The organism is Streptomyces violaceorubidus (assembly GCF_000717995.1).
Taxonomy (GTDB): Bacteria; Actinomycetota; Actinomycetes; order Streptomycetales; family Streptomycetaceae; genus Streptomyces; species Streptomyces violaceorubidus.
The window spans coordinates 1-57,671 of sequence record NZ_JODM01000002.1; the positions used below are offsets into that span (position 1 = coordinate 1).

A 57,671-nucleotide genomic window follows, 5' to 3' on the forward strand; every position below is an offset into this window, starting at 1 on the left:
CGAGGTACGCGCCGAAGGGGTGCCCGAGGAACTGGTCCCGCACAAGACCTTCCGCGGCGACCACCCGACCACCACCATCCTGGCCCGCGAGCTCACCCCCTCCGTCCTCGGCCAGCTCATCGCGCTGTACGAGCACAAGGTGTTCGTACAGGGCGCGATCTGGAACATCGACTCCTTCGACCAGTGGGGTGTGGAGCTGGGCAAGGTGCTCGCCAAGCGCGTCGAACCCGCCCTCACCGAGGGCGCGGACGTGCCCGGTCTCGATCCGTCCACGGCCGCGCTGGTGGCCGCCTACCGTGAACTGAAGGAAGTGCACTGACATGCAGATCGGTCTTGTGGGTCTCGGCAAGATGGGCGGCAACATGCGCGAGCGGCTGCGCAACGCCGGCCACACCGTCGTCGGATACGACACCAATCCCGAGCGGGCCGACGTCGACAGCCTGGTCGAGATGGTCGACCAGCTGGAGCGGCCGCGCGCGGTCTGGGTGATGGTGCCGGCCGGCGGCGCCACCCAGCACGTCATCGACCAGCTGGCGACGCTGCTCAAGCCCGGCGACACCGTCATCGACGGCGGCAACTCGCGCTGGACGGACGACGAGCGGCACGCAGAGGAGCTCGGCAAGCGCGGCATCAACTTCGTCGACGCCGGGGTGTCCGGCGGCGTGTGGGGGCTGAAGAACGGCTACGCGCTGATGGTCGGCGGCGACAAGGAGACCGTCGACGACCTCAAGCCGGTCTTCGACGCGCTCAAGCCGGACGGCCCCTACGGCTACGTCCACGCGGGCCGGGTCGGTGCCGGGCACTTCGCCAAGATGGTCCACAACGGCATCGAGTACGCCATGATGCAGGCCTACGCCGAGGGCTGGGAGCTGCTGGAGAAGGTCGACTCCGTGGACAACGTCCGCGAGGTCTTCCGCTCCTGGCAGGAGGGCACGGTCATCCGGTCCTGGCTCCTGGACCTGGCCGTCAACGCCCTCGACGACGACCACCACCTGGAGAAGCTGCGCGGGTACGCGGAGGACTCCGGCGAGGGCCGCTGGACCGTGGAGGCGGCCATCGACAACGCCGTGCCGCTGCCCGCGATCACGGCCTCCCTCTTCGCCCGGTTCGCGTCCCGCCAGGAGGACTCGCCGCAGATGAAGATGGTCGCCGCGCTGCGCAACCAGTTCGGCGGGCACGCCGTGGAGTCGGCCAAGAAGTAGCGGCCGGGAAGCAGGCGGTCCGCGAAGCGCGTTGACGTGATCGGCCGGTTCGGGTCAGAGTCCCTCCCTGATGGAGACCAACGACCTGACACCGGCCGAGTCGCGTCTGTGGCGGGCGTTCGCCTCGGGCACCGAGGTGGACCTCCGCACCGGGCACTCCTCCTCCGGCTCCTCCGCCCCGGACCCCTCCGCCCCGGACCCCGACGACCCCGCCCGCGGCGGCACCTGGGGGCCCGAACGGACCGTGCGCGCGAACGTGCTGCGCTCCCTGCTGCTGGACGGCCCCCGGGAGGACGGCCGGGTCGCGGCCCTCAGCCTGGCCGGTGCCCGGGTCACCGGGCAGCTGGACCTCCAGTACGCGACGGTCGACCACCCCGTGCGGCTGCGGCACTGCCACTTCGACGAGCCACCGAGGTTCTACGGGGCCCGGCTGCGCGAGCTGAACCTGAGCGAGTCCGTGCTGCCCGGGCTGATCTCGCACGCGGTCCGGGTGGAGGGCGTACTGCGGCTGACCCGGGCCCGGTTTTACGGGAATGTGCGGCTCGCGGGGGCGGAGGTCACCGGCAGCGTGTACCTGGAGAGCGCCCGCATCGAGGCGACCGACACCGAGTGGCCGGCGCTCCAGCTGAACCAGGCGGTGCTGGGCGCCGACCTGTGGGCGCCGGGGCTGCGCGCGGCCGGCGAGGTCCGGCTCAACGGCGCCCGGGTGGCCGGCACGGTCAACCTCACCGACACGGTGCTGGAGGGGCCGGGCGGCACCGCCGTCCAGGCCGAGACGCTCGCCGCCGAGGCCGACGTGCTGATGCGGCGCGCGGACGTCCGGGGCCGTCTGGAGCTGCGCGGCGCCCGGATACCCGGCCGGCTGGACCTGTCGCACGCCCGGCTGGCCAACGCCGGGGACACCGCGCTGCGCGCCAGCAGCTGCGTGATCGGCGAACTCTGGCTGCGGGAGGGCCCGGCGGTGCGGGGGGCGCTCAATCTGCGCCGCGCCCAGGTGGACGTGCTGTTCCTGCAACCGGAGATGGTGCCGGACCGGGTCCAGCTCAACGATCTCACCTACACCTCGCTCATCCCGCACGAGCCCGCCGAGCGGCGGCTGCCGATGCTGGAGAAGGGGGACGGCTATCTCCCCTTCACCTACGAGCAGTTGACCGCCGCCTACCGGCGGATCGGTGACGACGACGCCGCCCGCCTGGTGCAGCTCGCCAAGCAGCGCCGGCGCCGGCGCACCCTGCCCTGGTACGGCCGCCTGTGGGGCCATCTCCAGGACACGGCGGTTGGGTACGGCTTCCGTCCGCTGCGCGCGGGCGGCTGGCTGCTCTCGCTGCTGGCGGTCGGCTCGGTGGCGTACGGGCTGCATCATCCGCCGGCGCTCAAGCCGGACGAGGCGCCCGGCTTCAACCCGGTCTTCTACACCCTCGACCTGCTGCTGCCGGTGATCTCCTTCGGCCAGGAGAACGCCTTCTCGCCCGAGGGCTGGTACCAGACGCTCTCCTACGTCCTGATCGTCACGGGCTGGATCCTGGCCACGACGGTGATCACCGGCCTGACCCGCACGGTCAGCCGCCAGTGAGGAGCTCCGGGCCGGGCCCGGGCGTTCCGGGGAGCCGCGAACCGGGTATGCCGGACGCGTCCCGGACGAACGGTCGAGGAGAGCGATGGCGATGCCACCCCTGCGCCAGGAGGTCGACGCGCGTGCGGCCGGGCTGGATCCCGAGGCGCTCGACCGCCTCGACCTGCACTTCGCCCGGCAGGTCGAGGAGGGCCGGTTGCCCGGGTTCCTGGTGGCCCTGGCGCGCGGCGGTCGCGTGGCCCATCTGACGGTGCACGGACTGCGGGACGTCGCGGCCGGGCTCCCGGTGACGGCCGACACCCTGTGGCGGATCTACTCCATGACCAAGCCGGTCACGTCCGTGGCCGTGCTGACCCTGGTGGAGGAGGGCCTGCTGGCGCTGGAGGACCCCGTGGCCCGCCATCTGCCGGCCTTCGCCGAGCCGCGGGTGTACGTCTCGGGGAGCGGGGAGGACGTCGTCACCCGTCCGGCCGCCGGTCCGGTGCGGGTCCGGCACCTGATGACCCACACCGCGGGGCTGACGTTCGGCTTCTACCGCACCCACCCCGTCGACGCGCTGTACCGGGCGGCCGGTGTGGAGTCCTCGGTGCGGCCGGGCGCCGACCTGGCCGAGACGGTCGACCTCTACGCGAGCCTGCCCCTTCAGTTCGAACCGGGCACCCAGTGGAACTACTCGGTGGCCAGCAACGTACTGGGCCGGCTGGTCGAGGTGGTGTCCGGGCAGCCCCTCGACGTGTTCTGCGCCGAGCGGATCTTCGGTCCGCTCGGCATGACGGACACCGGCTTCCACGTCACCGACGCGCAGGCGGGCCGCCTGGCCGAGCTGTACGGCGAGACGGAGGACGGCGGCATCGCACCGGTCGCCGGGCTGCCGCTGCGGGGCCGTCCGCGGTTCCTGTCGGGCAGCGGCGGCCTGGTCTCGTCCGCGTACGACGTGCACCGCTTCGCGGAACTGCTGCGGCGCCGCGGCACACTCGACGGGGTCCGGCTGCTCGCCCCGGCGACGGTGGACCTCATGACCCGCGACCACCTCCCCGACGGCGCCGACCTGCGCTCCTTCGGCAGCCGCCCGGCGCACGACCAGCCGGGCAACGACGGCGTCGGCTTCGGCCTCGGCGTCTCCGTGGTGACCGACCCGAACCGCACGCGGTCGCCCTCCGGGCTCGGCACGTACGGCTGGAGCGGAGTGGCGACGACGACCTTCTGGGTCGACCCGGGGCGTGATCTGACGGTGCAGTTCATGACCCAGGTGCGGCCGAGGTCCTCGCACACGGTCTATCCGGACCTGAAGCGGCTGGTGCACGAGGCCGTCGCGGACTGACCCCGGGCGGCGCACACGGGCCCCTCACGGTCCGAAGGACACGTGCGCCATCGCGTCCAGGTGCGGCAGGTGGTGGTCGAGCCGTTCCCGCTTGGTGCGCAGATAGGTGATGTTCGACTCGCACGGCGGTATCAGCAGCGGCACCTGCTCGGCGACCCGGATGCCGTGCCGCACCAACGCCTCCCGCTTGCGCGGGTTGTTGGACATCAGCCGCACCGACCGCACCCCGAGGTCGTCGAGGATGCGGGCGGCGACGCCGTAGTCCCGGGCGTCCACGGGCAGGCCTAGGGCGAGGTTCGCCTCCACCGTGTCCAAACCCTCCGCCTGCAACGCCATCGCGCGGAGCTTGGCCAGCAGACCGATGCCGCGCCCCTCGTGACCGCGGAGGTAGACCACGACGCCGCTGCCGTGGTGGGCCACCTGCCCGAGCGCGGAGACGAGTTGGGCGCCGCACTCGCAGTGCTGGGAGCCGAAGGCGTCGCCGGTCAGGCACTCCGAGTGGAGCCGGGTGAGCACGTCCTCGGCGCCCGGGTCGCCGTGGACGAGGGCCACCTGTTCGACGCCGCGTTCGTGGTCGACATAGCCGTACGCCCGGAATTTCCCGTGGACGGTGGGCAGTGGTGTCACCACGATCCGCTCGACGTCCGTGCGCCGGGATGTTTTCCTGCCAAGTACACCGAATTTTTCTGTCATGATTTTCGCGTTCCTCAACAGATTGCTCAGCCGAGATGAAAGGCCGTGCGGAAATGGATGTTTCACTGGTGCCGTCGGACACGAGCGACGACGTGCGCGAACACGGCTCCAAGGTCGCGGTGCTGCCGGTCGGGAGCCACGAACAGCACGGCCCGTACCTGCCGCTGGCGACCGACACACTCGTCGCGTGCGCCGTCGCCCGCGAGTTGGCCCGGGCGTATCCGGTGCGGCTGCTGCCGCCGGTGACGATCGGCTGCTCGCACGAGCACGCGGACTGGCCCGGGACCGTCAGCGTCTCCGCCCTGACCCTGCACGCGGTGGTGCGGGACATAGCGGACTCCCTGCGCCGCTCGGGTGTCCAGGCGCTCGTCGTGGTCAACGGGCACGGCGGCAACTACGTGCTGGGCCACGTCGTCCAGGAGTCCTCGGCGCGCGGTGGCCGGATGGCGCTGTTCCCTGCCGCGGAGGACTGGGAGACGGCGCGGCGGCGGGCCGGGGTGGCCACCTCGCTGCTCACCGACATGCACGCGGGGGAAATCGAGACCTCCATTCTTCTGCACGCGCACCCCGAATTGGTCCGACCCGGTTACGCGGCCGCCGATTTCGTGGCGGACGACCGGCGCCATCTGCTCTCCCTCGGTATGTCCGCCTATACCGCTTCCGGTGTCATCGGGCGTCCTTCACTGGGTTCGGCGGAAAAGGGGAAGGAACTGCTGGCGGGCCTCGCGGATTCCTTCGCGGAATGTTTCGCGCTGCTGACGGCGGTGGAGGTCACCGTGTCCGACGAGGAGCGCGCGTAGCGCACGGCGGGCCGGCGGGCGAGAAGGACGGCGGCACCGGGCAGGCTCGCCACGAGGCTGAGCACGCCGTACACCACCGCCGTGCCCAGCCCGATTCCCGCGCCCAGCCCCGCCGCGCCGAACGCCCAGGCGGTGACGCCCTCCCGGGGTCCCCAGCCGCCAACGTTCAGCGGCAGCCCCATGGCGAGCAGCGCCAGCACGGCCAACGGGGCGAGGACGGCGAGGGAAGCCGCGCTGCCGGCGACCCGGGCGGCGAGCACGAACATCGTGAGGTGCCCGGCGAGCACGACGGCGGAGGAGAGGGCGACGCCCGGCAGGGTCCGCCGGGACAACAGCCCTGCCCGTGCCTCGTCGAGCGCCGCCCGCAGGGCCCGGCACCGGCGTGCGGGGGGCCGGTTCATACGCAGGGCGAGGACGACGGCGAGCGCGCCGGCCAGGGCGAGGGCCGCGGGCGGTGCGATCCGCCGGGCCTCGGTGAGCACCGGGGACGGCAGGGTGAGCAGTACGGCGATCCCGGCACCGGTCAACGCGAGCTGCCCGGCAGCGCGTTCGAGGACGACGGCCCGCACGCCCCGCCCGAGGTCCCCGGCGCTGCGCCCGTGCCGCACCGCGCGGTGCACGTCGCCGAGGACACCCCCGGGCAGGGCCGCGTTGAGGAACAGGGCGCGGTAGTAGTCGGCGACGGCCGCCGAGAGCGGCAGTCGGAGGCTCAGTCCCCGGGCCACCAGGGCCCAGCGCCAGGCACTGAAGAACGTGGTCATCAGCCCGATGCCGAGGGCGGCCAGCACCGTGGCGCCGTCGATCCGGCCGAGCCCGTCCAGCAGGGCGCCGGTCCCCAGCCGCCACAGGACCACGGCGAGGACGGCGGCGCCGGCGAGCGTGCCGAGGTGGGTGCGCAGGGCACGGCGGCGGGGTGCCGGAGCGTCGTCGGGGGTGTCCGGGCGCGGCGGCGCCGGCAGGTCCCGCGCCGGTTCGGCCGGTGCCTTCGGCGGTGTCGGTGCGCTCACGGGGCCCCGCCCGCCGGCCGGCACAGCGCCAGCAGGTCGGTGTGGTGGACGACGACGCGCAACTCCCCGGCCGCACCGGCCGCCAGGCGCTCGTCCAGGTACCGGTCGGCCCGCTCCCGCAGTTCGGGGCGCTGTTCGACGGCCGCGCCGACCCAGCCCCGCAGCCACTGGGCGGTGAGCCCGGCCTCGCCGGGACCGAGGCGCCAGGGACTGGGGTGCGTCCGTACGGTGGCGCCGTGCCCGGCGAAGGCCTCGGCCGCCGCGTCGACCGCGTCCGGACCGAGCATGCCGGTGCGCCGCTGGTGGTCGTTGAAGGCCTCGGTGATCTCGGCGTCCAGGGGGTGGGCCGGGCCGAGTTCGACGCGTCCGGCGACGGAGAGGGTCAGCAACGCCGGGCAGCCGGCCGCGGCACAGGCGGCGGCGAGGGTGCCGACCTCCTCGGCGGTGAGGACGTCGAGCAGCGCGGAGGCGGTCACCAGCGCGGCACCGGTCAGGGCGTCCTGGGTGAGGCGGGCGAGGTCCCCGCGCCGCGTCTCGACGGTGACCCGGCTGCCGTCGGCGGCGGTGCGCGGGGCGGCGACGGCGGCGAAGTGCAGGAGGTAGGGGTCGCGGTCGTGCAGCACCCAGTGCTGGGCGCCGTCGAGCCGCGGGGCGAGCCAGCGCCCCATCGATCCGGTGCCGCAGCCCACGTCGTGCACCACCAGCCCGTCCGCCCGCCCGGGCAGGTCGGCGAGCCCGATCCGCAACGGTTCGAGCAGCTCGTGCGCGCGGGCCTCGGCGTCGGCGGGCTCCCGCAGGCGCAGCCACTCGGGTGCGTAGCGCGGGGGGTCGTCGGGGTGCTCCCGGTCCGGTGCCTCGCGGAGGAGGACGGTGGCACGCTCGGCGGGGGACCGCCCGTGCCCGCCGCGCCGCCCCGCCGTCCGACCGCCGCCAAGCGGCCGGACGGAAGCCCGCCCGCCCGGGGCCGCCGTCCCCCCAGCGGGCTCGTCCAGCCCCCGTGCGGCACGGTGACCGGCGCCACCCTCGGACCCCTCGGCACGCCGATCCGTCCGGTCCCCACCCGCCCCGTCCCCGACGCCGGGCGCGGGCCGCTCCACAGGGCCCACGGCAACCTGCCGGGCCGGGCCCGCACCAAGGACGACGGCGCCCGCGGGGTCGGGAGCGTCCGCGGAGTTGGCGGCGCCCGACCCCGGTGCGGCACGGTGACCGGCGCCACCCTCGGACCCCTCGGCACGCCGATCCGCCGGGGCCGCCCCACCCGGCCCGTCCTCCAGCTCGGCCACGGGCCGCTCGACAGGGCCCACGGCAACCCGGCGGGCCGGGACCGCGCCGGGGACGGTGGGGCCCGGCGAGGCGGGGGCGTCCTGGGGGGCCTGCTGGGCCGGGGTGTTGCCCGTGGTCGGTGGGGTGGGCTTTGTTGCGCTCATGCCGCACTCCTCGGCTCGCCCGGCAGTCGGTGCAGGACGCCGGCCAGGCTCTGGGCCGTGCTCGCCCAGCCGTTCAGGGCGGCGCGGCGACCGCGGGCGGCGGCCTTCAGCCGGCGTCGTACGTCCGCCTCGCGGAACCAGCCGCGCAGCTCCGCGGCGAGCGCGACCGGGTCCTCCGGCGGGACGAGGATGCCGGGCACTCCACCGTCGGGTGCGCGTCCGACCGCTTCCGGGAGGCCGCCGACGTCCGTCGCCAGCACCGGGATGCCGCGCGCGAGGGCCTCGGTCACCGCCATGCCGTAGGTCTCGGCGTAGGAGGTGAGGACCATCAGGTCGGCGGAGGCGTAGGCGGCGTCCAGGTCGGCTCCGGCCCTCGGCCCGGCGAGCACCAGCCGTTCCTCCAGGCCGTGCCGTGCGATCAGCGCCCGCAGGCGGTCGACGTACGCGGGGTCCTGTCCGAGCCCGCCGACGCACTCACAGGTCCACGGCAGGTCGGCCACGGCCGCCAGCGCCTCCACCAGCCGGTGCTGGCCCTTGCGGGGCGTCACCGCGGCGACGCACACCAGGTGGGAGACGCCGTCGGTGCCGGGCGCGAGGGGCGCGATGTCGGCGCCGGGGGCGGCGACGTGGACCCGGCCCGGATCGAGGCCGTGGTGGGAGACGAGGCGGCGCACCGCCCAGTCGCTGGTGGCGACGACGGCCGGGACCGCGCGCAGCACGGTGCGTTCGCGGGCGTCCAGTTCGGCGGCGACCGCCGGGTCGAGGCCGGTCTCGTCGCCGAGCGGGAGGTGGACCAGGACGGCCATGCGCAGCCGCTCGGCCTCCGGGACGACGGTCTCCGGCACCCCGCAGGCGACGAGGCCGTCGAGGAGGACGACGGCGCCGTCCGGCAACCTCCGCAGAACGCGGGCGAGTTCCGCGCGGGCCGCGTCGTCCGGCCGGGGCCAGTCGCCGGGCACGGGCAGCCCCCGTACCCGCCAGCCGAAGCCGGGCAGGTCGAGCCGTACCCGCCGGTCGTAGGCGTTGCCGCCGCTCGGCGCGGCCGGGTCGTCGACACCGCCCGGCATGACGAAGTGCACGGAGCGCAGGGACATGGGGACGATCCCCCCGTTCCTCGGGACCGGGACCGGGACCGGGCCTGGGTCCTGGACCGGATCGGTCCAGGACGGTGGGGAGGGGACGTGGGCGAGCCGGGCCCGCCGCACGGTGGACGCGCCGGTCGCCGCCTCCACGGATGTGCCGGTCATAGCGCACGCTCGTAACTCGCCCAGGCGACATGCGACTCGTGCAGCGTGACGGTGAGCCCGGCCAGGCCCCTGGCGCCCTCGCCGAGCGCGCCCTTGTGCACGCGCTCGGCGAGCCGGTCGGCGATGACCTTGGCCAGGAACTCCGTGGAGGTGTTGACGCCGGCGAAGTCGGGTTCGTTGTCGAGGTTGCGGTAGTTCAGTGCGCCCACGACGGCTCCCAGCTCCCGGGTGGCCAGGCCGATGTCGACGACGATGTTGTCCTCGTCCAGCTGCTCGCGCCGGAAGGTGGCGTCCACCAGGAACGTGGCTCCGTGCAGGCGTTGCGCGGGCCCGAAGACGTCGCCGCGGAAGCTGTGGGCAATCATGATGTGATCGCGGACGGTGATGCTGAACAACGGACGACCCTCCAGGTGTGGCACGTGTGACCCCCGCCGATCGCCGCGCGGGGTGCCGTCTATTACGGCTGGATGCCTTCCCCTGTTCAGTGGGTCGTACGTCTGTCCTCAAGATCGGGCGCCGGTGCCGGCGCCCGGGTCGCCGCCGGGGCCGGTCCCGTCCCGGTCGTAGCGGATCCGGTGGCACAGTGCGGGGACCTCGCCGGAGGCCAACCGGGGCATCAGGGCGGGGAGTTCGGTGAACGCGGACTCACCGGTGACGAGCGCGTCCAGCGCCGGATCGGCGAGCAGTTCGAGGGCGAGGGCGAGCCGGTCGCCGTAGGTGCGGGTGGTGGCGCGGGCCGGGGAGACGGTGCCGACCTGGCTGCCGCGCAGGGTCAGACGCCGGGAGTGGAAGGCCTCACCGAGCGGCAGCGCGACGCGCCGGTCGCCGTACCAGCTCAGTTCGACGACGGTGCCCTCGGGGCGCAGCAGCTCGAGCGACCGGGCGAGCCCGGCTTCCGTCGCACTGGCGTGCACGACGAGGTCGCGGTCCCCGGCGGCGTCGCCCGGGGACGCGAAACCGACGCCGAGCGCCTCGGCGACCCTCGCCCGGGCCGGGTCGGCGTCGACCAACTCCACGCGGACGCCGGGGAACCGGGCCAGCAGGGCGGCGACCGAACAACCGACCATGCCACCGCCGACCACGGTGACCCGGTCGCCGACCAGGGGTGCCGCGTCCCACAGGGCGTTGACGGCGGTCTCGACGGTCCCGGCGAGCACGGCCCGCCCGGCGGGGACCTCCGCGGGCACGGGGGTGACGGCGGCGGCCGGGACGACGTACCGCGTCTGGTGCGGGTGGAGACAGAACACCGTGCGTCCGACGAGGCGTTCGGGCCCGTCCTCCACCACGCCGACGCTGAGGTAGCCGTACTTCACCGGCCCCGGGAAGTCGCCCTCCTGGAACGGGGCGCGCATGGCCGTGTACTGGTTCCGCGGCACCCGGCCGTCGAAGACGAGGGTTTCGGTGCCGCGGCTGACACCGCTGAAGAGCGCCCGCACCAGCACCTCGTCGGCGCCCGGTTCCGGCAGCTCCACCTCGCGGATCGCGCCCCTGCCCGGTTCCTCGAGCCAGAACGCACGTGCCCTGCGTGTCATCTCAACTCCTCCTGAACGATCCGGAAGCCACTCACGTACCGAGGGACGCACGAGCCGCGGACAAGGCAGCGGCGTTGATCGACTCTGTCACACGGCCGGAGGATGTGCGGTGGCCCTGAACAACACGTACGACGCGGGCGAGGCGTATGACGACTGTGCGGCGAGGTCCGTTCGGCAGGAGACGGCGGTGGGGGCCGGCGCCCAGGTCCTGCTGCTGGCGGTGCTCGGCACCGCGATCGGCTTGGGCGCGGCGGGCTGGCTGACCGGCCTGGTGTTCGCGTTCGCGAGCTGGGCGGTGCTCTCCCGGGCCCTGCACCGCTCCCGGCCGGCGGTGTTCGGCCCGGCCAACCGGGTCACCCTGGGCCGGACCACCCTGGTCGGCGGGGTCACCGCCCTGGTCGCCGACTCCTTCCGCGGCGCGCCGCCGGTCTCCCTCCTCGTCGGTCTGACGGCCGTGGCGCTGGTCCTGGACGGCGTGGACGGCAGGGTCGCCCGCCGCACCGGCACGACCACCGCGCTGGGCGCGCGCTTCGACATGGAGGTCGACGCGTTCCTGATCCTGGTGCTCAGCGTGTACGTCGCGAGGGACCTGGGGCCGTGGGTGCTGCTGATCGGCGGCATGCGGTACGTGTTCGTGGCGGCGGCCCGGGTGTGGCCGTGGCTGACCGCCGCGCTGCCGCCGAGCACGGCCCGCAAGACGGTGGCGGCGCTCCAGGGCGTGCTGCTGCTCCTGGCGGGCGCCAACCTGCTGCCGCGCGCGGCGGACGCCGGGGTGGTGGCGGTGGCACTGGCCCTGCTGGTCTGGTCGTTCGGGCGGGACGTGCGGTGGCTGTGGCGGCGGTCGCGGGTCCCCGCGGTGCCCGTCACGGCGACGCGGGAGCTCGTGGCCCGGTGAGGTCCGACGCCGCCCGCCGCTCGGCCCGCGTACTGCCGCCCGTACGCGTCAGCCGCGCCGGGGCAGCGTCCCCACCGCCACCAGCGGTACGGCGGCCAGCACCAGCCACGGCACCGCGACCGGCAGGCCGGTGTCCATCAGCAGGCCGGTCGCGGAGCTGCCGGCCAGCACGACGATCCCGGAGACCGAGGACAGCGCCCCGGTGTACAGCCCGAGCCGCCCGTCCTCGGCGAGGTCCGGCACCCAGGCGCGGGCGACGGGCGCGACGAGCATCTGGCCGACGGTGAGCAGGGCGACGAACCCCGCGGCGGGCACCAGTCCGCCCGCCCCCGTCCATCCGGCGGGCCGTGCGAGCCCGACGGCGGCGAACCCGAGGGCGATGAGCACCAGCCCTGCCACCATCGACCGGCGTGGCGCCAGCCGCTTGCCCGCCCACCGGGTCACCGGCAGCTGAGCGGTCACCACCAGCAGCGACGACAGCGCGAACAGCCAGGCCAGCGGAGCCTGCGAACCGGTCGCCCGCTCCACCTCGGCGGGCAGCGCCAGGTAGAGCTGGTTGTAGGCGAGCAGGTAGGCGCCGTAGGCACAACACAGCGCGAGGAAAGGCCGGTTGCGCAGCAGGAGCCGCGCCCCGCGCTTCATCCGGACCCGGGGCCGCCCGGGGACGCGTTGCGGCAGCAGCCACGCGTGCCCGGCGAGGACCAGGACGAAGACCCCGGCCCCGGCGAGGCAGGCGGTACGGAAGTCGACGGCGAGCAGCAGCGCCCCCAGCAGCGGCCCGACGAAGGCACCGGCCTGCCCGGCGACGGTGAACAGCGCGAGCACCCGGGTCCGGTCCCCGCCCCCCTCCTCCTCCCGCAGGACGGCCTGCCGGGCGACCTCGGACTCGACGGCCGGCGAGAAGAGCGCGGCGGCGAACCCGATCAGCAGTACGGCGCCGACGACGGCCCAGGTCCGCTCGGCGAACCCGAGCCAGACGAATCCGGCGATCCGCAGCACGCACCCGGTGAGCACGACGGGCCGGATGCCGTAGCGGTCGGTGAGCGCCCCGCCGACCACGAACAGCCCCTGCTGGCTGAAGGTCCGCAGCCCGAGCACGAACCCGACCAGCCATCCCGCCATGCCGATGGACTGCCCGAGGTGCTCGGAGAGGAAGGGCAGTACGGCGAAAAAGCCGAGGTTGAAGGCGAGTTGGGTGAGGACGAGCAGCCGGAGCAAGGGGGTGAGCGTGCCGAGTGGCACGGTGCGGCGGCCGGATGCCCGCGCGGATCGCCCGGCGGAGGCGGGTGCGGAGGTCATGTCAGCGCACTCCGGCCGTTTCCGTCTCCGCCGCCGGGACGGACCGCCGCTCGGCCTTGTCGCCCGGGTCGGCCCCGTCGACGGCGGGTGAGGGGCGTCGCCGGGACGGTCGGCGCAGTGCGCCGGCGGCGCTGACGGCCAGGGCGCCGAGCAGGGCGAGGACGGCGGCGGGGGCGAGGACCGCCCAGGGGGCGCGCTCGGCGTAGGGCTGGTTCTCGGCGAGGAGCAGGCCCCACTCGGGGGACGGCGGCTGGGCGCCGAGGCCGAGGAAGCCGAGGGAGGCGAGCGCGAGGGCGATGCCGGGCAGCCGCAGCAGGGCGTGTCTGAGGACCGGCGGGACCACGGCGGGCAGCAGTTCGTGCCGCAGCAGGTGGACCCGCCCCGTACCCAGCCCCTTGGTGGCGGTGATGTGCAGCGTGGCCCGCTCCTGCCGCAGCAGGGAGGAGGTGTGCGCGGCGAGCGGCGCCCAGGCGACGGCGCCCACGGCGAACGCGGGGGTGGCCGCTCCGCTCCCGGCGACGGCGGTGACGAGCAGCGCGACGAGCACGGGCGGCACGGCGTTGACGGTGTCGACGAGCGGCCCGGAGAGCCGGGGCACGAGACCGAGCAGCACGCCCACGAGCAGGGCGGCGGCGCTGATGGCGGCGGCGAGGAGCAGCGTGTCCAGCGCCCCGTGGCCGACGCGGGCGAGCAGGTCGCGCCCGAGGGCGTCGGTGCCGAAGGGATGGTCGAGGGAAGGGGCCCGCAGCCGTTGCCCCGTGTCGAGCGCGAGCGGATCGCGGGCCAGCCCGGCGCCGACGACGGCGAGCAGGGCGGCGCCGTGGAGCAGCGGCAGCACTGTGCGGGCGGGCGGGGCGGGCCGGTGCAGCGAGGACAGGGCGCCGTCGCGTACCGCGGGCCCGGTGAGCAGCCGGGCGGCGAGGCGGGTGGCGCCGGTCGCGAGCGCGGCGACCAGCACGAGGGCGAGGGTGCCGGCCTGGAGGACGGGGAGGTCCTGCGCGAGGGCGGCCTGGAGGGTGGTGCGCCCGAGACCGGGGATGTCGAAGACCTGCTCGACGGCGACGGCCCCGCCCGTCAGCCCGACGGCGAACAGTCCGAGGTTGGGCAGCAGCGCGGGCAGGCACCGCCGTAGGGCCTGGCGGGCGATGGACCGGCCGGTCAGCCCGCGGGCCGCGGCGGCCAGCGCCCAGGGCTCGCCGAAGGCGCCGGGCAGCAGGTCGTCGAGGAGCCGTCCCAACACGGCGCCCGCGGGCAGCCCGAGGGCGAGCGCGGGCAGCACGGTCCACTGGGGCCCGTACCAGCCCAGCGCGGGCAGCCATCCCCACTGCACCCCGACGACGGTGGCGAGCACGGAGGCGACGAGGAACTCGGGCAGCGAGGCGAGTACGGCGGAGGCGCTCCCGCCCGCGCGTCGCCCGCCGAGCCGCCGCCGGGCGCCCAGCCGCAGGGTGCGCGCGCAGACCGCCCCGGCGGTGAGGACGGCGACGAGCAGCGCGACCCCCATGAGCAGGAGCGAGGCACCGAGCGCCCGGAGCACGTCGGGCAGTACATCGGTCCCGGAGATCCACGACTGCCCGGCGTCCCCGCGCACGAGTCGGCCCAGCCAGCCGGTGAGCACGTGCAGGGGTCCGCCGTCGATCCCGAGCCGGCCCCGGATGTCGGCGAGCACCTCGGGCGTGGGCTCGCGCTCGGCGGACCGCGCCTTGAGGACGGTGTACGCGGGGTCGGTGCGGGTGAGCCAGGGCAGCAGCCCGACCCCGCACACCAGCCCGACCGCGAGGAATGTCCGCCACCCGGCGCCGGCCAACCGCTGCCACATGGTTCAGCGCCGGGTGCCGGTGCCGACGAGGGTGCGCTCGTACGGGTCGAGGATCACGCCCCGCACGGAGCCGGCGACGCCGGTGATGACGCGCTGGTGCACGAGCGGCACGACGGCGTCGCTGCCGAGGATGCGGGCCTCGGCGGCCATGGCGGCGTCCTGTCGCTCGGCGGTGTCGGCGACCTTCTCGGCGTCGGCGACGGCACGGTCGACGCCCTTGTCGCACAGCTGGGCGATGTTGAACCCGCCGTCGCAGGTGTAGTCGCCGGCGAGGACGGCGACGGGGTCGCCGGTGTCCAGGAGCGTGTTCCGGGCGAGCACGAAGGCGTCGAACTTCCCGTCGAGGGCGTCGCCTTCGAGTCGCGAGTACTCCCGCACGGTGAGCTTCACCGTGAACCCGGCCTTCTCCAGCTGCTGCTTGACCACCTGGGCGACCTCGGGCAGTTCGGGCCGGTTGTCGTAGGTGGCGAGCTCGATGGCGGCGCCGCCCGGCTTCTTGGCCGCCGTCCGTCCGACGGGGGCGGTCCGCTTGCCCTCCGCCCAGGTGACGGCGGGGCCGTAGACGCCGGCGGCCGGGTCGGCATGCCCCTCGTACACGTCCTCGGCGAAGACCGAGGTGTCGAGCGCGCCCCGGGCGGCTGCGCGCAGTCCGGCGTCCTTGAAGGTCCCGGACGAGGCGTTGAGGAGCAGGCTGGTGGTCCGGGTGGTGGCGGTGTCGCGCCGGGTCTTCTCGTCGAGCGACGCCGCCTGGGCGACGGGAACGGCCTCGGCGATGTCCAGTTCCCCGGTCCGCAGCGCGTTGGCGCGGGCGGTGCCGTCGGCGACGAAGCGCGCGTCGATGCCGGCGGCCTGCGCGCGGCCACCCCAGTAGTCGTCGAACCGGTCGAGGGAAGCGGAGCCGGCGCCGTTGACCTTGGTCAGCTCGAAGGGCCCGGTGGCGTGGCCGACGGGGTCGACTCGGCCGCTGTCGCCGTAGGCGTCCTTGGACAGGATGGCGAGGCTGGGGCTGGAGAGCCGCAGGGGCAGTACCGGGTCGGGCTCGGTGGTGGTGACCCGGACGACCCGGTCGCCGCTCGCCTCGGCACTGAGGGTGACACCGGCGAGGGCGGCGGGGGCGGGCTCGGCGTCGGTGGCGTGGGTGAGGGCGTCGGCGACGGAGGCGGGGGTCACTTCACCGCCGTCCTGGAAGGCGGCGTCGCGCAGGGTGAACTCCCAGACCTTGTCCCCGTCCCTGCGCCAGGACTCAGCGAGCGCGGGTGCGGCGGAGCCGTTGGCGTCGAGGGCGGTGAGGCCCTCGGTGACGCCGAGGCGGCTGAGCAGGGTGGCGTCGGCGCCGCACGGCGAGAGGTTCTCGGCGGGCGGGAAGGCGAGGGCGACGCGGAGACGGGCGCCGTCCCCGTCCTTGCCGTCACCGGACGCGGAGTCCTCGCCCCCTCCGGAGGCGAAGCATCCGGCCATCAGCGGGACGAGCAGGAACGGGGCGAGCAGCCGGGGGCGGCGGTGGGAGCGCATGGTCCTCGGATCGATCAGGTGCGGGGCGGGCGGGCGGGGAGACGGGCGGGAGCGAGAACCGGAGCCTACATGAAAACGATTTTCATGCCTACCTCACCCCAGGGGAACATCGAAGTGCACGATCCCCTGCCCGCCACCCGCGTCCTCCCGCTCGTCGTGCACGACCTTGGCCAGCGACCGCCAGAAGGGCTCCGCCCCGGTGACGGCGGGGTCGGTGTGCAGATAGACGGCCCGATACCCCCCGTCGGCGGCGGCGAACGCCAGCAACTCCTCGACAAGTCGACGCGCGAGCCCACGCCGCCGGTGCTCGGGCCGCACGTACACCCGCCGCAACTGCGCGGTCACACCGGAGGGGTACCGCTCGGCGACCTGCGCGGGGTTCGGCGGATGCGCGGGCCCCCGGGAGTCGAGAGCACCGGTGGCGACGACCTCGCCCTCCGCGTCCACGGCGACGAGGAGCGTGTGCCGGGCGGGCGCCAGATAGGCCCCGGCCAGGTCGATGACATCGGCATGCCAGCGCGGGACGTACCCGGTCCCGAAGTCGCGGTAGACGGTGTCGAGCATCACGGCTCGGGCGCCGTCGAGGTCGGCGGGGGCGGCTGGGCGGATGCAGTAGTCACTGGTACGCACTTGCACATCGTACGCAGCAACGAATCCGACGCCGCCACCGGAGGCACCCGCGACCTCACCGGTCCTGTGCTGCTCATCGCAGCGGGAGCGTGGGGGCCGCGGAGCCGCCCCGCAGGCGTGCGTTCTCGGTGCTCTCGCGCTCAGGGTGAGCGCAGCCAGGTCAGTCTTTCCTCGGCGGCCCGCAGGCGGGGGTGTCCGGGGCCGTGCAGACGGCGGTAGTCGCGTACGCAGCGGTCGAGCAGTTCGGCGGCCTCCGCGTGGTGGCCGGCGTCGATCAGCACGTTGGCGAGGTTGTCCCGGGTGGCGACCGTGATCGGGTGGTCGTCACCTTGGAGTGCCGCGCGCCTGCTCAGGACCGCGCGCAGGAGGGGCACGGCCTCCTCGTAGCGTTCCTGGGCGTGCAGGACGGCCGCGAGATTGTTGCGGGCGGTGAAGGTGGTCTCGTGGTCCGGGCCCAGCGCGGCCTCCGTCGAGCGGACCACGGCGCGGATCTGCTGCTCCGCCTCGGCATGGCGGTCCAGTCGGACCAGGACGGCGCCCAGGTTGCTGCGGGCCGCGATCGTCTTCTCGTGGTCGGGTCCGTACCGGTTCACCAGTCGGGGCACGAGGGCGCCCAGGGCTCGCTCGGCCTCCTCGTGACGGCCGCACTTGAGCAGGGAGGCGGCGTGCGCGTTGGTGGAGGACAGGACATCGGGGTGGTCACGGCCGAGCTGCCGGATGCGGCGTTCCAGGACGTCCCTCGCCAGCGGCTCCGCTTCGTGGGCCCGGCCCAGGTCCTCCAGGACCGCCGCGAGCCGGGTGGCGCTGTGCAGCGCGTCCGGGTGGTCGCGGCCGAGCGTCTCCGCCTGGGCGCGGAAGGTGTCGCGCCACGCTGTCTCGGCGAGGGCCAGTTGACCGGTGGTGTGGAGCGCGCCGGCCAACTCGGCGGAGGTGCGCAGGGTTTCCTCGTGGCGGTCGCCGAGCGTGGTCCACTGGGTGCGGGCCACATGCTGGTAGAGCTCTACGGCTTCCTCGCCCCGTCCGGGGATCGACACCAGGACCTGGGCGAGTTCGCGGATGGCGGTGAGGGTGTCCGGGTGCTCGGAGCCCAGGGTGTCGATGGCGGACCGGGCCCGCATGGTGTGGATCTCCTCGGCGGAGAGTTCCACGCGGGCGATCTCGTGCTCCGGCCGGCCCTCCGTGACCTCCGTGAAGGTGATGTGTCCGCCGACCAACCGCCGTGGTTTGCCGGGTCCTTGGGAGTCGGGTTCCGATGGCGGTTGTCCGGCCGCCGTGCGGTCCCGGGGGGTCTGTCCGCCCTCCTGTGCCTGTCGGGGCTGCGGAGGCTGTGCGCCGGCGGCCCCGCCGTCCTCCGCGGCTCGTCGCCGCCACCATCGGGTCATCGTGACCGCCTCCTCGGTTGCTTTCGGTCTCCTCGGTGCTTGCGTTGCCCGCCTGCGTCGTCAGGCGCCCGCGTGCACGTGTGCCGCCCACAGACTGGGACTGGCCGCGAAGGCTGCGCGGCACCGGTGGACCGCCTCGTGCAGGGCGTGGGCCGTCCTCGTGTCGTCCAGCTCCGCGACTTTGCCGGCTCCTTCGGTGCACAGCTCCCGGTAGAGGAGGCGGGTGACGCGGACGGCCACCGCGTCGTGCACCGGCCAGAGCGTCCCTACGGCGTTGGCGTACCCCGCGAGCTGGAAGGCGGAGGTGATGTGGATGGACTCGTCGGCCAGTTCGCCGCCACCGCGCGCCGTCTCGCACGCGGACATCACCGCGAGCCGTGCCGCCGGCAGTTCCAGGCGGGAGATCGCGCGAACCGTCAGTGGACGGGTGGCGTGGTCGTGCACCAGGAGCCGGCCGTTCGAGGGGGCGGCGGGCTCGCTGACGCCGTGGCAGGCGAAGTGCACGCACGGATGACGGGGCAGGGCGTCCATCACCTCTTCGAAGGTGGCCTGCTCATCGGACAGCACCTCGGTGGGCAGGAGTCCGCGCAGGATCTCCACCTCGCGCCGTGCGCCGCCGAGCGGCCGGGCACCGGGCGTCTCCGGAAGCGCCACGGCCAGCACCGGGCCGTGCGGGCGCGGGACGGCGGCCCGGGCCCTGGCATACCGGAGGGCGGCGACGGTCGGTGTGTAGGAGGACACCACCCGGTCCAGTACCGTCCGTGGTTCCGACGGGCCCGCCGCCGGGTCGGGCACGGATCCACCGTCCGGTACGGCGTCGGGGAGGCCGTCGTGGTGACCCGCCGCGTGCAGGGGCAGCGAGGCCAGTGCGCCTCCCGGCGACCACCACAACCGCTGCCACGCACCGTCGCGCGTGGGCCCGTTCATCCCGAGCCGGTCGAGCACGGGTCCGGCGACGTGGTCCCACGTCCAGGCCAGTACCTCGCCGACGCTCCGCTGGGCCGCCCGGTCGCGGGCCGGGTCGGCCGCGTCGGCGAGCGCCCGCTCCAGGCGGTCCGCCTGTTCGCCGACGGCGTGCGGGGTGGCCTGCGGCAGGGGGACGAGGAGGACTTCGCCGTCCCGCAGCACCAGGGCGTCGCTGCGGAACTCGCTGCAGTAGGCGAGCACCACCGGGCCCCGGTCGGCGCAGGCCAGCACCGACGGCAGGGTCGGTGCGCCCAGGAAGTCGGAGAAGCCGGGCCGGGTGCGGATCTCGGCGACCAGGTGCTCCAGTTCGGCCGCGAGGGTGTGCCGCAGATCGGCGGTGCCGGTCGGCGGCCGCCCGCCCCGGGCGACGTCCGCGGTGTACGAGGCGTGCGTGGCGTCCGTGGCGTCCGTGGCGTACGTGGGGTCTGTGGCGTCCGTGGTGTCCGTGGTGTCTGTGGCGTCCGTGGTGTCCGTGGTGTCTGTGGCGTCCGTGGGGTACGTGGGGTCGGCCGTGTTCGCGGTATACGCGGTATACGCGGTGCACTCGGTGTCGGCGGTCTCGAGCGCGTCGAGCCGTTCCCGGAGGTGCAAGAAGCGGTCGGCGAGTTCCGGGTGGGCGCCGCGCAGCCGGCCGAGCCCGTCGCGGGTGGCCATGGCCCGGCCCAGCAGGACGCCCCGGCCCTGTTCCAGCAGCAGCACCGCGTGTTCCGTCCGGCCGGCGTTGACGGCGCAGGCGGCGGCTTCGGCGGCCAGGCCCCGCACCCGGGACAGTCCGCGTTCCTGGTCGCCCCGGACCAGTCGACCGGAGGCGGCGAACGGCAGAAGGTCCAGGGCGAGTTCGTAGCCCGGCAGGGCCTCCTCCCATCGGTTGCCGCTCGCGGCGGCGGCACCCCATTCCCAGGCCGCGAGGACCCGTTCGTAGGCGGGCAGGGACCTGGTGCGGGCGGCCTGCCGGTAGGCGTCCTCGGCGGCACGGAGCACCCCCGGGTCGCCGTCCCGGTGATGCAGGGCGCGCAGCGCGTCGCCGTACGACGTGAGGTAGGTGCCGTGGGTCGAGGTGCCCTCGGCCACGGCCCATACGGCGCGGCCCAGTTCGCTGACGGCTTGCGCCAGCTCGCCGGGTTCGCCGGTGGCGTGGTGCTTGGTGAGCCGGGCGGAGCCGAGGTTGGACAGGGTGACCGCGAGGGACGGATCGCCGTAGGGGACCTGCCGGGCGGCTTCCTCCAGCAGGGCGACGGCCTCGTCGAGGTCCGCCACGTCGGCGGTGGACGCGAACCGGGCCCGCAGGGCGTTGGCGAGGTGGTTCAGCCGGTCGGCGCGCGGCCCCCCGGCCGCGGGTGCCAGCGCTAGTGCCTGCCGGGCGACGTCGATCGCCTCGTCGGCGGCTGTGGTGTCGCCGGTGACCTCGTGCCAGCTCTGCAGGACCACCCCGAGATTGCCGAGCCGTCCGGCCCGGAGGACCTGGGGGTTGCGTGATGCGTGGAGCGCTTCCCTGGCCAGTCGGGAAGCTTCCCGCAGTGAGGTCAGGTCGTCGGTCTGGAGGGCGCGCTCGCGCAGGGTGACGGCGAGGTTGGCCAGGGTCCCGGCGTACGCGTCCGTGCCGGGCTCCTCCTCGGCGAGGGCGGCGCGCAGGGTGGTGACGGCCTCGTCCAGCAGCGCCGCGTCACCGGTCCTCTGCGCCAGTCTGTGCAGCGTGTTCCCGAGGCTGTTCAGCTTCCTGGCGCGCTCCGCGGTGCCGGGGCGGGAGACGGGCAGTGCCTCGCGCAGCAACGCCGCGGACTCCTCCAGCAACGCCTGGTCGTCGGTGTCCTCGGCGGCCAGGCGCAGGGCGACGCCGAGGCCCGCGAGCAGGTCGGCGCGCTCGGGGCGGCCCGGCGGGCATTCGGCCAGGGCCATGCGGTGGATCCGCAGCATCTCCTGCCGGTGTGCCTCCTCGGGAGCGTGCTCGTGGCGCTCGCGCAGGCCCAGGGTGAGGTTGCGCAGGACGGCCAGGCGGGCCGCCCCATCCGGGGACAGGCCCTCCAGTGCGGTGCTCCACAGGTCGAGGGCCTCACGCAGGGCGCTGAAGTCTCCCTCGGACAGATACGCGTCGTGGCGCATCGCGCCCAGGTTGCTGAGGTAGCCGGGGCGGTCGTCCGATCCGGCCGGCAGCACGTGGAGCGCGCGACGTTGGGCGTCCGTCGCGCGCAGGAGGTCCGTGGGGGCGGGGGGTTCCTCCCGGGCCGTGGCGCGGTCGACGGCGAGCTTGTGCCGCATGTGCAGCACCCCCGCGAGGGCACCGAGCGACTGCGCCTCGGTCTCGGCCTCCTGGGGGAGGCGGGCGGCCCGGTCGAAGGTGTCCACCGCTCGGTCGAGGTCCTCGGGCCGCCCGTGCAGCGCGAACCTCTGCTGGTATGCGAGGCCCAGGAGCCGTACGTCCTGCGGGCGAGCCGGTTCGCACGCCGCCCGTTCACGGCCCAGGTGGATCAGTGCCTCCACGTCCTCGGGGCGCCCCAGCAGTTGGTAGCGAGTCTGGAGGGCGACCATCAGGTTGGCGGCGACCCGCGCGACATCCCGTCCGGCATCTCCGGTACGTTCCTTCCGCTCGGTGTCCGGCGCCGACGTGGCGAGAAGCTGCTGGTAGAGCGCGATCGCCTGGTCGAGGACGTGCCGGTCGCCCGTCCTGAGGTGGTGGGACAGCAGCCGGTCGGCGTGTGCTTCCTCGGCCCGTCCGTCCGCAGTTCGAGCGCGACCCGCGTTGAACACGCCCACCCCCGGTGTGACACGGCCCGACCGAGGTCCCTCGGCAATTGCGGGGCCCCTGCTCACGATAGCGAACGGACCGGGGGTGCGACGGTGTACGGCGAACCGCGTGGTGCAGCCGACCGCCGTACACCCGACGTACAATCGCGGCCGTCCGACGACCGACTTCGGCGTCCGAGGGGGAACGGTGGAGATCCAGGCTGACGGGGCAGGCGAACCGCCAGGTGGTCACGCCCGGTTGGAGGGGCTCTGCCGACGGCTGGCGGACATGCCGGGATCGCTTGAGCTCGGTGAGCGGGGACTGCGGCTCGTCGAGTCCCTCACCGCCGATCTGCGCGCCGGGCGGTCGCCCGCCGAACTCGAGGACGTCTTCGACGAGTTGGAGGAGGAGTTGCTCGCGGCCGGACACAGCGCCGGTCTGGGCTCCTACCGCACCACACCGACGCCGTTCCCGCCCGGCTTCCAGCGACTCCCGGTCGCCGGGCGGGCCCAGCCGACGCTGCACTTCCTCGCTTGCCCGCGGGGCCGCTGCGGGCGGGTGGAAGCGCCGGACGACGACGGCCCGTACCCCGGCTGCCGGATCTTCGACCAGCCGCTGCGCACGGTGCCCCTCCGGTGACCAGCGGCTTCCTCAGCGCGCTGGGCGGCCGGATCGCCGAACGGTGGCTGGCCGCGCTGGCCCTGCCGGGGCTGCTGTTCCTCTCCGCCGTCACCACGGCCGTGGTCCTCGGCCACGGGCACTGGTACGACGTCGAGCGACTGCGGGCCTGGATCGACACGTTGGCCGACTCCCCCGCGTCCCACAGCGCCGGCACCGTGGTCCTGGTGGCGGCGGGCGTGCTGGCCGGTGCCGCGGTGGCCGGCGCGGCCGCCCAGTCGCTGGGCACCGGCGTGGAGCTTCTCTGGTGCGCGGAGCCGTACGGACCCGTACTGCGGTACCTGGCCGACCGTCGGTCGCGCCGCTGGCGCGCGGCCGACGCGGCCTTCCGTTCGGCGCTGGTGGCTGCGGGCCGGGCCCGCATCGCAGGACGGGACGAGGCCGACCGGCTCGCCGACATCGCCGAACGCCGTTACGCCGACCGCGACCGACTCGGCCCGGCCGTGCCCCGCCATCCCTTCGGGACGGGCGACCTTCTGGCCGCCCCCGCGCAACGGCTCTGGCACGCCCACCAGTTGGATTTGACGGCCGCCTGGCCTCATCTGTGGCTCCTCGCCTCCGACGGCACCCGTGCCGAACTCCAGGGCGCCCGCGCCAGGTTGACCGATTCGGCGCGCCTGTGCGCCTGGGGTGCGGGGTATCTGGTGCTGGGGCTGTGGTGGTGGCCCGCCGCCCTGGCCGGGGCAGTAGCCGTCACCTCGGGCGTACGGCGCGGACGCGCGGCCGCAGAGGCCTTCGCCGAACTCACCGAGGCCCTGGCGGACCTCCATGTGCGCGACCTGGCGACCGCGCTGGGCATCGAGCACGAAGGGGTCGACGACCGGGTACTCGGCGAACGCCTCACCCGGCTGCTGCGCAAAGAGAGGCGGGCGGAGTAGGGCGGTCCGGACGCCGTGGGCCTGCCGCCGTGGTCCCTGCCGCCCGCAGTCGGCGTCACCCGGGACGACTCCAGGCCCCCGCGGCGGGTGCCGGTCCGGCCGGGCCCGCCGTGCGCCCGCTGCCATGCCAAGATGATGTTCCGACAGGCACTCACCCAGGTGCCCACCCCGCTTCTGCCGTGGGTGGCCCACGAGTTGAGGACGGAGCCACCCCGCATGACCTCCCTGAGCAGGGGCGAGAACGCCGCCCACCCCGACCGGATCGACACGAGCAGGCCCCATCCCGCCCGCATGTACGACTACTTCCTCGGCGGGAAGGACAACTACGAGGTCGACCAGCGGGCCGCCGAGCAGTTCATGAAGGCGGCTCCCGAGGTGCGCGAGGGGGTCCTGGCCAACCGGCACTTCATGCACCGCGCGGTGCGGCACGTGGTGGCCGAGGGTGGCATCCGCCAGATACTCGACGTGGGCACGGGCCTGCCCACCGAGCCCAACGTGCACCAGATCGCACGGTCCCTCGCGCCCGAAACCCGGGTCGCGTACGTCGACAACGACCCGATCGTCGCGACCCATTCCAGGGCGCTGGCGGACGACCCGGACACCGCCGTCGTCCTGGCCGACCTGCGCGATCCGCGTGCGATCCTCGACCATCCCGGCGTGCGGGCGGTCATCGACTTCGACCGGCCGGTGGCCCTGCTGCTGGTGGCGGTCGTGCACTTCGTCGCCGACGCGGAGGACCCGGCGGGGATCGTCGAAACGCTCCGCGAGGCGCTGCCGACCGGTTCCTACCTCGTCCTGTCGCACGCGACGGGTGACGTGCACGAGGACCGCCGCGAGGGCGCGGCGGCCGTCTACAACAAGGCCACCGCGTCCCTCAACCTGCGTTCGCACGCCGCGGTCCTCGACCTGTTCGGCGACTTCTCCATGGTCGAACCGGGGCTGGTCCGGGTCACCGACTGGCGCCCGGAGCAGGCGCGGCGGCCCGACGCCCCACCGATCGGCATCTACGGCGGTGTGGCGAGGAAGGGCGCCTGACGCGCCGGGGACGGGCGGCCGTGGTGGGCGCGGACTCCCGCGTTCGCGCCCACCACGGGGACTCAGGCGGCCGTGCGCTCCCTCCCCCGCGCCCGGCCGATGATGTCGGCGTAGTGGTGGCCGCTGCCCTTGATGGTGCGGACCTGTGTCGCGTAGTCGACGTGGACCAGGCCGAAGCGCTTGTCGTAGCCGTAGGCCCACTCGAAGTTGTCCAGCAGCGACCAGGCGAAGTAGCCGGCCAGCGGCGCTCCCCTGCGGGCGGCGGACGCGCAGGCCGCGAGGTGGGCGGTCAGGTACTGCTGGCGCTCGGGGTCGTCGACGGTGCCGTCGGGGCGGACCACGTCGGGGAAGGACGAGCCGTTCTCGGTGACGTACAGCCTGCGCGCCCCGTACTCGTCGGTCAGGCGCAGCAGCAGGTCCTCGATGCCGCCCGCGTCGATCTCCCAGTCCATGCCGGTGCGCGGGACGCCGACGCGGCGGACGGTGCGCACCCGCGGTGCGGGGCCGGTGGGGTCGTCGGCGACGGTCTGGGGGAAGTAGTAGTTCAGGCCCAGCCAGTCCGGTCCGGCGCCGATCAGGCGCATGTCGCCGGGCTGTTCGGGAAGTTCGACGCGGTAGACCTCGCGCATGTCCTCGGGGAAGCCGCGGCCGTGGACCGGGTCCAGCCACCAGCGGTTGGTGTGGCCGTCCATGCGGCGGGCGGCGGCCAGGTCCTCGTCGCGGTCGGTGGCGGCGTGGATGGTGGAGAGGTTGTTGACGATGCCCACCTGGGCGTTCGGGGCCGCCGCGCGGATGGCCTCCATCGCCAGGCCGTGGCCGAGCAGCAGGTGGTAGGAGGCGCGGACGGCCGCCGTCAGATCGGTCCAGCCGGGGGCCATCTTGCCCTCCAGGTGGCCGATCCAGGCCGAGCACAGCGGCTCGTTGAGGGTGGCCCAGTGCTCGACGCGGTCGCCGAGGCGTTCGGCGACGACGGAGGCGTACGCCGCGAAGTGCTCGGCGGTCGCGCGCTCCGGCCAGCCGCCCTGGTCCTGGAGCACCTGGGGCAGGTCCCAGTGGTAGAGGGTGACGGACGGGGTGATGCCGGCCGCCAGGAGGTCGTCGACGAGCCGGTCGTAGAAGGCCAGGCCCTTCGCGTTGACGGGGCCGTCGCCGCCCGGCAGGACGCGCGGCCAGGCGACGGAGAGGCGGTAGGCGTTGGTGCCCAGCCGCCGCATCAGCGCGATGTCCTCCCGGGTGCGGTGGTAGTGGTCGCAGGCGACGTCGCCGTGGTCGTTGTTGTCGATCTTCCCTGGGGTGTGCGAGAAGGTGTCCCAGATCGACGGCGAACGTCCGTCCTCCGCGACCGCTCCCTCGATCTGGTACGCCGATGTGGCCGTGCCCCACAGGAAGTCGTCCGGGAGTGCGGCGAAGTCGATGGTCACGAAGGTCCTTTCGGGTTGGGTGGAGTTGCGCGCGGGGACGGCGGTCACTTGACGGCTCCGGCCGTCAGACCCGCCACGAGATAGCGCTGGAGGAGCAGGAAGCCCGCGACCACGGGGACGCTCACGACCAGCGAGGCGGCCATGATCTGGTTCCAGTACACGTCGTTCTGCGTGGAGTAGCCCTGGAGCCCGACCGCGAGGGTGCGGGTGGCGTCGTTGGTCATGACGGAGGCGAACAGGACCTCGCCCCAGGCGGTCATGAAGGCGTAGACGGCGACCGCGACGATGCCGGGGACCGCGGCGGGCACGACGACCTTGAACAGGGCGCGCAGTGGCCCGCAGCCGTCGACGAGGGCCGCCTCGTCCAGGTCGCGGGGCACCGAGTCGAAGTACCCGATCAGCATCCAGATCGAGAAGGGCAGGGAGAAGGTCAGGTAGGTGAGGATGAGGCCGCCGCGGGAGCCGAACAGGGCGATGCCGGTGGCGTTGCCGATGTTGACGTAGATCAGGAACAGGGGCAGCAGGAAGAGGATGCCCGGGAACATCTGCGTGGACAGGACGGCCACCGAGAAGACGCGCTTGCCGCGGAACTCGTAGCGGCTGACGGCGTAGGCGGCGAACACGGCGATGACGACGGAGCAGGCGGTCGCGGCGCCGGCCACGATCAGCGAGTTCACGAAGTACTTCGCCAGCGGGACCGTCGACCAGATGTCGATGTAGGGGCGGACGGTCAGGTTGCCGGGCAGCCAGTGGAACTGGCCGGCGACGTCCTCGAGCGGTTTGAGCGAGCTGGAGACCATGACGTACACCGGCAGCAGGACGAAGCCGGTGAGCAGGGTGAGGAAGACGCGGCGGGTCCAGGTGAAGGAGCGCGGCGCCGCCATCGGGGACCTAGGCATCGGCCGTCCGCCTTTCCTCGTGCTTCCGCGGCGTCCGTGGGGCCCTGGTGGCCCGGGAGGTCAGGAACAGGTACACGCCCGTCACCAGCAGCAGGAAGAGCAGCAGCAGGACCGACATCGCGGAGCCGGTGCCGAAGTTCCAGGTGACGAACGAGGACTGGTAGATGTGGAGGGAGATCAGGTCGGCGGCCTCCGGCGCCGCCTTGCCGAACAGGACGAACGGTGTGTTGAAGTCGTTGAACGTCCACAGGAACAGCACCAGGACGAGGACCTGGTTGACGGGGCGCAGCGACGGCAGGGTGATGCGGCGGATCTGCTGCCACACGCCGGCGCCGTCCAGGGCGGCGGCCTCGTACAGCTCCCTGGGGATGTTCTGGAGTCCGGCCATCACGATCAGGAAGGCGAACGGCCAGCCCTTCCACACCGACACCACGAGCAGCGCGACGAAGCTGTTGTCGCCGATCAGCCAGAAGGAGGGTTTGTCGGTGAGGCCGAGCTGGTCGTGCAGGACGTGGTTCACCAGGCCGTTGTCGTGCTGGAACATGAACGCCCAGGTGATGACGGCGGCGTAGACCGGCAGGGCGTACGGCACGAGGAAGATCGCGCGGAGCAGGCCCCGGCCGCGGAAGGTGTCCTGCATGCAGATCGCGGCGGCGGTGCCGATCAGCCAGCACAGGCCGACGGAGAGGACCGTGAAGGCGCAGGTGACGAGGAAGGAGTGGAGCAGTGCCTCGCCGACGGGGGCGTCGAAGTCCACCGACATGGTGAAGTTGTCGAGGCCGGTCCACGGGGCGGTGGTCCAGTCGCGGATGTAGAACTGGGTGAGTTCCTTGAAGCTCATCACGACGCCGATGACCATCGGCACCAGGTGGACGAGGAGTTCGAGGAGCAGGGCCGGCAGGAGCAGCAGGTAGGGCAGGCCGAGGCGGCGGATCCGCCCGGGGCGGCGGCGGGGTCCGCGCGCCGTCCCGGGGGAGCTCTTGCCGACCGTCCGCTCACCCGGCTGCGCCGAGGCGGTCGTGGTGGTCATCGCTGGGTCCGTGTCCGTGTCGGAGTCGGTGGGGCCGGTTCGAAGTCGAAGGTGGGGGCGCTCACTTGTTGGGCATCTGCTGCTGTGCCTTGGCGAGCTTCTCCTTGACGGACTCGGTGGTCACCTCGCGGCCGGCCGCGGCGTCGGCGAACAGTTCCTTCACGGCGGTGCCGACCGCCGTCTCGAACTGCGACTCGTCGGACACCTGGGGCAGCGCGGCGGCGCTGGTGGCGAGGGTCTCGCGCAGGACGGCGGTGGCCTGGGTGTTGAACGCCGGGTCGGACTGGGCGGCCTTGACGGGCGGGATGGAGCCGTAGGCCTTGTTGAGGAGCTTCTGCTCGGCGTCACTGGTCATGAACTTCACGAACCGGGTGGCGCCGTCGAGGTTGTCGCTGTTCTTGAAGACGGCCATGTTGATCCCGGCGACCATCGAGTTGGTGGCCCGGTCGGCGCCGGGGGTGCCGGACGGGACGGGGGCGGGGGCGACGCCCCACTCGTCGTCCTTCATGCCCATGGTCTTGAAGGTCGCGGAGGCCGTCTGCCACAGCACCATCGCGGTCCTGCCCTTGGCGAAGTCGCTGAGCGACTGGTTCTGCGCGTACTCGGCGTTGCCGGGCGCGACGACCTTGTCCGCGGCCATCAGGTCGACGTACTGCTTGACGGCGGCGACGGCGCCGTCGGAGGTGAAGTCGGGCTTGCCGTCGGCGGTGAAGAAGTCGGCGCCGTGCTGCTTGCCGAGGACGAAGACCTGGTGGATGTTGTTCGACAGGTTGGCCCCCTCGGCGCCCAGGCCCCACTTGCCGCCCTTGGAGATCTTCTTGCCGGTCGCCACGAGCTCGTCCCAGGTGGCCGGGGGCTTGGTGATGCCGGCGTCGGCGAACATCCGCTTGTTGTAGTAGAGCGCGTACGCCATCGAGTACAGCGGGACCGCGGCGGGGTCCTGGCCCTGCACGCCGGTGGAGCCGAGCGCGGAGTCGACGAAGCGGTCCCTGCCGCCGATCTTCTCGAAGTTCTTCGCGTCCCAGGGCAGCAGGGCGCCGGTGGCCTGGAGGGAGGCGCTCCAGGTGTTGCCGATGTTCAGGACGTCGGGGCCCTGTCCCGAGGTGGTGGCGGTGAGGATGCGGTTCAGCAGGTCGGACCAGGGCACGACCTCCAGCTTGACCTTGATGCCGGTCTCCTTCTCGAACTTGTCGAGTTCGGGCTGGAGGACCTTCTTGTCGACCTCGACGCCGGCACCCTGGTTGGACGCCCAGTAGGTGAGTTCCTTCGGCGAGTCGTTGGATCCGCCGCCCGAGGAGGAGCCCCCTCCGCAGGCCGTGGCGGCGAGTGCGAGAGACAGGGTGACGGCGCCTACGGCCGCGGCTCGGATGCTGCGCATGGCTCCTGGGTTCCTTCCGGGAGTCGGTCGGGAAGTCCCGACGGCGGCTTCGGCTGTTTCCCTTCCGAAGCCCCTCATGGCTTAATTTAGGACGTGAGTTAAACCCCGAGAGAAAGACTCGTCAAGGTCTCGCGCACGGTCGGCGCTCGCGCGCGGCCACGGAGGGAAGGGGCCGGATGGGCGGGCACGGCGGGCGTACGGTCCGTGACCTGCGGCGGGAGAGCCGCAGCAGCGTTCTGCAACGGTTGTATTTCGACGGGCCGATGAGCCGGCTCGCGCTGGGTTCGGCGGCGGGCCTGAGTTCGGGTTCCGTCAGCAATGTGGTCGCCGAGCTGATGGCCGACGGACTGGTGGAGGAGGCGGGCACCCTCGCTACGGACGGCGGCCGGCCGCGCACCCTCGTCCGCTTCGCGGCGGGCCGGGGGCGCCTCGTCGGGGTCGACGTCGGCGAGACCCGGGTACGCGTGGAGCTGTTCGACCTGTCGATGTCCGAACTGGCCCGAACGGAGCGGGTGTTGCCGGGCCACGGAGCGCGCTCGTACGACGCCGGCGTCGTCGCCGGGCACATCCTGGACGGCGTCGCGGAGGTGCTCGCCCCGCAGGGAGCCACCCAGGGCCCCGCGCCGGGCCCCGGAGAGCTGCTGGGCGTGGGCATCGGTGTCCCCGGCATCGTCGAGCGCACGGCCGACGGCACCCTCGTGCACGGCCAGACCGTCGGCTGGGACGCGGTGCCGCTGGAGGGGCTGCTGCGCGGCTCGGGCCGACTGCCGCCGCACGTACCGCTGTTCGTCGAGAACGGCGCCAAGACGCTGGGGCAGGCCGAGATGTGGTTCGGCGGCGGGCGCGGCGCGCGCGACGTCCTGGTCGTGCTCTTCGGCTCCGGCGTCGGCGCGTGCGTCGTCACCGACGAGGTGGAGCGGGGGCGCGCGCTGGAGTGGGGGCATCTGACGGTACGGGTGCGGGGGCGCCGGTGCCGGTGCGGGGCGCGGGGGTGCCTGGAGGCGTACGCCGGTGCGGAGGCGCTGCTCGCGCGGTGGCGGGAGGCGGGCGGTGAGCCGCCGCCCGGCGCCGACGAGGAGGCCGCGCTGACCGCCCTGCTGGCCGCGGCCGGACCCGGCGACGGGGGCGCCGCCGACCCGGTGGCGGCGCGGGTGCTCGCGGAGACCGCGGAGTACCTGGGCGCGGGGCTGGCCGACCTGGTCAACCTCTTCCAACCCGAGCGGATCCTGGTGGGCGGCTGGGCCGGGCTCCAACTCGGCCCCGCGTTCCTGGAGTCGGTGCGCACCCACACGCTGGCCCACGCCCTGCGCCACCCCGCCGGGCGGGTGGGCATCGCCCTGGGCCGCCTCGGTCCCGACGCGGTGACGGTGGGCGCCGCGATCCTGCCCCTGGCGGCGTTCTTCGCCCGCGGCGGCCGGCGTCCACCGGTCGACTCCCCCGCGCCGGTCCCGGCGTGGCGGGCGGCCCTCGGGGGGAGGCTCGCCGGGCAGCGGGGCAGGGGGTGAGGGCATGCGCGCGGCGAGGGCAGCGGCAGGTGCGTGGACCGGGCCGAACCGACCGGGAGGGGTCAGGCGGGAGCGACAGGGAGAACGGCGCGATGCCAACGGGCCCGTTCGTGGAGCACTTCAACAAGTACGACGTGCAGTGGAACGGCGAGCGCGGCCGCACGGTCTTCTTCCAGAACGAGAAGGCCTACGACGCCCCCCGACCAGGCCGCGATCCAGAACGGCTCGGTCAAGGGCTACGCCGCCTGCAAGGTCGGGGACGACGTCACCGACCACGAGGGCCGGGACCTGGGCAGCTACTGCTACTGCTACTGCTACTACAACGTGAACCCGTCCATCGTCCAGCACCACGGATTCGCCGCTCCGAACCATTCCGGTGTGCGCTTCCACGGGCTGCTCGCCGTGTCGCTCGGCGGCAACGGGCAGTACGAGTGCGTCATCAACGACACGGGCTCCCCCACATCGGGGACGGACACCGTGCCGTCGAAGGTGGTGCAGTACCCCTGAGCCGAGTCGCCCCGGGCACCCCCGAGTGGGGGTGTCCGGGGCGGCCAGGGACCTGGCCCGGGGCGCGGCCGTCGGCGACGGCCGCGGAGGCGGTGCCCGGTCGGGGTCGACCAACCTCCGGGTGCCACGCCTGTCGACGCCGTCAGCCCTCGGTTCGGCGACCGCACTCCGGGTGGGACCGGGGGCGACCGGCACCCCTACCGCGTGGTCGTGACGGCCGTCGCCGGTGGCGCCGGCGCGTAGCCGGTGGGCCGGGCGGTGAAGGTGCCGCGGCCCTGGGTGCGGCTGCGCAGCCGGGTCGCGTAGCCGAACAGCTCGGCCAGCGGGACCGTGGCCGTGACCACCGCCGCGCCGCCCCGCCGGTCGGAGCCGGTGACCCGGCCGCGGCGCGCGGCGAGGTCACCGAGCACGCCGCCGAGCCCGTCCTCGGGCACGGTGACCGTGACCTCCACGACCGGTTCGAGCAGGACCATCCCGGCGGTGCGCAGGGCGTCGCGGAGGCCGAACCGGCCCGCGGCGCGGAAGGCCGTCTCCGAGGAGTCCTTCACATGGGTCTGGCCGTCGGTGAGCGTGACCCGGAGGCCGGTCACCGGGTGCCCGCCGAGCGGACCCTCGGCGAGGGCGTCCCGGCAGCCCGCCTCCACGGCCCGGACGTACTCCTGCGGCACGCGTCCGCCGACGACCGTCGACCGGAACACGAAACCGCCGCCCGCACCGTCCGCGTCCCCCTCACAGGGCTCCACGTCGAGCACGACGTGCGCGAACTGCCCGGCACCGCCGTCCTGTTTGACGTGCCGGTGGACGAAGCCGGTGACGCCCTCGCCGACCGTCTCGTGGTACGCCACCCCGGGACGGCCCACCGTGACCTCCAGGCCGTGCTCGCGCCGGACGCGCTCCGCGGCGACCTCGAGGTGCAGTTCGCCCATGCCCGACAGCACGGTCTGTCCCGTCTCCGGGTCGGTCCGCACGGCCAGCGAGGGGTCCTCCTCGGTGAGCCGGGCGAGTGCCGCGGCCAGCCGGTCGGTGTCGGTGGAGCGCCTGGCCTCCACCGCCACGTGCACGACCGGTTCGGCCACGCCCGGGGGTTCCAGGAGCAGGGGGGCGCCCGGCGCACACAGGGTCGAACCGGCGCGGGCCGACTTCAGTCCGACCACGGCGACGATGTCCCCGGCGACCGCGCGCTCCAGCGGGTCGTGCCGGTCGGCCCGGACCCGCAGGATGCGGCCGACGCGCTCGCCGCGGCGGGTGCCCGCGTCCCACACGGTGTCTCCCTTCTCGATCGTGCCCGAGTACACCCTCAGGTAGGTCAGCCGTCCCGTCGGGGTGGCGTGCACCTTGAACGCCAGTGCCGCCATCGGCGCCGCCGGGTCGGCGGGCCGTTCGCGCTCCGCGCCGTCGTGGGTGCCGTGCACCGGGGGCACGTCCAGGGGTGAGGGCAGGTAGGACACCACGGCGTCCAGCAGGGGTTCGACGCCCCGGTTGCGGTAGGCCGAGCCGCACAGCACGACCACGCCGTCGCCGGTGCGCGTCAGCTCGCGCAGGGCGGCGGTGAGGGTGGCCTCGGTGAGCGTCTCCCGGTCGCAGAACTCCTCCAGCGCGGCCGGGTGGCGTTCGGCGACCGCTTCCTCCAGCAGCCGCCGCCTGCGTACCGCCTCCTCGCGCAGGGCTTCGGGCACCGGCCCCTCCTCGGCCGTGTCCGCGCCGTCGGCCCATACGAGGGCGCGCATGCGCGGCAGGTCGACGACGCCGGTGAAGCCGTCCTCCGTACCGATGGGCAGCTGCACGACCAGGGGAAGGGGGTGCAGCCGCTCACGGATGGAGGTGACGGCGGCGTCGAGGTCGGCGCCCGCCCGGTCCATCTTGTTGACGAACGCGAGCCTGGGCACGCCGTGCCGGTCGGCCTGCCGCCACACGGACTCGCTCTGCGGTTCCACCCCCGCGACCGCGTCGAACACGGCGACCGCGCCGTCCAGCACGCGCAGGGAGCGTTCGACCTCGTCGGCGAAGTCGACGTGGCCCGGGGTGTCGATGAGGTTGATCCGGTGGCCCGCCCAGGTGCAGCTGACGGCCGCGGCGAAGATGGTGATGCCGCGATCGCGTTCCTGCGGGTCGAAGTCGGTGACGGTGGTGCCGTCGTGCACCTCGCCGCGCTTGTGGGTGGTTCCGGTGGTGTAGAGGATCCGCTCGGTGACGGTGGTCTTGCCGGCGTCGACGTGGGCGAGGATGCCCAGGTTGCGGACGGTGGTGAGCGGGTTGGTGCGCATGGCCCGAAGCCTTTCGGAGGACCGGAAAAGGGCAGCGCGATCTCCCGCGGCGCACGTGCCGGACGCTCCTGGCGAGGGACGTCGGCGGTCAGAGGTGCGTGGCGGGCATCCGGTGTCGGCCGCGCAGCGGACACCGGACGGCCGAGGACACCAGGATCACCTCGCGCCGGGACGGGGGGACGACGGGTGCGGTGCGGATGCGCACGGCCCTGCTCCCCTCACTCGGTCTCGGTGTCACGGCGAGTGTAGGAAGGGCGGGACCGGCGGCGCACCGCAAATTTCGACGGCCCGCGGAACGAGAAACGCCGACCGGGAAATCCCGGTCGGCGTCTCGTCTGCCTGATCTTGTGTCCGAGGGGGGACTTGAACCCCCACGCCCGATAAAGGGCACTAGCACCTCAAGCTAGCGCGTCTGCCATTCCGCCACCCGGACCAGGTGTCTGTCGCGGTGCGGGGGTGACCCCCGCGGCGACATGGACAACCATACCAAGGTTTCGCGGTGCCCTTCACCTGCGTTTCCTTCCCCTGAGCGGCGGTCCGGGGACGGCGGCTCCGCTCCGCCTAGGGTCGCACCATGAGTGACTGGATGGTTACGCAGGGGGCGCCCCGGCGTCGTCGGCCGCGGGCGTTGTCACCGCTCAGGGAGCATCTGCGGGACACGTTCTGGTTCGCGCCCACCGCGGCCATGGTGGGGGTCTTCATGGTGTGGCTGGTGGCCCAGGAGCTCGACGCGGCGCTGGTGCGATCGTTGCAGGAGGACGGCGACTACGACACGCTCGACGATCTGCTGCGCTTCGCGGACGACGCGAGGACGGTGGTCTCGGCGGTCGGCTCGGCGATGATGACCTTCATCGGTGTGGTGTTCAGCATCTCGCTGGTCGCGGTGCAGATGGCGAGCGGGCAGTTCACCCCGCGGGTCGTGCGGCTCTTCGTCCGCAGCCGGATCACCAAGGCGACCTTCGCCGTCTTCCTCGCCACCTTCGTGCTGACGCTGCTGGTCCTGACCAGCTACGACAGCGGGGCCGACCCCCGCACCGCCACGTCCGTCCCGCTGGTGCAGTCGGTGCTCACGCTGCTCATGGTCGCGCTGAGCCTGCTGCTCTTCGTGATGTACGTGAACGCGACCCTGCGGCTGATGCGGGTCAGCCATGTGATCGCCCGCATCGCCGCCGAGTCCTTCCGGGTGGCGGCGCTGATGCCCGTACCCGCGGACGGAGGCGGGCCGTCCGGGCTCGGGCCCGTGACGGCGTGGATCGCCCACGACGGGCAGGGCGGTGTGCTGCGGGACGTGCACGTCGCCCGGCTGGTGCGGGGGGCCCGGGGACACGGGGTGGTGCTGCGGCTGGTGCCGCGGATCGGTGACTTCCTGGTGCCGGGCACCCCGGTCCTGGCGGTGCACGGCGGTGCGGCTCCGCCACGCCGGGCGCTGCGGTACGCCCTGTCCGTGGGGGTGGAGCGCACCTTCCACCAGGACCTGGGGTTCGGGCTGCGCCAGCTGTCGGACATCGGACTGCGCGCCCTGTCCCCCGCGGTGAACGATCCGACGACCGCCGTGCAGGCGCTGGACCGGGTCGTGCAGATCCTGGCCTCGCTTGCCCGGCGGCCGCTGGACGCCGCGCTGCACCGGGACCGGCGCGGTGTGGTCCGGCTGGTGCAGCCCGTGCCCGGCTGGGCGGAGCTGGTCGACCTCGGGTTCGCCGAGGTGCGTGCCTGCGCGGCCGGGTCGCCGCAGGTCACGCGGCGCCTGCTGGCGGGCCTCGACGACCTGCTGCGGCTCGCGCCGCCGGAGCGGCGCGCACCGCTGCTGCGCCACCGCGAGCTGCTGCGGCAGGCCGTGGAGCGCACCGCGCCGACCCCGGCGGACCGGGCCTTCGCCCTGCGGCCGGACCGGCAGGGCATCGGCTGACCGGCCCGGGACGCCCACCGGGCCGGTTCGCCCTCTCGCCCCGCCTACGGCATGAGGTGGTGGTCCGGGAAGTTCCCCGGCAGCCGCTCCCCCGCCGGGCCGCGCGTCACGGCGCGCACCAGCAGCTCACCGCCCACGAAGGCACCGCGCCAGGACGCCCCGTGCCCGCCGAACAGCTCGTCGCGGTCCCCGCGGGAGCGCGGGACGCCGTGGCCGACCTTGAACGCGCGGATCTGCGGCGCGAGCCGGTCGTACGTCGTCCGGTCGTCGGTGGACAGGGTGGCGACCAGCGCGCCGTTGGAGGCGTTCATCGCGGCGAGCAGCTCGGCCTCGGTGTCGACCAGGACGATGGTGTCGACCGGGCCGAAGGGTTCCGCGTGGTGCAGCGGCGAGGACCGGGGCGGGTTGAGCAGCGTGACCGGCTGGACGTAGGCCGAGGTGTCCTGGCCGGGCAGGAAGCGGGAGTCGGCCGCGCTCCCGCGGTGCAGCGGGACGGCGCCGCGGTCGACGGCCTCGGCGACCTGGTCGTGGAGCTCCTTGGCCTTGGCCGCGTTGATCACCGGGCCGAAGTCCAGCGCCGGGTACGGGTCGTCCGGTGCGGCGACGGCGAGCGGGTGGCCGACGCGCAGGGTGCGGACGGCCGGGAGGTACGCCGCGAGGAACGCGTCGAACAGCTGCCGCTGGACGACGAACCGCGGGTAGGCGGTGCAGCGTTGCTTGCCGTAGTCGAAGAGCTTCGGGATGACCCGTGTGAGCGCGTCCCAGTCGGTGAAGTTCCAGATGCCCCAGGTGTTGAGTCCCTCCTGTTCGAGGATGTGCCGCTTGCCGAGGTCGGCGACGGCGGTGGCGACGGCGGCGCCCGCGTCCCGGCCGCCGACGAAGGAGACGCAGCCGATCTCGGGCGCGCGCACCAGCGCCTGGGACAGCTCGCCGCCGCTGCCGCTGACGAGGGTCACGGGCAGTCCCTCACGGGCGGCGAGCGCGCAGGCCAGGGTCAGGCAGGCGACGCCGCCGTCGGTCGGGGTCTTGGCGATGACCGCGTTGCCCGCCAGTGCTTGGACCAGCAAGGCGTGAACGAGCACGCTCATCGGGTAGTTCCAGCTCGCGATGTTGGAGACCGGGCCGTCCAGCGGGGCGCGCCCGTCGAGCATGCCGTCGATGCCGTCGACGTACCAGCGCACGCCGTCGACGGCGCGGTCGACGTCGGCCCGCGCCGACCGCCAGGGCTTGCCGATCTCCCACACCAGCAGCAGCGCCAGCAGGTCGCGGTGCTGGGCGAGGGCGTCGAGGGTGGCCGCGACCCGGGCGCGGCGCTCGGGCAGGGGGACGTGGCGCCAGGCCCGGTGCTGGTCGAGCGAGGCGCGTACGGCGTGCTGGGCGGTGACGGCGTCGATCCTGGGCGGTCCCGTGATCGGGGTGCCGTCGACCGGGCTGGTGGCCGGCAGGACCCGGCCGTCCGCCCGCCATGCGGCGGCCCAGAGGTTGAGGACGCGGTCGTCGCGGAACACCTCGGGCGCCGCGGTGCGGCAGCGCTGCCAGGCGTCGGCCCAGGAGGTGCCCGACTTCAGGGTCAGGGGTCCGGCGTCCCGCGCGTCGGCCGTCATGCGCGGGCTCCTTCGCGGGCCGCACCGTCGGCTGCCGTCCCATCGGCTGCGGCTGCGTCGGGTGCGGCTGCGTCGGTTGCGGTGTCCGCGAGTGCCTCGAGTACGTGCCGGGCGGTCTCCGTCGGGGTGCTCCCGACCCGTACGCCGACTGCCTCCAGGGCCTCCTGCTTCGCGCGCGCCGTGCCCGAGGAGCCGGACACGATGGCGCCGGCGTGGCCCATGGTCCTGCCCTCGGGCGCGGTGAATCCGGCGATGTAGCCGACGACGGGCTTGGTGACGTGCTCGCGGATGTGGGCCGCCGCGCGTTCCTCCGCGTCGCCGCCGATCTCGCCGATGAGGATGATCAGTTCGGTGTCGGGATCGTTTTCGAAGGCGGTGAGGCAGTCGATGTGACTGGTGCCGACGACCGGGTCGCCGCCGATGCCGACGCAGGTGGTGAAGCCGATGTCGCGCAGTTCGTACATGAGTTGATAGGTGAGGGTGCCGGACTTGGAGACCAGGCCGATGCGGCCGGACTTGGTGATGTCGGGTGGGATGATGCCGGCGTTGGACTGGCCGGGGGTGATCAGGCCGGGGCAGTTGGGGCCGATGACGCGGGTGCCCCTGGACCGGGCGTGGGCGGTGAAGGCGACGGCGTCGTGGACCGGGATGCCCTCGGTGATGACGACCGCGAGCCCGATGCCGGCGTCGGCGGCCTCCACGACCGCTGCCTTGGCGAAGGCCGGCGGTACGAAGACCACGGAGACGTCGGCGCCCGTGCTCTCGATGCCCTCGCGGACGGACCCGAAGACGGGTACGGCACGGTCGTCGAAGTCGACGCTGCGGCCCGCCTTGCGCGGGTTGACGCCGCCGACGACGTCGGTGCCCGCGGCCAGCATGCGGCGGGTGTGCTTCATGCCCTCGGCTCCGGTCATGCCCTGGACGAGGACCTTGCTCTCCTTGGTGAGGTAGATCGCCATGTCGTCCTGTCTCCTTATCCGGCGGTGGACGCCGCGGTGGCGAGTCGGGCGGCACGGCGGGCGGCGCCGTCCATGGTGGTGGCCTGTTCGACCAGGGGATGCGCGCGTGCGTCGAGCAGGGCCCGGCCCCGGGCGGCGTTGTTGCCGTCGAGGCGTACGACGAGCGGCTTGGTGAGCCGGACCTCGTCCAGGGCCCGGACGATGCCGTCGGCGACCGCGTCGCAGGCGGTGATGCCGCCGAAGACGTTGACCAGGACGGACTTCACGCCCGGGTCGGAGAGGATGACCGACAGCCCGTCGGCCATGACCCGCGCGGAGGCGCCGCCGCCGATGTCGAGGAAGTTGGCGGGGCGGGCGCCGCAGCCGGCGACCACGTCGAGCGTCGACATGACCAGTCCGGCCCCGTTGCCGATGACGCCGACCTCGCCGTCGAGCTTGACGTAGTTGAGGCCCTTGGCAGCGGCCCGTGCCTCCAGGGAGTCCTCGGAGGCCGGCCGCTCCTCTCCCCAACGGGACTGCCGGAACAGGGCGTTGTCGTCGAGCGTGACCTTGCCGTCGAGGGCGACGATCCGGCCCTCCGCGGTCCTGACCAGCGGGTTGACCTCGACCAGGAGGGCGTCCTCGCGGACCAGGACCTTCCACAGCCGCACCAGGGCGTCGACGGTCTGCGGCGGCAGGCCCGCGGCGTCGGCGATGCGCACCGCGGTGGCGGTGTGGACGCCGGTGGCGGGGTCGACGGGGATGCGTGCCACGGCCTCGGGCCGCCGGGCGGCGACCTCCTCGATCTCCATGCCGCCCTCCGCGGAGGCGATGGCGAGGAAGCCCCCACGGGCCCGGTCGAGCACGTAGGAGACGTAGAACTCCCGCTCGATCGCGCAGGGTTCGGCGACCATGACGGTGCCGACCCGGTGGCCCTTGATGTCCATGCCGAGGATGTGCCGTGCCGCTTCCTCGGCCTCGGCGGGGTCGGCGGCGAGGCGCACTCCGCCCGCCTTGCCGCGCCCGCCGGTCTTCACCTGTGCCTTGACGACGGCGCGTCCGCCGAGTTCGCGGGCGATCTCCCGGGCCCGTTCGGGCGAGTCGGTGACCTCGGCCCTCGGCACCACGATCCCGTGTTCCTTGAAGAGTTCCCTTGCCTGGTGTTCGTACAGGTCCATTTCGGCTCCTGACTGAAAGTGCCGCACGCCCCCTGGACACCACCCACCGGATGCGGGATAACAAGCTTCATACAGTATTCGTCGACTGTATGCAATGTACTGCGAGAGCGCCCCAACCCCTCGTGAAGGGACAGGACTTCGCCATGCCCGACGACAACCAGGACGTCATCTCCGGCGGCCACCTCGTTGCCAAGGCACTCAAGGCCGAGGGGGTCGACCGCATCTACACGCTGTGCGGCGGCCACATCATCGACATCTACGACGGCTGCGTCGACGAGGGCATCGAGGTCGTCGACGTACGCCACGAGCAGGTCGCCGCGCACGCCGCCGACGGCTACGCCCGTATCACCGGCAAGCCGGGCTGCGCGGTGGTCACCGCGGGTCCGGGCACCACCGACGCCGTCACCGGGGTCGCCAACGCCTTCCGCGCCGAGTCGCCCATGCTGCTGATCGGCGGTCAGGGCGCGCACACCCAGCACAAGATGGGGTCCCTCCAGGACCTGCCGCACGTCGACATGATGACGCCGATCACCAAGTTCGCGGCCACCGTGCCGGACACCGCGCGCGCCGCCGACATGGTGTCGATGGCCTTCCGCGAGTGCTACCACGGCGCGCCGGGGCCGTCCTTTCTGGAGATCCCGCGCGACGTGCTGGACGCCAAGGTGCCGGCGGAGAAGGCGCGGGTGCCGCAGGCCGGGGCCTACCGCGCCTCCACCCGGTCGGCCGGGGACCCCGAGGCCGTCGAGAAGCTCGCCGACCTGCTGGTGCACGCCGAGAAGCCGGCCGTCCTGCTGGGCAGCCAGGTGTGGACGACCCGCGCGACCGAGGCCGCCGTCGAGCTGGTCCGCACGCTGAACGTCCCGGCGTACATGAACGGTGCCGGCCGCGGCACGCTGCCCCCGGGCGATCCGCACCACTTCCAGCTCTCCCGCCGCTACGCCTTCTCCAACGCCGACGTGATCGTCATCGTCGGCACGCCCTTCGACTTCCGGATGGGCTACGGCAAGCGGCTCTCCCCGGACGCCACCGTCGTCCAGATCGACCTCGACTACCGCACGGTCGGCAAGAACCGCGACATCGACCTCGGCATCGTCGGCGACGCGGGGCTGGTGCTGAAATCGGTGACCGAGGCCGCGTCCGGGCGGCTCAACGGCGGCGCGTCCAAGCGCAAGGAGTGGCTGGACGAGCTGCGCGCGGCCGAGCAGACGGCGCTGGACAAGCGGCTGCCCCAACTCCGGTCGGACGCCTCCCCCATCCACCCCTACCGGCTGGTCAGCGAGATCAACGACTTCCTCACCGAGGACTCGATCTACATCGGCGACGGCGGCGACATCGTCACCTTCTCCGGGCAGGTCGTGCAGCCCAAGTCACCCGGGCACTGGATGGACCCGGGGCCGCTCGGCACGCTCGGCGTCGGGGTGCCCTTCGTACTGGCCGCCAAACAGGCGCGGCCCGACAAGGAGGTCGTCGCCCTCTTCGGCGACGGCGCCTTCTCCCTCACCGGCTGGGACTTCGAGACCCTGGTCCGCTACGACCTCCCCTTCGTCGGCATCGTCGGCAACAACTCCTCGATGAACCAGATCCGCTACGGCCAGGCCGCCAAGTACGGCAAGGAGCGCGAGCGGGTCGGCAACACGCTCGGCGACGTGCCCTACGACCAGTTCGCCCGGATGCTGGGCGGCCACGGCGAGGAGGTCCGCGACCCCGCCGACATCGGCCCCGCGCTGCGCCGGGCCCGCGAGTCCGGCAAGCCGTCCCTGATCAACGTCTGGGTGGACCCGGACGCGTACGCCCCCGGAACCATGAACCAGACGATGTACAAGTGAGGTGACCCCCATGACCGGCACGACGGGAACGTCAGCGAAGGCCCTTGAGGGCATCCGCGTCCTGGACATGACGCACGTGCAGTCCGGGCCCTCGGCGACGCAGCTGCTCGCGTGGCTCGGCGCCGACGTCGTGAAGCTGGAGGCGCCGAGCGGCGACATCACGCGCGGGCAGCTGCGCGACCTGCCGGACGTCGACTCCCTCTACTTCACGATGCTCAACTGCAACAAGCGGAGCATCACCCTCAACACCAAGACCGAGCGCGGCAAGGAGATCCTCACCGAGCTGATCCGCCGCTCGGACGTCATGGTCGAGAACTTCGGGCCGGGCGCGGTGGACCGGATGGGCTTCACCTGGGACCGCGTCAAGGAGATCAATCCACGGATCGTCTACGCCTCCATCAAGGGGTTCGGCGAGGGCCCGTACACCGCCTTCAAGGCGTACGAGGTCGTCGCGCAGGCCATGGGCGGATCGATGTCCACCACCGGTTTCGAGGACGGGCCGCCGCTGGCGACGGGGGCCCAGATCGGGGACTCGGGCACGGGCGTCCACGTCGTGGCGGGCATCCTCGCCGCCCTCTACCAGCGGGAGCACACCGGACGCGGTCAGCGGGTGAACGTGGCCATGCAGCACGCGGTGCTCAACCTCTGCCGGGTGAAGCTGCGCGACCAGCAGCGCCTGAGCCATGGTCCACTCGCCGAATATCCCAACGAGGACTTCGGCGACGAGGTTCCCCGGTCCGGAAACGCGTCCGGCGGCGGGCAGCCGGGCTGGGCGGTCAAGTGCGCGCCGGGCGGGCCCAACGACTACGTGTACGTCATCGTGCAGCCCGTCGGCTGGCGGCCGCTCAGCGAGCTGATCGGCCGGCCCGAGCTGGCCGACGACCCCGAGTGGGCCACCCCGCAGGCCCGGTTGCCGAAGCTGAACAAGATGTTCCAGCTGATCGAGGAGTGGTCGTCCACCCTGCCCAAGTGGGAGGTGCTGGAGCGGCTGAACGCCCACAACATCCCGTGCGGACCGATCCTGTCCACCAAGGAGATCATCGAGGACGACTCCCTGGTCGCCAACGAGATGGTCGTCACGGTGCCCCATCCCGAGCGGGGCGAGTTCGTGACCGTGGGCAGCCCGCTGAAGCTCTCGGACTCCCCGGTGAAGGTGACCAGTTCACCGCTGCTCGGCGAGCACAACGAAGAGGTCTACGTCGGTGAGCTGGGCCTCGGCGACGAGGAACTGCGGCTGCTCAAGTCGAACGGAGTGATCTGACGTGATGGCCGAGGACCGCCGGACGCGGGTGCGCGGGCTCCTGGAGGCCGTACGGGCCGAGGGGCGCACCGCGCTCACCGCGCCCGAGGGCAAGGTGATCGCCGACGCCTACGGGATCGCCGTACCGGGTGAGGAGCTGGCGCGGGACGTCGACGAGGCGGTGGCGTGTGCCGCGCGGTTCGGCGGGCCGGTGGTGATGAAGATCGTCTCGCCGGACATCCTGCACAAGACCGACGCCGGTGGCGTGGTCGTGGGCGTGGAGGGCGCGGCGGACGTGCGCGCGGCGTTCTGCCGGATCATCGACAACGCCCGCGCCTACGACGCCTCCGCGCGGATCGAGGGCGTGCAGGTCCAGGAACTGCTGCCGCGGGGGCAGGAGGTCATCGTCGGGGCGGTCACCGACCCGACCTTCGGCAAGGTGGTGGCCTTCGGGCTCGGCGGGGTGCTGGTCGAGGTCCTGAAGGACGTCACCTTCCGGCTCGCGCCCGTGGACGCGGACGAGGCCCTGTCCATGCTGGACTCGATCCGGGCGGCCGAGGTGCTGCGCGGGGTGCGCGGGCAGGCCGGGGTGGACCGCTGGGCGCTGGCGGAGCAGATCCGCCGGGTCTCCGAACTGGTCGCCGACTTCCCGGAGATCGCCGAGGTGGACCTGAACCCGGTGATCGCCACGCCCGAGGGCGCGCTCGCCGCGGACATCCGGGTGATCCTGGCGACCGACACGCCGAAGGAGCGGCGCAGGTACACGCGCGAGGAGATCCTCACCTCGATGCGCCGCCTGATGCAGCCCGCCTCGGTGGCGGTGATCGGCGCGTCGGGCGAGCCGGGGAAGATCGGCAACTCGGTGATGCGCAACCTCGTCGACGGCGGCTTCGCGGGCGAGATCCACCCGGTGAACCCCAAGGCCGATGACATCTTGGGCCGCAAGGCGTACAAGAGTGTCACCGACGTTCCCGGTGAGGTGGATGTGGCGGTCTTCGCGATCCCCGCGCGGTTCGTGGCGGCGGCCCTGGAGGAGGTGGGGCGCAAACGGATCCCCAACGCCGTACTCATCCCCTCCGGCTTCGCCGAGACCGGGGAACAGGCCCTCCAGGACGAGATCGTGGCGGTCGCCGAACGGCACGGCATCCGGCTGCTGGGCCCGAACATCTACGGTTACTACTCGACCTGGCAGGACCTGTGCGCCACGTTCTGCACGCCCTACGACGTCAAGGGCGGGGTCGCGCTGACCTCGCAGTCCGGCGGCATCGGGATGGCCATCCTGGGCTTCGCGCGGACGACGAAGACGGGCGTGTCCGCGATCGTGGGCCTCGGCAACAAGTCGGACCTGGACGAGGACGACCTGCTGACCTGGTTCGGCGAGGACCCGCACACCGAGTGCATCGCGATGCACCTGGAGGATCTCAAGGACGGCCGGGCCTTCGTCGAGGCCGCGCGGGCGACCGTGCCGAGGAAACCGGTCGTGGTGCTCAAGGCGGGGCGTACGGCGGCGGGCGCGAAGGCCGCCGGCTCGCACACCGGGGCACTCGCCGGGGACGACGCCGTGTACGACGACGTCCTGCGGCAGGCCGGCGTCATCCGGGCGCCGGGGCTGAACGAGATGCTGGAGTACGCGCGCGCGTTGCCGGTGCTCCCCGCTCCCCGGGGCGACAACGTGGTCATCATCACCGGCGCGGGTGGCAGCGGGGTGCTGCTCTCCGACGCGGTGACGGACAACGGGCTGTCGCTGATGGAGATACCGCCCGACCTGGACACGGCGTTCCGCGCCTTCATCCCGCCCTTCGGCGCGGCGGGCAACCCGGTGGACATCACCGGGGGCGAGCCGCCGTCGACGTACGAGGCGACGATCCGGCTGGGGCTGGAGGACCCGCGCATCCACGCGCTCGTCCTCGGCTACTGGCACACCATCGTCACGCCGCCCATGGTGTTCGCCGAACTCACCGCGCGCGTGGTGGCCGAGTTCCGCGAACGCGGCATCGAGAAGCCGGTGGTGGCCTCCCTCGCGGGCGACGTGGAGGTGGAGGAGGCGTGCCAGTACCTCTTCGAGCGCGGCGTCGTGGCCTACCCGTACACGACCGAGAAGCCGGTGGCCGTCCTGGGCGCCAAGTACCGGTGGGCCCGTGCCGCGGGGGTGTTGGGGGGCGGTTCATGACGTGAGACGGCGAGGGCCGGCCGACGGGTGCGCGTCGGCCGGCCCGGGACCCGCGCGCGCACGGAAGGCATGGGACAGGGGGCGCTGGCCAGATCTTTCGACGCTAGGGGTGCAAACGACATGACAACCACCGATGTCACACGGGTCGCCTCCTATCGGGAGGTGACCGACAGGAACGGACGCGTCTATCGCGTGGGCGAGTCCGACATCGACATCATGGGACGCAAGCGCAAGTGGATGGTGATCCTGCCCTGGATCGGCATGATGGGCATCTCCTCCGCCGAGTACGCGTTCGCGTCCGCCGAGGACACGCTGCACGAGGCCCACCACTGGTCGAGCGGCAGCATCTACTGGATGATGACCGCCTGGGTGTTCTGCCAGGCCGCGGTCGCGTTCCCGGCGGGGCGGCTGCGGGAGAGCGGCAAGCTGCCCGCGCGCTGGGCGATGATGCTGGGTTCGGTCGGCACGCTGCTGGGCTACCTGTCGCTGGCGTTCGCGCCGCACGTCTCCCTCGCCTTCATCGGGTTCGGCGTGTTCAGCGGTATGGGCGCGGGCATGGTGTACGCGACCTGCGTCAACATGGTCGGCAAGTGGTATCCGGAGCGCAGGGGCGGCAAGACCGGCTTCGTCAACGGCGGGTTCGCCTACGGCTCGGTGCCTTTCGTCTTCATCTTCCACGGCTACATGGACGGCACCAACTTCCGCTGGGTGCTGGTCTCGGCGGGGGTGTTCCTCGCCGGGATGGTGGCGCTCGCCGGCTTCTACTTCCGGGACCCGCCGAAGAACTGGTGGCCGGCCGCCATCGACCCGCTGAACCCGCCGGACGACCCGCGGGCCCGGCGTTCGCTGGAGAAGAACCCGCCGGCCGTCAAGCAGTACTCCCCGATGGAGGCCTGGAAGACCGGCCGGGTGGCGCTCATGTGGTTCTGCCTCGCCTGCACCTCCGGCGTGAACATCTTCGGTATCGCCTTCCAGGTCGACATCGGCGAGGAGGCGGGCTTCGCGGCCGGGATCGTGGCCGCCGCCATGTCGCTGAAGGCGATCGTCAACGGCACCGGGCGCGGCGTCATCGGCTGGCTCTCCGACCTCTACGGCCGCAAGCAGTGCCTGCTCTACGTGTGCGCGATCCTGGGCCTCGCCCAGTTCGGCATCATCTGGGCGGCCGAGATCAAGAACCTGCCGTTGTTCCTGATCTTCTCCGCCATCTCCGGTTTCGGCGGCGGTGCCATCTTCCCGATGTTCGCGGCGCTGACGGCGGACTACTTCGGTGAGAACAACAACGCGACCAACTACGGGATGGTCTACAGCTCCAAGCTCGTCTCCGGTCTCGGTGCGGGCATGGGTTCCGTGGTCGTCGGCGTCTGGGGCTACAACGGCGCCTTCAGCCTGGCGGGAAGCATCTCGATCTTCGCCGGGTTCGTGGCCCTGTTCCTGCATCCGCCCGGACGCTCGAAGGACAAGCGCGTCACGCCCAACCCCCGTCCGCTCGGAGAGGGGTGAGCCGGCGAAACCTCTCCCCGCACGGACCGGGCGGCCCCTCCCGCAGCACGCGGGAAGGGCCGCCCGGTCCGTGGTTTCGTCAGTGGCGCCGCTTGCGCAGGGCGGCCAGGTTGTCGTAACTGATCTTGGCCTCCCTGAGCGACTGCGAGGGGTCGCTCGCGCTCGGGGAGTTGTCGTCCTCGATCATCGGGTTGTGGTAGTTGCGCTGCCCGACCCGGGAGAAGAACGTCGTGTAGTCGATGACCCCGGTTCCGAAGGGCACCATGTCGTAGCCCATGCCGTTGGTGGTGCTGACCACGCCGTCCTTGGCGTGGAAGAGCGGGTAGCGCCGGTTGTTGCGGACGACCAGCCCGGCCGGGTCGAAGACGTTCTTCCGGGTGGATCCGTCGTGGGCGGTGTACTCGCGGAACTTGTACTGGGCGACGTGCGCCCAGAAGATGTCCATCTCCAGCCAGACGACCTTCGGGTCGGTGACCTTGAGGAAGTACTCCAGCTTCCGGATGCCCGAGCTGCGGGTCGGACGGCCCTGGTCGTCCAGCGGGCCGCCGTCGAGGAGGAAGCCGTAGGCGCTGTCGTGGTTGTGGGTGTAGAGCTTGATGCCCTCCCGGTGCGCGATCGCGCCCAGCGCGTTCCACTTGTCGGCGGCCACGTCCCAGTCGGCGCGGTAGGAGCTGCCGGTGGGGTCGCCACCGGTGCCCATGTGGTCCATGCCGAGGATGTTGGCGATCTCCAGGTGCTTCTTGAAGGTGTCCTTGTCCGCCGTGGTCAGCGGCCAGGAGGACGGGATGAAGCCGTGGTTGCCCTGGGCGCGCAGACCGTACTCGTCGAGCCAGGAGCGCAGCAGCCGGGCGCCCTGGACGGATTCCAGGGCGGCGCCGCCCGGTGCGTTGGCGTGCTGGTTGTATCCGGCGAACTCCACCTGCCGGTAGCCGTGGCGGGACAGTTGCTTGAACACCTCGCGGAAGCCGGAGGGCAGGTCCGAGGCGAGGGGGTCGCGGGCAGTGGCGTCACGGACGGTGTAGAGGATGATGCCGCGCTTGTCCGCGGGGACGAGGATCTGCCCGCGACCGTGGTCGTGGTCTCTGCCCCCGTCGTGGGCGAGGACCGGGGAGGCCCCGAAGACGGGGGCCGCCACGGCTCCGGCCGCCACGGCGGTGCAGGTGCTGAGGAAGCGGCGCCGGTTCACGCCGAGGGCGCGGCGCAGGTTCTCGTCCGGGGCGTCGGCGGCCGTGCCGGAGTCGGTGCGGGAGGGGTCGGTGAACGGGGTCACGGGTGCCTGCCTTCTGGGTCGTGGCCTGCGCCGATGCGGCTCGGGCGGGCCGTTGTCAGTGCCGTGTGTTTCACTCTCGGTAGTCGGATTTCGGCGGGCGTACCGGGTGGTGCGTCAGCCGAGTCCGGCCAGCCGGAGCAGGAGTTGTTTCACGTCGGTGGCCGCGACGCGGTCTCCGACAGCGCGGGGGGTGGAGCAGATGAGGAGCGGACCGTCGTCGTCGCTCGCGGGGAGGCGGCCGTGGCTGCCTCGAATAGGTGAGGGGTCCAGCGGCACGACCGCCATGCGGTAGCGCATGCCGAGCTTCTTGCGGGCCAGGGCGCCGGCCGCCTTGACCTTGACGTAGGGGTCGAGCGGGTCCATGAACAGCTCGACCGGGTCGTAGCCGGGTTTGCGGTGGATCTCGACGAGCTGCGCGAAGTCGGGCGCGCGGTCGTCGTCGAGCCAGTAGTAGTACGTGAACCAGGCGTCCGGCTCGGCGAGGGCGACCAGCTCGCCGGCCCGGGGGTGGTCGAGGTGCTGGGCCTTCTTGCCCTCGTCGTCGAGGAGTTGCTCGATGCCGGGCAGTCGGTCGAGGGCGGCGCGGGTGGCGTCGAGGTCCTCGGGGCGGCGGACGTACACGTGGGCGACCTGGTGGTCGGCGACCGCGAAGGCGCGGGAGGCCATCGGATCGAGGTACTCCATGCCGTCCTGGGTGTGCACCTCCAGCAGCCCGGCGCGGCGCAGGGCGCGGTTGATGTCCACGGGCCGGTTGACGGGGGTGATGCCGTACTCGGACAGCGCGACGACGGTGCGGCCCTCGGCGCGGGCGTCGTCGAGCAGCGGGGCCAGCGCCGCGTCGAGGTCGGCGGCGGCCTTCAGGGAGCGCGGGTCGTCGGGGCCGAAGCGTTGCAGGTCGTAGTCGAGGTGAGGGAGGTAGCAGAGGGTCAGGTCGGGGTGCCGGGTGGTCATGATGTGCCGGGTGGCGTCGATGATCCACTGGCTGGAGACCAGGTCGGCGCCGGGCCCCCAGAAGTGGAAGAGAGGGAAGGTGCCGAACTTGTCGGTGAGTTCGTCGTGCAGGGCCGGGGGCCTGGTGTAGCAGTCGGGTTCCTTGCGGCCGTCGGCGTAGTAGACGGGACGGGGGGTGACGGTGTAGTCGGTGTCGGCGCCCATGGCGTACCACCAGCAGATGTTGGCGACGGTGTAGCCGGGGTGGGCGCGGCGCGCGGCGTCCCAGAGTCTGTCGCCGGAGACGAGTCCGTTGTGCTGGCGCCACAGCAGGACGTCGCCGAGTTCGCGGAAGTACCAGCCGTTGCCGACGATGCCGTGCTCGGCGGGCATGGTGCCGGTCAGGAAGGTGGACTGGGCGGCGCAGGTGACGGCGGGCAGCACGGTGCCGAGCGGCGCCCGGGAGCCGGACTGGCCGAGCTGCTTGAGGTGGGGCATGTGGTCGAGCAGGCGGGGGGTGAGACCGACGACGTCCAGGACGAGAAGGGGGGTCGGTCCGTCGGCGGGGGTGGGTCGGGTCATGGCAGTTCCTTCAGGCCGAGGTCCGTCAACAGGTCGCGGGCGAGGGTCAGCTCGGCGGCGATGCCGTCGGTGAGCTGGGCGCGGGCTCGGGGCCGCAGCTCGGGCGGGAGGGCCTGCCAGGTGTAGGTCTCGACCTCCAGGTGCCGGGTGAGCGGGTGCGGGCCGCCGACGAGCCTGGTCAGTGCGGCCTCGAGTACCGGGAGGGTGGAGGTGAGCGGCGCGGCGGGGGCCGCGTGCAGGGGGACGTGGAAGTGGGCGCGCCAGGGCGCCGTGTCGGGCAGCGGGCCGCCGTCCGCGAGGGCCTCGTCGAGGTCGTCGGTGCCGTGCAGGCCGCCGGCGAGGGTGGTGGTGCGGGTCTGGTGCAGGAAGCGCGGCTCGGCGAAGGCGGCGAGGGCTTCGCGGACCGCGGGGTCGGCGGGGTGTTCGGCGTGCAGCGCGGCGGACAGCTGGGACTTGACGACGGGCACGCGGGCGTCGGTGAGGGCGTCCAGGGCGGTGTGCGGGTCTTCGAAGGAGGTGGCGAGGTGGCAGGTGTCAACGCAGACGCCGATGCGGTCGTGGCCGATCGCGGTCAGCGGGGCGAGGGCGTCGTGGGTGGTCTCGACGACGCAGCCGGGTTCCGGTTCCAGGCCGATGCGGATGGAGCGGCCGGTCAGTTCCTGGAGCGCGTCGAGGCGTTCGGCGAGGGTGACGAGGGCGGCGCGCGCCTTGTCGGCCCTGGTGTCGTCGTAGGCGGTGCGCCAGGCGAGCGGCAGGGTGGAGATGGTGCCGTCCGTGACGTCGTCGGGCAGCAGTCCGGCGAGGAGGCGGGCCAGGGAGGTGGTGTGTTCGAGGCGTTCGGGGTCGGCCCAGTCCGGCTTGTAGACGCGGTACTTGACCTCTTCGGCACCGAAGCCCTCGTAGGGGAAGCCGTTGAGGGTGACGACCTCCAGGCCGCGCCGGTCGAGTTCGGTGCGCAGGCCGCGCAGGGCGGCGGGGTCGGTGACCAGGGCGTGGGCGGCGTCGCGGGCGAGCCAGAGCCCGATGCCGAGGCGGTCGCGGCCCAGGCGCTTGCGGACCGGCTCGCAGTGGTCGCGGAGCTGGGCGAGGACGCCGTCCAGGGTCTCGGCGGGGTGCACGTTGGTGCAGTAGGCGAGGTGGACGGTGGAGCCGTCGGGGTGCCTGAAGCGCATGGCTCACTCCCCGCCGCGCAGGACGGAGTTGCCCTCGTGCGTGGCCCCGCCGGAGCTCACGTCGAGTTCCAGCCGTCCGCTGAGGCCGTAGAAGGCGACGGGGTTGCGCCACAGCACCCGGTCGACGTCGTCCTCGGTGAAGCCCTCGGCGAGCATCAGGTCGCCGACCTTGCGGGTCTTGAGCGGGTCGCTTCTGCCCCAGTCGGCGGCGGAGTTCACCAGCACCTGTTCCGGACCGTACTCGCGCAGCAGGGCGACCATCCGGGCCTCGTCCATCTTGGTGTCCGGATAGACGGAGAAGCCGAGCCAGGCGCCGCTGTCCTTGGCCTCCTTGACGGTGGTCTCGTTGAGGTGGTCGACCAGGACCCGTTCCGTCGGCAGTGCGGACTCCCGGACCGCGTCCAGGGTGCGGCGCAGGCCGGCGAGCTTGTCGCGGTGCGGGGTGTGGACGAGGGCGGGCAGGCCGTGGTCGGCCGCGAGCTGGAGCTGGGCGGCCAGGGCGGTGTCCTCGGCGGGGGTCATCGAGTCGTAGCCGATCTCGCCGACGGCCACCACCCGGTCCTTGACGAGATAGCGGGGCAGCTCGTCGAGGACGGGCAGGCACCGGGGGTCGTTGGCCTCCTTGGGGTTGAGGGCGATCGTGCAGTGGTGGGCGATGCCGTACTGGGCGGCGCGGAAGGGTTCCCAGCCGAGCAGGGCGTCGAAGTAGTCGCGGAAGGAGGCGGGTGAGGTGCGGGGCTGGCCGAGCCAGAAGGACGGTTCGACGAGGGCGCGGACACCTGCCGCGTACATGGCCTCGTAGTCGTCGGTGGTCCGGGAGGTCATGTGGATGTGGGGGTCGAAGATGCGCATCAGGACTCCTTGCCGTGGGGGTCGGCCGTGCCGGGCGCGGGGCGTCCGGACTCGGTCAGGGCCAGGACGCGGTGCAGGTCTTCGGGGACGGCGCGGTCCGCGGCGGTGCGTTCGGCGGCGTAGTCGGCGAGCATCCGGGCGAGCTCGCCGTCGCCGCGGGCCCGGCGGGCGAGGTCCGCCACGCTGTCCACGGGGACGCCGGTGAACAGGCACTTCAGTACGGCGTGCCGCCACTGGTGCGTGTCGAGGTGCCGGGCGGCGTACGGGCCGAGGGCGGCGGCGACGAGCCGGGTGTCGTTGGTGCGCAGGGCGTCCTCGACGAGCGGGAGGGCGTCCGGTCCCGGCACCAGGTGGGGCAGGGCGTGCAGGACGGCGCGGCGTTCGTCGGCGGTGCCCTGGGAGTAGACCCGGGTCAGGGCGACGGTGTCGGCGCGGGCGGCGTGCAGGACGAGGACGCGGGCGGCGTCGGCGTGGGCGGGCCCGCAGCGGCGGCCGGCCTCGGCGAGGCGCAGTTCCCACACCGAGATGGGGCCGTGGGTGCCGGGGTGGGCGGCGGCCTCGTCCAGTGCCTGGTCCAGCCAGGCGCGGGCGGCTGGGCCGAGCCGGGCGGAGAGGACGGCGCGCAGGTCGGCGGGCGGGACGTGGGCGGGGGTGGTGCCCTGGGGGTCCTGTCCGGCGGAGGTGCCGTCCGTGTCCTTGGTGTCGGGGGTGACGTGGGCAGCGTGCGGCTGCGTCATGGTGTGGCTCCCTTCAGTGGGTGGCGGAGGGCTCGCCCGAGCGGTTGGTGCGCGTCGGCGGCGCCGGTGCGGCGCGGCGCAGGAACGGGAGGGAGCGTGCGGCGAAGTGGGGTCCCGCGTGGGAGTGGCGGGGCAGTTCGACGACGGTCAGGCCCTGGTAGCCGGTGGCGGCGAGGGCCTCCAGGACGGGCGGGAAGTCGATCTCGCCGTCACCGAAGGGGAGGTGTTCGTGGACGCCGCGGCGCATGTCCTCGATCTGCACGTGGCGCAGCCAGGGGGCGGCGGCACGCACGCAGTCGGAGGGAGGGAGCGGTTCGAGGCACTGGCAGTGGCCGATGTCCAGGGTGAGGCCGAGGTGTTCGGGGTCGCCGAGGGCACGGCGCAGGGTGTGGAAGTCGGCGAGGGTGGCGAGGAGGTGCCCCGGTTCGGGCTCCACCGCGAGGGGGACGCCCGCGGTGACGGCGGCGTCCAGCACCGGGGCGAGGGTCTCGGCCAGCCTCTTCCACGCCGTGTCCGCGTCCGTGCCCGCCGGGGGCACGCCGCTGAAGCAGTGCACGGCGTGGGCCCCGAGGTCGGCGGCGACCTGGACGGCGCGCACCAGGAGGCGGGCGCGGCGGGCGCGGTCCTCCGGGTCGGGGTCGAGCAGGGAGGGGCCGTGCTTGCGGCGCGGGTCGAGTACGTAGCGGGCGCCGGTCTCCACGGTGACGCCCAGACCGAGCGCGTCCAGTCGCCGGGCGACGCGACGGGTGCGGGCGGTGAGGTCCTCGGCGAGCGGGTCGAGGTGCATGTGGTCGAGGGTCAGGCCGACGCCGTCGTAGCCGAGGTCGGCGAGGAGGCCGAGGGCGTCGTCGAGGCGGAGGTCGGTGAGGCCGTTGGTGCCGTAGCCGAAGCGGAGCGGGTGCGCGGCCGTCCCGGCCCCGGCCCTGGCCCCGGTCCCGGTCCCGGTCCCGTTCGCTCCCGTGCTCGGCCCCGGCGTCGGCGCACGGTCCGGCCGCTCCGGCGTCCGTCCCCGCACCGGCCGGCGCTGCGGCCCCTGCTCCGGCCCCTGCTCCGGCCCCTGCTCCGGTCCGTGGTCTGGTCCGTGGTCCGGACCGTGCTCCGGGTTCCGGCTCATGTGATGCTCACCTTCCTCATGGCGGACCGCCTGGCGAACAGCCGGCCCGCCGGGGCGAGGGCCGCCACCAGGAGCGCCGTGACACCGGCACCGCGCGCACCGGAGCGGGCGGCGAGCGCGGCCTGGAGCGGGATCGTGGCCCGGATGCCGCCGCCCACGGCGCGTTGGGTGAGCGGGGGTGAGGGGTTGAGCACGGCGTGGAGGTAGGGGCGGGCCGCCGTCGCGGCGTAGGCGGCACCCAGCGCGGCGGCGAGGACATCGGCAGCGGCGGGGGGCGGGGCGGCCCCGAACAGACGGGGGGCGGCGGACGCGGGGCCGGAGCCGGACACACCGGGGACGGCGGACACCGGGCCGGGACCCGACACACCAGCAACGCCAGACACCAAGCCGGAACCCAACACACCAGGAGCAGCGGACACCGGACCGGAACCCGACACACCAGCAACGCCAGACACCAAGCCGGAACCCGACACTCCAGGAGCAGCGGACACCGGACCGGAACCCGACACACCAGCAACGGTGGGCGCCGGGACGGAGCCCGGCAGGCCGGGGGCGGCTGCTGCCCGCCGGCCTGCCGGGAGTCGGGTGAGGCGGAGGGCGACCAGGCCGGTCAGCGCCCCCGTCGTCGCGAGAGCCGCCAGCGGGGCCAGCACGGAACCGCCCGTGGTCTCCCGGCGGGAGACGGCCGTGACCGCGAGGGTGTGGCTGCCGAGCAGCGCGGCGGAGGGCAGCGCGGCACGGGTGCCGCCGCCGGTGGTGGCCGCGCCCAGGAGCAGGTCGAGCCCGCGGGCCGCCGCCATGGCCGCCGGACCGGCCGGCGTGTGCTTCAGGGCGAGGTCGTAGGCCCAGACGGTGGCCGCCAGCGGTGCCGCGACCGCGAGCGCGGGGCGTCCCGCACCCGCCGCCAGCGCCAGCCCGACGCCGGTGAGGACCCCGGCGGCGGTCAGCGCGGCAGCGGGGCGGATCCGGCCGGACGGGAGGGGGCGGTGCGGACGTTCCACGGCGTCCTCCGCCCGGTCGGCCCAGTCGTTGAGGGCCATGCCGGCCTCGTACAGACACAGGGAGGAGCCGATGGCGAGCAGGGTGCGGGGCCCGGGGCGCGCTCCGGCCGCCGCCGCACCGGCCAGGGCGTCGCCGGGGACGGTGAACAGGGCGGGCAGGCGCAGCAGTTCGGCCCAGGCGACGGCGCGGGAGGGCCGGGTGCCGGGTGTGCTCGGCCCCGGACGGCCGGAGGGCGGGGCGGTGGGCCGGGCGCCGGGGGTGTCCGCCGGTCGGGTCCCGGCCGCCCGCCCGGTCGTCTCCCTGCCGGGCGTGACGGTGCGGTTCATCGCCGCGCCCCGCGTCCGTCGGCGTCGGCGTCGGCGTCGGGGGCGGGGGCGGGGGCGAAACCGGTCTCGGAGTCGGCGTCGGCGTCGTCCGCCAGCCGCCCGGCGAAGCGTTTCAGCTCCGCGTACTGCTCGGCCAGGGACGACGGGCCGTCCCCCACCGGGTCCTTGAAGTAGAAGCCCAGTTCGCCCAGCGGGCCGGTCAGCCCCCTCTGGTGGGCGCGAACGACCAGGCGGGCCAGGTCGAGGACGAGCGGCGCGGCCAGGGACGAGTCGCAGCCCTGCCAGGTGGTCTGGAGGACCATGCGGGCGCCGAGGAAGCCGTCGAAGGCGATGTGGTCCCAGGCGGTCTTCCAGTCGCCGAGCGCGGGCACGTCGTCGATGTGGACCTCGCCCTCGACGGGGGCGCCGAGGGTGTCGGCGAGGACGCGTTCCTTGCCGGCGTTCTTCGCCGCCGCGGCGGCCGGGTCGGCGAGTGCGGCGCCGTCTCCACCGCCCAGCAGGTTCGTGCCCGACCAGGCACGCACCGCGAGCGCCCGCTGCGCGAACATCGGGCCGAGCACCGAGCGCAGCAGGGTCTGCCCGGTCTTGCCGTCGCGGCCCGCGTACGGCAGGCCGCTCGCCGCGGCCGGTGCGGACAGCGCGGGGTGGTGCAGGCCGGTCGACGGGGTGAAGTTGACGTACGGGCAGCCGGCGCGCAGGGCGGCGGCGGCGTAGAGCGAGCTGGCGGGGAGGGCGCCGCCGGTGGGCACGGGTTCGGTGGAGGCCACGTTCACCACCACGGTCCGGTCCGTTCCCGAGCGGCGTGCGAAGTCGGTGATGTCCGCGGCGAACGCGGCGATCAGCGCCTCCTCGTCGCGCAGGTCGCCGGGCAGCGGGCCGCCCGGTCGGATCTCGCGGTCGGCCGCGGCCAGCTCGGCGCCCACGGCCGAGGGCAGTCCGTGCGGCAGCACGCCCCCGGCGGCCAGGGCCTCCGCCCGCTTGGGCAGGGGGCAGTCGACGGTGTCGTGACCGCCGAAGACGAGGGACGGGAGGGCCGGGAGCCCGGCGTCGGCGAAGTCGGGGGTCTCGGTGACCATGCCGGTCGGGGGGTGCAGCCCCGCGGTCACGGCGGCGCAGCCCGCCACCACCGTGGTGGCGACGGAGCCGCGGGCTCCGATCAGCCAGACACCGGTACGGGAGCCGCGGGAGGAAGCGGAGGGGGACGCGGACATGGGCAGCCTCCTTGTCGAGCGCGTCGGGCACACACGAGCGGTGGTACGGCCGGGTGGTCGAGTTCGGGGTGACGGCGGGCGGAGGTCCGGCGTCCTCCGCCCGCCGCCGTTCCGGTCGCCCCCCTCGTTCAGGGGGGCGGGGTCGCCCTAGGAGGGCAGTTCCTTGAGCTGGATGTTGCGGAAGGAGACCTGGTCGTCGGCGCCGTGGTTCTGGAGGCCGATGTAGCCGTCGGTCAGGCTCCGCTCGGGGTCCTTGTTGGTGAAGTCGTTGATCTTGACCCCGTTGAGGAACACCTGGAGGCGTTCGCCCTGGACCTTGATCTCGTAGGAGTTCCACTGGCCGGGCGGCCGCAGGACCTGGTCACGGGCCTTGATGTTCGCCGCCTTGAACGTGTAGATCGCACCGGTGGTGCGGTCCACGGCGTCCGTGGCGTCGATCTGGACCTCGTAGCCCTTGTTCACCGCGGACCAGGGGTCGTCGGAGGCCGGGAAGCCCACGAAGACACCGGAGTTGTCGTCGCCCCGCATCTTCCAGTCGAGCTTGAGGGAGTACGACTTCAGCTCCTTGGCCTGGTACCAGAGCAGGCCCATGCCGCCCTCGGACTCCAGGACGCCGTCCTTGACGTTGAACTTGCCGGGTCCGGCCTGCTTCCAGCCCTCGAGCGTCTGGCCGTTGAAGATGTCCCGGTAGCCCTTGGCCGGCTTGCAGTCCCCCTTGACCTGGCCGGTGGCGTACTGCATGCCGCCGAGCAGGTGGCCGCGGAAGGCCTCGTCCGCGTAGGACTCCTTGGTGTGGCCCATGCCGGTGTAGAAGGAGCGGCCGCCGCCGTAGCTCTGGCACCAGGCGATCGGGTGGTCGCCCTTCATGGTGCCGCCGGAGTAGGTCGTCTCGTCCAGGGTGGCGAGGACCTTGGCCTGCTCACGCGGGTTGGTGCGGTAGTTGTACCACTCGTCGGTGCGCTCCCAGGCGTCGTCCAGGTGCGCGGTGGCCGGGTGGTCGTGGTCCTCGACGCGGACGGTGGCCTTCTGGATGGCCGGGTGCGAGTCGAAGTAGGCGCCGACGAGGCCGCCGTAGAACTCCCAGTCGTACTCGGTGTCGGCGGCGGCGTGGATGCCCAGGTAGCCGCCGCCGTTCTTGACGTAGTTCTCGAACGCCTTCTGCTGGTCGGCGTTGAGGACGTCACCGGTGGTGGACAGGAAGGCGACCGCGTCGTACTTGGCGAGGTTGGCCGTGGTGAACTGCCCGGCCTCCTCGGTCGCGGTCACGGAGATGCCGGCCGGGGTGCCCAGCTCCTTCAGGGCGGCGATGCCCGCCGGGATGGAGTCGTGGCGGAAACCCGCGGTCTTGGAGAAGACCAGGACCTTCTTGCCGGCCTGGAACGGCTCCGTGGAGAACTCGAAGTCGTCGATGTCGAACAGCGCGCCCTCGCCGCCCCTGAAGACCAGGTAGACGTCGGTGGTCTTCTTGGGCAGGGCCCGCAGCGGCACGTCGACGTTCTGGAAGGTCTCCCAGCCGCCGGTCGGCGGGATGTACGCCGAGCCGTGCAGCGGGCCGGTGGGCGAGCCGGTGCGCACCTCGACGTAGCCGCCGGCCCCGCCGGAGGAGGCCCGTACGGTCAGCTTCTTCTGCCCGTCGAACTTGTAGGGGCTGAAGGAGATCCAGTCGCCGTCGTCGATGTTGCCGACGGTCTTGCCGCCGTTGGCGCCGGTCTTGTCGATCGGCGCCACGCCCTGCTGGGCGGTGAAGTGCTCGGCCTGGCGGTGCGGGGGCTGGATCACGGTGCGGGCGGTGCCGGTCAGGGCCTCCTGGCCGTTCGCCCCGCCGTCGGTGTAGCTGGCGCCGACGACGCCGTAGATGTTGGCGTTGGGGTCGTGGCCGCCGTCGCCCGGCGGCGGGTTGAGGGTGCCCTCACAGCCCATCTCGCTGGTCAGCTCGTGGGCGTGGGAGTCGTGTCCGAGGCTGTAGGCGACCTTGACCTTGGAGCAGTCGATCGTCTCCTCGGGGTCGGTGACCTTCACCTTGAAGGGGATGGGCTGCCCCATGGGAAGGAGGGTGCCGTTGCCGGGGGTCTCGATGACCACCTTGGGCTCGGTGTTGCCGACCACGATCCGGACGCTGGCGTGGCCGGTGTTGCCCTCGGGGTCCTTGGCGGTGAAGGTCGCGGAGTAGGTGCCGACCTTCTTGTACTGGTGCGTGGGGGTGAGTCCCTCGCCCTTGGTGCCGTCGCCGAAGTCCCAGGCGTAGGTGAGGTCCGGGGAGTCGGCGTCCTTGGCGGAGCCGGTGAAGGCGACCTTCAGGCCGGCGGCGCCGGACGTCTTGTTCGCGCTCACCTCGGCGATCGGGGAGAAGCCGTCCGCGGCGTTCTCGATCCGGTACAGGGCGGAGTCCTTGTCGCCCTGGAACCAGGACAGGCCGTAGTCCAGGACGTAGAGCGCGCCGTCGGGGCCGAACTCCATGTCCATGATCTGGGTGCCGGTCCACGGGAAGTCG

Annotated in this window: 42 protein-coding genes, 1 tRNA gene and 3 pseudogenes (1 of these 46 running past the window's edge); 16 read left to right on the forward strand and 30 right to left on the reverse strand. The window is 73.2% G+C overall.

Going from position 1 to position 57,671, the window contains the following annotated elements; translation table 11 throughout:
* The 4 genes and pseudogenes from IE94_RS0103980 to IE94_RS0103995 form a co-directional block, all read left to right on the forward strand.
* Positions 1-319, forward strand: a pseudogene (locus tag IE94_RS0103980) (glucose-6-phosphate isomerase); the annotation flags it as partial.
* 1 nt (position 320) lies between these two features.
* On the forward strand, positions 321-1,202 hold the full coding sequence (gene gnd, locus IE94_RS0103985) for a phosphogluconate dehydrogenase (NAD(+)-dependent, decarboxylating) (RefSeq protein ID WP_030178169.1): 882 nt from the start codon (positions 321-323) through the stop codon (positions 1,200-1,202).
* A 70-nt stretch (positions 1,203-1,272) separates the two neighbouring features.
* Positions 1,273-2,775, forward strand: a complete 1,503-nt coding sequence (locus tag IE94_RS0103990) for a hypothetical protein (protein ID WP_030178172.1) — start codon at positions 1,273-1,275, stop codon at positions 2,773-2,775.
* A 91-nt stretch (positions 2,776-2,866) separates the two neighbouring features.
* On the forward strand, positions 2,867-4,096 hold the full coding sequence (locus tag IE94_RS0103995; RefSeq protein ID WP_030178174.1) for a serine hydrolase domain-containing protein: 1,230 nt from the start codon (positions 2,867-2,869) through the stop codon (positions 4,094-4,096).
* Positions 4,097-4,120: 24 nt separating this feature from the next.
* Here IE94_RS0103995 and ribA read toward each other — a convergent pair whose 3' ends face one another.
* Positions 4,121-4,789, reverse strand: a complete 669-nt coding sequence (gene ribA, locus IE94_RS0104000) for a GTP cyclohydrolase II (protein ID WP_030178177.1) — start codon at positions 4,787-4,789, stop codon at positions 4,121-4,123.
* 35 nt (positions 4,790-4,824) lie between these two features.
* Here ribA and IE94_RS37105 point away from each other — a divergent pair, with 35 nt between their 5' ends.
* Positions 4,825-5,589, forward strand: coding sequence for a creatininase family protein (locus IE94_RS37105; protein ID WP_051777251.1), 765 nt, complete (start codon positions 4,825-4,827; stop codon positions 5,587-5,589).
* Between the two features lie 50 nt (positions 5,590-5,639).
* Here IE94_RS37105 and IE94_RS40845 read toward each other — a convergent pair.
* The 5 genes and pseudogenes from IE94_RS40845 to IE94_RS40275 all read right to left on the reverse strand — a co-directional run.
* Positions 5,640-6,620: pseudogene (locus tag IE94_RS40845) on the reverse strand (lysylphosphatidylglycerol synthase transmembrane domain-containing protein); the annotation flags it as partial.
* A complete protein-coding gene (locus IE94_RS40270) occupies positions 6,593-7,588 on the reverse strand; it encodes an SAM-dependent methyltransferase (protein WP_425337954.1) in 996 nt (331 codons plus the stop codon). The pseudogene IE94_RS40845 and the gene IE94_RS40270, both read right to left, overlap by 28 nt.
* Positions 7,589-8,019: 431 nt before the next feature.
* Entirely contained in the window at positions 8,020-9,270 is a 1,251-nt protein-coding gene (locus IE94_RS0104020) for a glycosyltransferase family 4 protein (RefSeq protein ID WP_030178185.1), read from the reverse strand.
* Complete coding sequence (locus tag IE94_RS0104025; protein WP_030178187.1) at positions 9,267-9,665, reverse strand: 6-pyruvoyl trahydropterin synthase family protein; 399 nt, start codon at positions 9,663-9,665, stop codon at positions 9,267-9,269. The genes IE94_RS0104020 and IE94_RS0104025 overlap by 4 nt, the downstream gene beginning before the upstream one ends.
* Positions 9,666-9,773: 108 nt before the next feature.
* Positions 9,774-10,802 (reverse strand): zinc-dependent alcohol dehydrogenase, encoded by a 1,029-nt coding sequence (locus IE94_RS40275; protein ID WP_030178189.1) that lies wholly within the window; start codon positions 10,800-10,802, stop codon positions 9,774-9,776.
* 109 nt (positions 10,803-10,911) lie between these two features.
* Here IE94_RS40275 and IE94_RS0104035 point away from each other — a divergent pair, with 109 nt between their 5' ends.
* On the forward strand, positions 10,912-11,697 hold the full coding sequence (locus IE94_RS0104035) for a CDP-alcohol phosphatidyltransferase family protein (RefSeq protein ID WP_030178191.1): 786 nt from the start codon (positions 10,912-10,914) through the stop codon (positions 11,695-11,697).
* Positions 11,698-11,745: 48 nt separating this feature from the next.
* On the opposite strand, the gene IE94_RS0104040 is transcribed toward IE94_RS0104035, so the two are convergent.
* From IE94_RS0104040 to IE94_RS37645, 6 genes are all read right to left on the reverse strand, one after another.
* Complete coding sequence (locus tag IE94_RS0104040; protein ID WP_030178193.1) at positions 11,746-12,996, reverse strand: MDR family MFS transporter; 1,251 nt, start codon at positions 12,994-12,996, stop codon at positions 11,746-11,748.
* A 1-nt stretch (position 12,997) separates the two neighbouring features.
* Positions 12,998-14,815: an ABC transporter permease subunit gene (locus IE94_RS0104045; protein WP_106977717.1), complete on the reverse strand. Its 1,818-nt coding sequence runs from the start codon at positions 14,813-14,815 to the stop codon at positions 12,998-13,000.
* Positions 14,816-14,818: 3 nt separating this feature from the next.
* A complete protein-coding gene (locus IE94_RS0104050; RefSeq protein WP_030178197.1) occupies positions 14,819-16,327 on the reverse strand; it encodes an ABC transporter substrate-binding protein in 1,509 nt (502 codons plus the stop codon).
* A gap of 93 nt (positions 16,328-16,420) precedes the next feature.
* Positions 16,421-16,957, reverse strand: coding sequence for a GNAT family N-acetyltransferase (locus IE94_RS0104055; RefSeq protein ID WP_030178198.1), 537 nt, complete (start codon positions 16,955-16,957; stop codon positions 16,421-16,423).
* A 140-nt stretch (positions 16,958-17,097) separates the two neighbouring features.
* Complete coding sequence (locus tag IE94_RS0104060) at positions 17,098-18,171, reverse strand: tetratricopeptide repeat protein (protein ID WP_245235169.1); 1,074 nt, start codon at positions 18,169-18,171, stop codon at positions 17,098-17,100.
* A gap of 228 nt (positions 18,172-18,399) precedes the next feature.
* The gene (locus IE94_RS37645; RefSeq protein ID WP_245235170.1) at positions 18,400-22,050 is read right to left on the reverse strand and encodes a CHAT domain-containing protein; all 3,651 of its coding nucleotides are present in this window, start codon (positions 22,048-22,050) and stop codon (positions 18,400-18,402) included.
* A gap of 265 nt (positions 22,051-22,315) precedes the next feature.
* Here IE94_RS37645 and IE94_RS0104070 point away from each other — a divergent pair, with 265 nt between their 5' ends.
* The 3 genes from IE94_RS0104070 to IE94_RS0104080 all read left to right on the forward strand — a co-directional run bounded on the left by IE94_RS0104070 (position 22,316) and on the right by IE94_RS0104080 (position 24,618).
* Entirely contained in the window at positions 22,316-22,666 is a 351-nt protein-coding gene (locus tag IE94_RS0104070) for a hypothetical protein (RefSeq protein ID WP_245235171.1), read from the forward strand.
* Positions 22,663-23,583 carry a hypothetical protein gene (locus IE94_RS0104075; protein WP_030178202.1) on the forward strand — a complete coding sequence of 307 codons (921 nt, stop codon included), beginning with the start codon at positions 22,663-22,665 and terminating at the stop codon, positions 23,581-23,583. Before IE94_RS0104070 ends, IE94_RS0104075 begins: the two co-directional genes overlap by 4 nt.
* Before the next feature lie 216 nt (positions 23,584-23,799).
* Positions 23,800-24,618: an SAM-dependent methyltransferase gene (locus IE94_RS0104080; RefSeq protein WP_030178203.1), complete on the forward strand. Its 819-nt coding sequence runs from the start codon at positions 23,800-23,802 to the stop codon at positions 24,616-24,618.
* A gap of 62 nt (positions 24,619-24,680) precedes the next feature.
* Here IE94_RS0104080 and IE94_RS0104085 read toward each other — a convergent pair whose 3' ends face one another.
* The 4 genes from IE94_RS0104085 to IE94_RS0104100 form a co-directional block, all read right to left on the reverse strand.
* Entirely contained in the window at positions 24,681-26,039 is a 1,359-nt protein-coding gene (locus IE94_RS0104085; protein WP_037921876.1) for a GH1 family beta-glucosidase, read from the reverse strand.
* A 44-nt stretch (positions 26,040-26,083) separates the two neighbouring features.
* Entirely contained in the window at positions 26,084-26,923 is an 840-nt protein-coding gene (locus tag IE94_RS0104090; protein WP_030178206.1) for a carbohydrate ABC transporter permease, read from the reverse strand.
* Positions 26,924-26,930: 7 nt separating this feature from the next.
* Positions 26,931-27,968 (reverse strand): carbohydrate ABC transporter permease, encoded by a 1,038-nt coding sequence (locus IE94_RS0104095; protein ID WP_030178209.1) that lies wholly within the window; start codon positions 27,966-27,968, stop codon positions 26,931-26,933.
* 61 nt (positions 27,969-28,029) lie between these two features.
* On the reverse strand, positions 28,030-29,346 hold the full coding sequence (locus IE94_RS0104100) for an ABC transporter substrate-binding protein (RefSeq protein ID WP_030178211.1): 1,317 nt from the start codon (positions 29,344-29,346) through the stop codon (positions 28,030-28,032).
* A gap of 176 nt (positions 29,347-29,522) precedes the next feature.
* Between IE94_RS0104100 and IE94_RS0104105 the strand changes: the two genes are divergently transcribed.
* Complete coding sequence (locus IE94_RS0104105) at positions 29,523-30,851, forward strand: ROK family transcriptional regulator (RefSeq protein WP_030178213.1); 1,329 nt, start codon at positions 29,523-29,525, stop codon at positions 30,849-30,851.
* Between the two features lie 98 nt (positions 30,852-30,949).
* Positions 30,950-31,358, forward strand: a pseudogene (locus tag IE94_RS37650) (coagulation factor 5/8 type domain-containing protein); the annotation flags it as partial.
* A 197-nt stretch (positions 31,359-31,555) separates the two neighbouring features.
* Here IE94_RS37650 and fusA read toward each other — a convergent pair.
* Positions 31,556-33,622, reverse strand: coding sequence for an elongation factor G (fusA, locus tag IE94_RS0104115; protein WP_030178215.1), 2,067 nt, complete (start codon positions 33,620-33,622; stop codon positions 31,556-31,558).
* A 348-nt stretch (positions 33,623-33,970) separates the two neighbouring features.
* A tRNA-Leu gene (locus IE94_RS0104125) sits at positions 33,971-34,055 on the reverse strand.
* 141 nt (positions 34,056-34,196) lie between these two features.
* Between IE94_RS0104125 and IE94_RS0104130 the strand changes: the two genes are divergently transcribed.
* Complete coding sequence (locus IE94_RS0104130) at positions 34,197-35,528, forward strand: DUF2254 domain-containing protein (protein WP_106977718.1); 1,332 nt, start codon at positions 34,197-34,199, stop codon at positions 35,526-35,528.
* A 44-nt stretch (positions 35,529-35,572) separates the two neighbouring features.
* On the opposite strand, the gene IE94_RS0104135 is transcribed toward IE94_RS0104130, so the two are convergent.
* From IE94_RS0104135 to sucC, 3 genes are read right to left on the reverse strand one after another with little or no spacing between them, the layout of a single operon-like run.
* Positions 35,573-37,132 (reverse strand): aldehyde dehydrogenase family protein, encoded by a 1,560-nt coding sequence (locus IE94_RS0104135; protein WP_030178225.1) that lies wholly within the window; start codon positions 37,130-37,132, stop codon positions 35,573-35,575.
* Positions 37,129-38,091 carry a succinate--CoA ligase subunit alpha gene (sucD, locus tag IE94_RS0104140; protein WP_030178228.1) on the reverse strand — a complete coding sequence of 321 codons (963 nt, stop codon included), beginning with the start codon at positions 38,089-38,091 and terminating at the stop codon, positions 37,129-37,131. The genes IE94_RS0104135 and sucD overlap by 4 nt, the downstream gene beginning before the upstream one ends.
* Positions 38,092-38,105: 14 nt before the next feature.
* Complete coding sequence (gene sucC / locus IE94_RS0104145; protein ID WP_030178230.1) at positions 38,106-39,248, reverse strand: ADP-forming succinate--CoA ligase subunit beta; 1,143 nt, start codon at positions 39,246-39,248, stop codon at positions 38,106-38,108.
* A 143-nt stretch (positions 39,249-39,391) separates the two neighbouring features.
* Between sucC and IE94_RS0104150 the strand changes: the two genes are divergently transcribed.
* From IE94_RS0104150 to IE94_RS0104165, 4 genes are all read left to right on the forward strand, one after another.
* Complete coding sequence (locus IE94_RS0104150; protein ID WP_030178232.1) at positions 39,392-41,074, forward strand: thiamine pyrophosphate-binding protein; 1,683 nt, start codon at positions 39,392-39,394, stop codon at positions 41,072-41,074.
* Between the two features lie 10 nt (positions 41,075-41,084).
* Entirely contained in the window at positions 41,085-42,335 is a 1,251-nt protein-coding gene (frc, locus tag IE94_RS0104155; RefSeq protein ID WP_030178235.1) for a formyl-CoA transferase, read from the forward strand.
* A 4-nt stretch (positions 42,336-42,339) separates the two neighbouring features.
* Positions 42,340-44,484, forward strand: a complete 2,145-nt coding sequence (locus IE94_RS0104160; protein ID WP_030178237.1) for an acetate--CoA ligase family protein — start codon at positions 42,340-42,342, stop codon at positions 44,482-44,484.
* A 120-nt stretch (positions 44,485-44,604) separates the two neighbouring features.
* Complete coding sequence (locus IE94_RS0104165) at positions 44,605-45,984, forward strand: OFA family MFS transporter (RefSeq protein WP_030178241.1); 1,380 nt, start codon at positions 44,605-44,607, stop codon at positions 45,982-45,984.
* Between the two features lie 79 nt (positions 45,985-46,063).
* Here IE94_RS0104165 and IE94_RS0104170 read toward each other — a convergent pair whose 3' ends face one another.
* From IE94_RS0104170 to IE94_RS0104210, 9 genes are all read right to left on the reverse strand, one after another.
* Entirely contained in the window at positions 46,064-47,254 is a 1,191-nt protein-coding gene (locus tag IE94_RS0104170) for a sugar phosphate isomerase/epimerase family protein (protein WP_030178243.1), read from the reverse strand.
* A gap of 114 nt (positions 47,255-47,368) precedes the next feature.
* A complete protein-coding gene (locus tag IE94_RS0104175; protein WP_030178244.1) occupies positions 47,369-48,766 on the reverse strand; it encodes an alkaline phosphatase family protein in 1,398 nt (465 codons plus the stop codon).
* Entirely contained in the window at positions 48,763-49,938 is a 1,176-nt protein-coding gene (gene eboE, locus IE94_RS0104180; protein WP_030178245.1) for a metabolite traffic protein EboE, read from the reverse strand. Before eboE ends, IE94_RS0104175 begins: the two co-directional genes overlap by 4 nt.
* Before the next feature lie 3 nt (positions 49,939-49,941).
* Positions 49,942-50,790, reverse strand: coding sequence for a TatD family hydrolase (locus tag IE94_RS0104185; protein WP_030178246.1), 849 nt, complete (start codon positions 50,788-50,790; stop codon positions 49,942-49,944).
* A complete protein-coding gene (locus tag IE94_RS0104190; RefSeq protein WP_030178248.1) occupies positions 50,790-51,527 on the reverse strand; it encodes an EboA domain-containing protein in 738 nt (245 codons plus the stop codon). The genes IE94_RS0104185 and IE94_RS0104190 overlap by 1 nt, the downstream gene beginning before the upstream one ends.
* A gap of 13 nt (positions 51,528-51,540) precedes the next feature.
* Positions 51,541-52,641 (reverse strand): sugar phosphate isomerase/epimerase family protein, encoded by a 1,101-nt coding sequence (locus tag IE94_RS0104195; RefSeq protein WP_030178250.1) that lies wholly within the window; start codon positions 52,639-52,641, stop codon positions 51,541-51,543.
* A complete protein-coding gene (locus IE94_RS0104200; RefSeq protein ID WP_051777254.1) occupies positions 52,638-53,969 on the reverse strand; it encodes an SCO3242 family prenyltransferase in 1,332 nt (443 codons plus the stop codon). The genes IE94_RS0104195 and IE94_RS0104200 overlap by 4 nt, the downstream gene beginning before the upstream one ends.
* Complete coding sequence (locus tag IE94_RS0104205) at positions 53,966-55,180, reverse strand: inositol-3-phosphate synthase (protein ID WP_030178257.1); 1,215 nt, start codon at positions 55,178-55,180, stop codon at positions 53,966-53,968. Before IE94_RS0104205 ends, IE94_RS0104200 begins: the two co-directional genes overlap by 4 nt.
* 147 nt (positions 55,181-55,327) lie before the next feature.
* Positions 55,328-57,671 carry the 3' portion of a ThuA domain-containing protein gene (locus tag IE94_RS0104210; RefSeq protein WP_030178262.1) on the reverse strand. Its footprint extends 1,370 nt past the window's final position, so 2,344 of the gene's 3,714 nt are visible here — the last part of the coding sequence; the start codon falls outside the window, past its right edge — the gene reads right to left on this strand; its stop codon occupies positions 55,328-55,330.

Excerpts from the sequence above, each read along its gene's own strand:
- gnd (WP_030178169.1), top strand. The coding sequence starts at position 321 with ATGCAGATCGGTCTTGTGGGTCTCGGCAAGATGGGCGGCAACATGCGC.
- IE94_RS0103990 (WP_030178172.1), top strand. The coding sequence starts at position 1,273 with ATGGAGACCAACGACCTGACACCGGCCGAGTCGCGTCTGTGGCGGGCG.
- IE94_RS0103995 (WP_030178174.1), top strand. The coding sequence starts at position 2,867 with ATGCCACCCCTGCGCCAGGAGGTCGACGCGCGTGCGGCCGGGCTGGAT.
- ribA (WP_030178177.1), bottom strand. The coding sequence starts at position 4,789 with ATGACAGAAAAATTCGGTGTACTTGGCAGGAAAACATCCCGGCGCACG.
- IE94_RS37105 (WP_051777251.1), top strand. The coding sequence starts at position 4,825 with ATGAAAGGCCGTGCGGAAATGGATGTTTCACTGGTGCCGTCGGACACG.
- IE94_RS0104020 (WP_030178185.1), bottom strand. The coding sequence starts at position 9,270 with ATGACCGGCACATCCGTGGAGGCGGCGACCGGCGCGTCCACCGTGCGG.
- IE94_RS40275 (WP_030178189.1), bottom strand. The coding sequence starts at position 10,802 with ATGACACGCAGGGCACGTGCGTTCTGGCTCGAGGAACCGGGCAGGGGC.
- IE94_RS0104040 (WP_030178193.1), bottom strand. The coding sequence starts at position 12,996 with ATGACCTCCGCACCCGCCTCCGCCGGGCGATCCGCGCGGGCATCCGGC.
- IE94_RS0104045 (WP_106977717.1), bottom strand. The coding sequence starts at position 14,815 with ATGTGGCAGCGGTTGGCCGGCGCCGGGTGGCGGACATTCCTCGCGGTC.
- IE94_RS0104050 (WP_030178197.1), bottom strand. The coding sequence starts at position 16,327 with ATGCGCTCCCACCGCCGCCCCCGGCTGCTCGCCCCGTTCCTGCTCGTC.
- IE94_RS0104070 (WP_245235171.1), top strand. The coding sequence starts at position 22,316 with ATGCCGGGATCGCTTGAGCTCGGTGAGCGGGGACTGCGGCTCGTCGAG.
- IE94_RS0104080 (WP_030178203.1), top strand. The coding sequence starts at position 23,800 with ATGACCTCCCTGAGCAGGGGCGAGAACGCCGCCCACCCCGACCGGATC.
- IE94_RS0104090 (WP_030178206.1), bottom strand. The coding sequence starts at position 26,923 with ATGGCGGCGCCGCGCTCCTTCACCTGGACCCGCCGCGTCTTCCTCACC.
- IE94_RS0104095 (WP_030178209.1), bottom strand. The coding sequence starts at position 27,968 with ATGACCACCACGACCGCCTCGGCGCAGCCGGGTGAGCGGACGGTCGGC.
- IE94_RS0104100 (WP_030178211.1), bottom strand. The coding sequence starts at position 29,346 with ATGCGCAGCATCCGAGCCGCGGCCGTAGGCGCCGTCACCCTGTCTCTC.
- IE94_RS0104105 (WP_030178213.1), top strand. The coding sequence starts at position 29,523 with ATGGGCGGGCACGGCGGGCGTACGGTCCGTGACCTGCGGCGGGAGAGC.
- fusA (WP_030178215.1), bottom strand. The coding sequence starts at position 33,622 with ATGCGCACCAACCCGCTCACCACCGTCCGCAACCTGGGCATCCTCGCC.
- IE94_RS0104130 (WP_106977718.1), top strand. The coding sequence starts at position 34,197 with ATGAGTGACTGGATGGTTACGCAGGGGGCGCCCCGGCGTCGTCGGCCG.
- IE94_RS0104135 (WP_030178225.1), bottom strand. The coding sequence starts at position 37,132 with ATGACGGCCGACGCGCGGGACGCCGGACCCCTGACCCTGAAGTCGGGC.
- sucD (WP_030178228.1), bottom strand. The coding sequence starts at position 38,091 with ATGGCGATCTACCTCACCAAGGAGAGCAAGGTCCTCGTCCAGGGCATG.
- sucC (WP_030178230.1), bottom strand. The coding sequence starts at position 39,248 with ATGGACCTGTACGAACACCAGGCAAGGGAACTCTTCAAGGAACACGGG.
- IE94_RS0104150 (WP_030178232.1), top strand. The coding sequence starts at position 39,392 with ATGCCCGACGACAACCAGGACGTCATCTCCGGCGGCCACCTCGTTGCC.
- frc (WP_030178235.1), top strand. The coding sequence starts at position 41,085 with ATGACCGGCACGACGGGAACGTCAGCGAAGGCCCTTGAGGGCATCCGC.
- IE94_RS0104160 (WP_030178237.1), top strand. The coding sequence starts at position 42,340 with ATGGCCGAGGACCGCCGGACGCGGGTGCGCGGGCTCCTGGAGGCCGTA.
- IE94_RS0104165 (WP_030178241.1), top strand. The coding sequence starts at position 44,605 with ATGACAACCACCGATGTCACACGGGTCGCCTCCTATCGGGAGGTGACC.
- IE94_RS0104175 (WP_030178244.1), bottom strand. The coding sequence starts at position 48,766 with ATGACCCGACCCACCCCCGCCGACGGACCGACCCCCCTTCTCGTCCTG.
- eboE (WP_030178245.1), bottom strand. The coding sequence starts at position 49,938 with ATGCGCTTCAGGCACCCCGACGGCTCCACCGTCCACCTCGCCTACTGC.
- IE94_RS0104185 (WP_030178246.1), bottom strand. The coding sequence starts at position 50,790 with ATGCGCATCTTCGACCCCCACATCCACATGACCTCCCGGACCACCGAC.
- IE94_RS0104190 (WP_030178248.1), bottom strand. The coding sequence starts at position 51,527 with ATGACGCAGCCGCACGCTGCCCACGTCACCCCCGACACCAAGGACACG.
- IE94_RS0104195 (WP_030178250.1), bottom strand. The coding sequence starts at position 52,641 with ATGAGCCGGAACCCGGAGCACGGTCCGGACCACGGACCAGACCACGGA.
- IE94_RS0104200 (WP_051777254.1), bottom strand. The coding sequence starts at position 53,969 with ATGAACCGCACCGTCACGCCCGGCAGGGAGACGACCGGGCGGGCGGCC.
- IE94_RS0104205 (WP_030178257.1), bottom strand. The coding sequence starts at position 55,180 with ATGTCCGCGTCCCCCTCCGCTTCCTCCCGCGGCTCCCGTACCGGTGTC.